The following is a 44,015-nucleotide window of genomic DNA, read 5'->3' on the forward strand; positions in this document are numbered from 1 at the left end:
GCCGAACGCCGGCCTCGCGCGCGGCGGCGGCGATGGCGTCGCTGCCGCGCAGGAAGTCATCGTGCAGATTGGGATTGGCCCAGCCGGCGTTGTAGGCGCTGACGACGGCATCCACGCCCTGCAGCTCGGCCGCGAAGCCGCCCGGCGCGAGCACGTCCACCGAGCGCACCTCCAGGCCGGCGCGGGGCGCGAGCTTGGCCGCGTCGCGTTGCAGCGCCCGCACCGCGTGGCCACGGGCGAGCAGTTCTTGCAGCAGGGCCTGGCCGACAAAGCCGGTGGCGCCGATCAGGGCGATGTTCATGGAAGGCTCCATCATGGAAGTTGTGTTGGAGGTCATTGTTCTTGCTTCACAATCGCCCGATAAGACGGCTTTAAACGCCAGCACTGTTTAGAAAAACTTCATGCTCGACCAACTCAAGCGCATGGCCGTCCTGGCCGCCGTCGTGCGCCACGGCAGCTTCGCGGCGGCCGCCCGGCAGTTGCGCACCAGCACGTCGGCCGTGAGCCAGCAGGTGAGGGCGCTGGAGAAGGACATGGGCGTCACCCTGCTCCACCGCAGCACGCGCAAGCTCAGCCTCACGCCGGCGGGCGAACGCTTCCACGCCGGCTGCGCCGCCATGGTGGCCGCGGCCGAGGCGGCGCAGTCCCAGCTCGCCCAGCTGCGCGACGCCCCCGAGGGCGAACTGCGCATCGCCATGACCGTGGGCTTCGGGCGCCGCATCGGCCCGGCCCTGGCGCCGCTGCTGGCGGCCCATCCGGGGCTGCAGCTGCACCTGCAGGTGGAGGACGGCTTCACCGACCTCGTCGCCCACCGCATCGACCTCGCCATCCGCTTCGGCCGCCTGCCCGACAGCACCTGGGTGGCCCGGCGCATCGGCACGCTGCACACCACCCTCTACGCCGCCCCGGCCTACCTGGCCCGGCACGGCGTGCCCGCCACGACCGAGGCCCTGCGCCAGGCCGACTGGCTGATGCTGCAGGACGGCACCGACCAGCCGCGTCGCCTGCCCGGCAGCGAGCTGACCGTGCGACCGCGCTGCACCAGCAACAACCAGTTGACGCTGCAGCAGCTGTGCGAGGCGGGCCTCGGCCTGGCGGCCCTGGGCGACGAGGATGTGGCCGAGGCCGTGGCGGCGGGCCGGCTGCTGCGGGTGGATACCGAGCTGCCGCTGCCCGAGCTGCCCGTCTGGGCGCTGACGCCGCAGCGCGACGCGCAGCCGGCCAAGGTCAGGCATGCCATCGCGGCGCTGGAAGCCCATCTCGCGGAGCCCTCGCGATGAGGGGCCGCCTCACCCAATGGGACGACGCCAAGGGCTACGGCTTCATCACGCCCGACGATGGCGGCGCCAAGCTCTTCGTGCACATCAAGGCCTTCGCCCCGCGGGCCGGCCGGCCGGCCGTCGGCGAACGGCTGAGCTACCACGAGGGGCGGGATGCTCAGGGCAAGCGCCGGGCGCAGGAGGTGAGGAGCCTGGAGCCGCGCGCCATGCCGCCCATCCCCCGGCCGCGCGACCGGGGCCGCTTGCTGCTGCTGGTGCCCGGCTTCGCGGCGGCCGTGCTCGCCACCCACCTGGCCTGGGGCGTGCCCAACGCCCTCTGGGGCGCCTACTCCGCCATGAGCATGGCCACCTTCATCGTCTATGCGCTGGACAAGCGCGCCGCCCGGCTCGGCGGCTGGCGGGTGGCCGAGGGCACGCTGCACGGCCTGGCCCTGCTTTGCGGCTGGCCGGGCGCGCTGCTGGCCCAGGAGCTGCTGCGCCACAAGAGTGCCAAGCCGGCCTTCCGGCGCCTGTTCTGGCTGACCGTGGTGCTCAACGTGCTGGGCTTCGCGCTGCTCTTCACGCCGCTGCGCGAGTGGGCGGTGCAGCAGCCCTTCCTCAGGCGCTGAATCAGAAGCTGAACTCGCCCAGCCCGGCGAAGCCGAGTCGGCCATGGGCCACGCCGCTCACCGGATGCAGGCCGCCCCAGGCCCCCGTCGTCACGACGGTGCCGGCGGCGTGTGGGCGGCCGTGGCGCGTCGCATGGGTGAGCCAGGCTGGCAGCACGGCGGCCGGGTCGGTCAGCGAATGCCCGCCGCGGCGCACCACCTCATCCTGGCCGGCCAGGGCGAGCCGCCATTCGAGCGCGGCCCAGTCCAGCGGGCGGTAGGGTTGCCAGGCACCGAGCAGCAGGCCGGCGTTGGACTGGAAATCGGCCATGCGCAGCAGCGCCGGCGCGGCCAGGCCCTCCTGCCAGCGCGAGGCCACGAGCTCGACGGCGATGCACATGGCTTCGGGCCGGCCCTGGGCGTCCACGCGCAAGGCCACCTCGGCCTCCACGCCGAGCAGCGCACCGCCGGCCGCCGGGTTCACGGGCGAGTGGCTGAACGGGCCCTGCGGGCCGGCGCCGCCGGACTTCCAGCGGTCCAGCGGCCAGCCCAGGGCCTGGGCCACGCCGTCCTGCACGGCGTAGGCGTCGGCCTCGTCGCGCACGGCGCCGGCCCAGTCGGCGGCCATGAGTTGGCCGCCTTCGCGGTGGCAGGTGGCAAGGGCTTGGATCAGGTCCTCGATCATGGGTTTCGGTCGGGGTGTGGGGGAAGGATGGGCATCGTCTTGGTCGCCTCTAAGATGGCCGCCCCGCCGGGCGGCACGAGCACCGCTGTCCGGCGGCCGCGATCCGCGCGGCGACATTTTCTTTTTCTGGAATCAATCAGCATGCCATTGAAGTTGGGCCTGGTGGGCATCGGCAAGATCGCTCGTGATCAACACATTCCGGCGCTCGCCGCCGACCCGCGTTTCGAACTGTCGGCCACGGCCAGCCGCAATGCGGCCGTGGACGGCGTGCCCAGCTTCGCCAGCGTCGAGGCCATGCTGGCCGCGATGCCCGAGCTGGACGCCATCTCCATCTGCACGCCGCCCCAGGCCCACTTCGGCGCCGCGCTGGCGGCCCTGCGCGCCGGCAAGCACGTGATGCTGGAGAAGCCACCTGCCGCGACCACGCGTGAGATCACGCTGCTGCAGGCCGAAGCGGCCCGGCACGGCCGCACGCTGTTCCAGACCTGGCACTCGCGCTTCGCCGCCGGCGTGGATGCGGCGCGGGCGTGGGTGAAGGACCGCACGCTGACCGGGGGGCGCATCGTCTGGAAGGAAGACGTGCACCACTGGCACCCCGGCCAGCAATGGATCTTCGACGCTGGCGGCCTGGGCGTCTTCGACCCCGGCATCAACGCGCTGTCCGTGCTGACCGAGGTGCTGGCCGAGGAAGTCGTCGTGCGCCAGGCGGTGCTCGAGTTCCCCGCGAACCAGCAGGCCCCCATCGCCGCCCAGCTCGACCTGCGCACCGAGGCCGGCGTGCGCGTCGAGGCCGAGTTCGACTTCCGTCAGAAGGGCGAGCAGACCTGGGACATCGAGCTGCTCACATCCACGGGCCGCCTGCGCCTGTCGCACGGCGGCGGTGCGCTGGAGATCGACGGCCAGCCCGTGGCGGCCGACGCGGCTCTGGCGGGCGAGTACCCGCGGCTGTACGCGCGCTTTGCCGAGCTGTGCGCGGCCGGGCGGTCGGAGGTGGACTGGCGGCCCTTCCAGCTCGTGGCCGACGCCTTCCTGATCGGCGAGCGGCGGACGGTGGCGGCGCATCAGGTCTGAGTCGCCCCTCCTCAACCGAACCTGAAGCTCGACGCCGTCAGGCCGCCCAGGTAGTCGGTCTCGTGGTAGCTGCAGCTCGCGGCCTCGCCTTCGGCGGCGCCGGCGGCCACCATCAGCGGCAGCAGGTGCTCCTCGCGGGCGTGGGCCTGGCGTGCGGCCGGCGCCTGGGCCCAGGCTTCGAGCCGGCCGGCACGGCCCTCGGGATCGGGCAGGGCCGCCTGCAGCCAGGCATCGAAGGCGATGGAGGGGGCCTTGCCGCGGCCGTTGAACATCAGCCCCAGGTTGTGGAAGCTGAAGCCGCTGCCGAGGATGAGCACGCCGTCGTCGCGCAGCGGCGCCAGCGCCCGGCCCACGGCCAGGTGCTCGGCCGGGTCCAGGCCGCGGCGCAGCGACAGCTGCACCACCGGGATGTCGGCCTCGGGGACCATCGGCGCCAGCGTGCAGAAGGCGCCGTGGTCGAAGCCGCGCCGGGCGTCGCGGGCCGCGGGCAGGCCGGCGGCTTCGATGAGGGCCGCCACGCGCTCGGCCAGGGCCGGGTCGCCGGGTGCCGGGTAGACCACTTCGTAGGTGTGCGGCGGGAAGCCGCCGTAGTCGTAGAGCATGCCGGGGCGCGGCGAGGTCATGACCGTGAAGGCCGCTTCCTCCCAGTGGGCCGACACCATCAGGATGGCGCGGGGCCGCTCGGGCAGGGAGGCCGGCAGCGCCCGCAGCGAGGCCTCCAGCTGCGCATGGGCCTGGCGGAACTCGCCGTCCATCCAGGGCCAGGGGCCGCCGCCGTGGGACAGGAAGAAGGTAGGTTGCTTCGTCATGCCGGCCAGCTTAGGGCGGGGAGGGCGGCCGAGGGTTCAATGCCACCGCCGCCAGCGCTCAAAGCGGCTGAACGGTGGCGACGATAATCCGCGCCCCATGTCCGAGCTCCGCCCCACGCCCGCCCCCGACGAACCGCGCCAGGTCGACGAGTTCTTCCGCGACGGCGCCGCGCCAGCCGACTCGCTGCTGTGGTGGCAGCTGGAGCGGCAGGACGCCCTCATCGCGGCCCAGCGCGCCCTGTTCGGCGGCGAGGCCGGCTGGGTGAGGCTGCGGGTGTGGGTGTTCCTGGAGCTGCTGGCCCTGCCGGCCGCGCGCCTGTCGCGCGAGGCGCTGAACCAGGCCTTCCACCAGCTCCGCGAGGATGCGCTGGAGACCGTGCTCAAGCGCCTGCGCGACGCCGAGCTGCTGCACTGGGACGGCTCCACGCAGACCTATGCCATCACGCCGCTGGCGCAGCAGCTGGCCGGCATGCTGCAACCTCTCACCGCCGAAGACGCCGGCGAGGACGCAGACCTCGCCGCGCTGCTGGCCGGCGTGGCCGGCGCCCACCAGCTGGGCGTGCTGCAGCCGCAGCAGCTGCGCCACCTGCAGGCCCAGCTGCAGCGCCTGCGCGAGGAGTTCGCCGACGCCATGGCCAGCGGCAGCGAGTTCCAGCTGCGCCGCGCGCGCACGCGCTTCGAACGCGCCCTGGCGCTGGTGGACCGGGCTGGCGAGGCACTGAAAGCCATCATCGAGCAGGCCCAGGGCGACGGCCGGCTGGAGCGCCTGGCCCGCGAACTGGGCCACGCCCAGGCCGGCCTGCTGGTCATGGCCAGCCAGTTCAACCGCGCCCTGCAGCAGGCGGACCGCCAGCGCGTGACGCTGGGGTCCACCGGCGTCACCACGACCGACGTGCGCCAGTGGCTGCAGCGGGTGCCGGAGCTGCACGCCCTGCTGGGCGACGCCCTCTCGACCGGCGTGCAGCCGGTCATGGTGGCGGCCCAGGAACTGGTGGACGGCGCCGAGGCCGAGTTCGAGCGCGACCGGCCCGCCAAGCCCGAGTCGGCCGGCCTGCCGGAGGCCCGCCCCGCGCCCGACGGCCGGCTGGAGGTGCTGAGCCTGCCGCCCGAGCTGGATGCGCTGCAGGCCCTGCTCAACCGCTGGACGACCCAGGGCGAGGGCAGCCAGCCCGTCGGTCCGGCCGTGCTCGGCGGCAGCTACGCGTCCGCGGCCTACCGCGCCCAGCTGCTGCCGCTGCTCGGCGACGTCCAGGCGCGCCACCTCAAGGGCGCCACCGGCGACATGGCCCGCCAGCCCTGGCGCGTGCGCTGGAGCGCCGAACAGGGCGCCATCGATGACGAGTTCGTCGCGTGGATGAGCCGCGGCGAGCTGTCGGCCGTGCCTGAAGAAATGCAACCACAGAGGCACGGAGACACGGAGGAAAACCCATGAACGCAAGCCCCGAGGCCTCTCCGTGCCTCTGTGTCTCTGTGGTTGCATTTGTGTTGACGAACCCATGACGCCCACCTTCGACGACGCGGCCAGCCTGGCCGCCCAACTGCTGGCGCGGCGCTGGCTGCCGCGCAGCCATCCGCTGATGAAGCGCGCCCTCATCGATGCCGAGCTGTGGGCCGAACTCGGCCGCCGCCTGGCCGGCGTGGGCCTGCGCGTGGTGGACAACGTCTATGCCGACCAGGTGAGCGTGGCCCTGCTGCGCCCCGCCGAGGCCGCCGTCTTCGGCGAGGTGGGGCTCAACGCCAACAACAACCTGGAGCTGCCGCGTGACGGCGTCTCGCTGCTGGTGGTGCTGTGGAGCCTCATCGTGCTGCCCAAGCGCCAGCGCCAGATCAACCGCAGCGATACGTCTGGCGACGAGCAGGGCGAGATGTTCGGCGGCACCAAGCCCGTGCCGACGGCGGCCAGCGTGTCGCCGACGCTGAGCTACCGCAGCCTGCTGGCCGATTTCGGCGACCAGCTCGGCAAGAAGCTGCGCATCGACGCCAACCTCAAGCTCCTGGAGCGCCACGGCTTCATCGTGCGCCGCGGCGAGGACATCGCCGAGGGCCCGCTGCTGGACCTGCTGCTGGACTACGACCAGCTCGCCCCGCGCATCCTCGACGGCGCCCTCGCCGACGTGCTGGCCCGCGCCACCGACCCCCTGGCCGCGCCGGCCATCGCCGAAATCCAGGCTGCGCGCCAGGAACCCCAAGACGAGCCGAGCGAAGACTGATGTTCCACCTCCAAACCCTGGAACTGCTGCACTGGGACTACTGCCAGCGCGTGAGCCTGCCGCTGGACGGCGCCATCATCACCATCGCCGGCCCCAACGGCTCGGGCAAGACGACGCTGCTGGACGCGCTGCGCACCCTGCTCGGCCTGGAGTGCTCGGGCGGGCGCACCTTCCGCACCTATGCCCGCCATGCCAACGCCGAGACCGCCTGGCTGCGCGCCCTGGTGGACAACCGCCCGCGCGGGCGCCAGAACAGCAGCCGCCCTTTCGCCAGCTCGCTGCTCTATGCCGACCAGGTCACGCTGGCCTGCCGCATCGAACGCCAGGGCGGCGACTGGACGCGCCGTTATGTGATGCTCGAAGGCGTGCACGAGATCGAGCAGCTGGCCGAGAAGAGCGAGCGCGAGTGGCTGGGCATCGAGGCCTGGCGCCGCCGGCTGGAAGCCGCCGGCCTGACGCGGGCCATCGGCAAGGTGCTGGCGCTGGAGCAGGGCCAGACCGACAAGCTCTGCGACCTCAACCCGCGCGAGCTGCTGCGCCTGGTCTTCGAGGTCTTCGGCGACCAGGAGGTGCTGGACCGCTACGAGCAGGCGCGCAGCCACCAGCAGCAGCTGGCCAAGGAGGTCGAGGCCGCCGAGGGCGAGCTGGCGCGCACCCAGGCCCAGCTGAGCGAACTGGCCAACCGCGTGAACAGCCACCGCCAGTGGCAGCTCAAGATCCAGGAGCGCGAGCGCCTGGCCACCGAGGTGCTGCCGGTGATGCAGTGGAGCGAGGCGCGCGAGCGCCTGGCGCGCGACGGCCGCGATCTGCACCGCGCCCGGCTCTTCGCCACGGCCGATGCGCGCGCGCTATCGGGCAAGCGGGCCCGGCTGCACGAGCTCTTCGCCGAGCACGAGGCCACCAAGGCGCGCCTGGCGGAGCTGGAAACGCAGCGCCGCGACGCCCGCACCGCCTTCGACGCGGCCCGCGAGGCCGAGAAGCCGGTGGAGCTGGCCGTCAAGCGCGAGGACGAACTCAAGGCCCTGGCCGACGTGGAGGCCGACGCCGCCGCCCTGGCCGCCCGCACCCAGGCGCTCGCGGCCGAGAAGGACAGGCTGCGCGGCGAATACACCCGTGCCGACGACAAGCTGCAGCACGTGCAGGGCCTGATCAACGAGCTCAAGGACAAGCGCCTGCCGCCGCCTCCGCCCGAGGTGGCGCCGCTGCGCCGGGCTCTCGACGAGGCCGGCATCGCCCACCACGTGGTGGCCGACAGCATCGACATCGCCGACGAGCAGTGGCGGGCCGCTGCCGAGGGCGTGCTGCGCGGCTCGCGCTGGGTCGTCGTGCTCAAGCATCGCAGCGACGAGGCCCGCGCCTTCGACATCGCCGCGCGCCAGAAGTACCGGCACTACGTCGTTTCCGATGCGGCGCCCGTCACCCAGGCGCGGCCCGGCTCGCTGCTGGCCGCCCTCAAGGTCAGCGCGCCGCTGCCGACCTGGCTGACGCGCCAGCTCGACGGCATCCGCTGCGTGGCCAGCGCCGAAGAGGGCTCGGGCGTGGGCGGTGAGTGGATCACGGCCGAGGCCTACTACCGCGACGGCCGCGGCGGACGCAGCGTCTGGGTCTCGCCGGCCGACCACCAGTTCGGCGCCAACGCCGTGGCCGCGCGCCGCAAGTCGCTGGAGGCGGAGCTGGTGAGGCTGGATGCCGAGCTGACCCGCGTCGTCAAGGCCCAGGGCGAGGTGGACCGCCAGCTCAAGGACGCCCAGCGCGCGGCCCAGGGCCACAAGGCCGCGGTGGAGCTGTCGGAGCGTGCCGACGAGTTCGCCGAGGCCCGCGCCCGGCTGCCGGCTTTGAGGCAGGCCCGCGCCGAGGCCTCCACCCGCATGCAGGCGCTGGAGACCGAGCACGACCGCCTCGTCAAGGCCTCGGCCCGCAGCGAGGACGGCTACAACCGCGCCCAGCAGGAGCTGGCCGACGGCGAAGCCCGCCAGGCCCAGACGGCCCGCGACCACGCGGCACGCCGAGCGGCGCTCAGCCAGGCCGCCCGCGACTCGCGCGAGGCCGGCGCCAGGTTCCCGTCGCGCTGGACCACGCCGGCGGCGCTGGCCGCGCTGCGCCACGAATTCGAGAACGCCCGCCAGGCGGAGATCCGCTCCCACCACGTCGACCAGGAACTGGCCACCGGCGTGTGGGAGACCGATCCCAGCGTCGTGGACCGCCACACCCGCATGGACCTGCAGGTGCGCGAGCAGGCCCACCAACTGTCCGACCGCAAGGCCAGCAATGCGCTCGCGGCCACGGCAGCGTCCAACGCCCGTGAGCGCTACATCGACGTGCTCAAGGCCACGGTGCGCCGCTACAAGAAGAACGTGGCGGAGCTGGGCGAGCTGGCCGGCGTCGTCGCCGAGGCCCAACTGCCCCACCTCGACAACGACGACACCGTGCTCGCCCAGGCCGGCCTGCACGTCAAATTCAACTTCGACGGCAAGGGCGAGGTCGGCCTGAACGACGGCGAGGCCTCCGGCGGCCAGCAGGTGCTCAAGAGCCTGATCCTGCTCGTCGGCCTGATGAAGGATGACGAGACCCCCGGCGGCTTCGTCTTCATCGACGAGCCCTTCGCCCACCTGGACGTGCGCAACATCCAGCTCGTCGGCCACTTCCTGCGCAGCACCCGCGCGCAATACCTGCTGACGACGCCGATCACGCACAACGTCGAGGTCTTCGAGCCCAGCGAGATCACGCTGGTGACCAGCAAGAAGCCGCGCGGCGAGCGCTGGGCGCCACCCATCGCGGTGCTGGCGCGTCGGCCGGAGGTCAGTGAGTACGCGTGAGCTGAGCGCCAGCCGGACGCGACGGCTCCTTGCCGCCGCCACGCCGGCCTGGCCGCCGGGCCTGCCACCGCTGGACGTGGACGAGCGCGAGCTGCTCGTCGAGTGGCTGCGCGGCAGCGCGCCGACGCGCAAATGGGAGGACAGCCTGCTCAAGGCCGCCGGACCGCAGCGCATCGAGCTGGCCCAGCGTCTGTCCGACCTGGCCTTGAAGGCCGGCCTGTGCACGCGCTGCGAGCGCTTCGACAAGGGGCGCTGGCGGCCGGTGGAATTGCGCTGGGTGGAGCTCGAGGCTTTGCAGACGGCCCTGGGCCTGGCCACCCGCAGCGACCGCGACGCACGCCGCATGGCGCTCGCCGAGCGGCTGGATGCGCTGATGGCCGACGAGCTCGTCGGCGAGGCTGCCCAGGCGCTCGCCGAGTCCCGCATGGCCGTGGGGCCCGCAGAGGCGAGGGCGGCCCTGCTGCAGGCCCTGCTGGACTGGACGGCCGAAGGCGCCGAGGGCCTGCGTCGCGACTTCGCGCTGCGCCTGGGCCACACCAAGGCCGTCGGCGATGGTGAATGGCGATGGCTGGAGCGGCACTTCGACCTGCCGGCCCTGGGCATCGGCGCCTTCGCGCCGACCCTCACGCTGGCGGGCGACCTCGGCCTCGTCTGGCCGGGCGGGCGGCGCGTCGATCTGGCTGCCCTGGGCTTCGCGAGCCTGCCGGTGCCGTCGCTGCTGACCCTGCAGCGCGTGGACGGGCCGCCCACGCGCTGGTGGCTCATCGAGAACCGCGCCAGCTTCGAGAAGCAGGCCGCGCGCCGCGAGCCGGGCGTGGCGCTGGCCTGGATCGCCGGCCGCCCCACGCGCGCCTGGCGCGAGGCCATGGCCCGGCTGATCGCCGTCGCGCCGGCCCCGGCCGCCATCAGCGCCGACGCCGATCCGGCCGGCATCGAGATCGCGCTGGCTGCCGCCCAGCCCTGGGAGGCGGCCGGCCTGCCGTGGTCGGCCGTGGCGATGGAGCCGGCGCGGCTCGACCGCCCGGGCCTTCAGCCGCTGGGCCGTTATGACCGTGCCGTGCTGGAGCGCCTGGCCGTCCAGCCCCTGCCGCCGGACCTCGCCGCGCTGCGCGACGCGATGGCCGAACGCGGCGTCAAGGCCGAACAGGAAGGCTGGCTGTGATGACCGAGGGCTGGGACCGCCCGTCGCCCTTCGTGCTGGCGCTGACGCCCGCCGCCGGGCACATCGACGGCCTGGGCCACACCAACAACGCCGTCTACGTGCAGTGGTGCGAACAGGCCGGCTGGGCGCATTCCGAGGCCCTGGGGTTGTCGCTCGCCGACTACCGCCGCCTGGACCGCGCCATGGCCATCCGCGAGGGGCATTACGACTACCTGCTGCCTTCGTTCGAAGGCGAGGCGCTGCAGCTTGGCACCTGGCTGACGGCCAGCGACGGCAGGCTGACGATGGAGCGGCGCTTCCAGCTGCGCCGCGTGAGCGACGGCGCGACGCTGGTGCGGGGCCGCTGGCTGCTGGTGTGCATCGAGATCAACAGCGGCAGGCCCAAGCGCATGCCGGCCGAGTTCCTGCAGGTCTACGAGGCGGCGCTGGTCACGGGCCCAGGCCAGCCCGGCTGAACCAGTCCTGCAGGAACTCCACGCAGACGCGCACCCGAGCCGACGCGGACAGGCGCGACGGGCATACGGCCCAGACGTCGGCCGGCTGGTGGTAGGCCGGCAGCAGCTGCACCAGCCGTCCGGCGGCGAGATCGTCCTGCACGTCCCAGGTGGAGCGCAGGATGATGCCGTGGCCGTCCAGCGCCCACTGGCGCACGACGCCGCCGTGGTTGGCCGACAGCGGCCCCGACACGCGCACCGACGCCGCGCCCTCGGGGCCGACAAGGTCCCAGCGGGCGAAGTCCTGGTCGCGTTCGCGGATGGGAATGCAGCGGTGGCCGGGCAGTTCGTCCAGCGTGTGCGGCGTGCCGTGGCGCGCCAGATAGGCGGGTGACGCGCACAGCACGCGGCGGTTGCGGGCCACGCGCCGTGCCGTCACATGGCCCTCGTGCACATGGCCCAGGCGCAGGTCGAGCTGGAAGCCTTCCTCGATCAGGTCCACAGGGCGGTCCAGCAGCTCCAGCTCGATCTGCAGCTGCGGATGGGCCTGGGCCAGCGCCGACAGCGCCGGCGCGAGGTGGCGGCTGCCGAAACCCGTGCTGCTGCACAGCCGCAGCAGGCCAGCCGGTGCGGCCCGCTCCTGCGATAGCGCCTCGCCCAGCAGGTCCACGTCCTCCGCGATGCGACGCGCCCAGCTCAGCGCCAGCTCGCCCTGAGGCGTCAGCGTCACGCTGCGTGTCGTGCGGTGGAACAGCCGCACCTGCAGCGCCGCCTCCAGCAGGCCGATGCGCTTGCTGATTAGCGCCTTGGACACGCCCAGCGTGCGCGCCGCCATCGCAAAGCTGCTGTGGCGCGCCACGCCGCAGAACAGGCGCAGGTCGTCGAGCTGGGGCAGGGGGATGGTGTTCACGCTTCGTGGTTGCGGGGTCAACGAAGCGGGTGATTGTGTGGTGAATCGTTGTCGATAAGCTGCCGCCACGATCACCACCCAGGAGCACGCCCATGACACATCGCATCGCCGTCATCGCCGGAGATGGCATCGGCCAGGAGGTCATGCCCGAAGGCCTGCGCGTGCTGCAAGCCGCGTCGCGCCGCTTCGGCCTCGACCTGCAGTTCACCCATTTCGACTGGGCCCACTGCGACTACTACCTGCAGCACGGGCGCATGATGCCGGACGACTGGTTCGAGCAGCTGCGCGGCTTCGACGCCATCTACTTCGGCGCCGTGGGCTGGCCCGACAAGGTGCCCGACCACATCTCGCTGTGGGGCTCGCTGCTGCAGTTCCGCCGCCAGTTCGACCAGTACGCCAACGTGCGCCCGGTGCGGCTGATGCCCGGCGTGCCCTGTCCGCTGGCAGGCAAGCAGGTGGGCGACATCGACTTCCTCGTCATCCGCGAGAACACCGAGGGCGAGTACTCGTCGGTGGGCGGCCGCATGTTCGAGGGCACCGAGCGCGAGACGGTGCTGCAGGAGGCCGTGTTCACGCGCCATGGCACCGACCGCATCCTGAAGTACGCCTTCGAGCTGGCCCGCTCGCGCCCCAAGCGCCACCTGACCTCGGCCACCAAGTCCAACGGCATCGCGATCTCCATGCCCTACTGGGACGAACGCGTGCAGGCCATGGCCGCGCACTACCCCGACGTGCGCTGGGACAAATCCCACATCGACATCCTGACCGCCCGCTTCGTGCTGACGCCCGAGCGCTTCGACGTGGTGGTGGCCTCCAACCTGTTCGGCGACATCCTGTCCGACCTCGGCCCGGCCTGCACCGGCACCATCGGCATCGCGCCGTCGGCCAACCTGAATCCGGAACGGCGCTTCCCGTCGCTGTTCGAGCCGGTGCACGGCTCGGCGCCGGACATCGCCGGACGCGGCATCGCCAATCCGGTGGCGATGATCTGGTCCGGCGCGCTGATGCTGGAGTTCCTGGGCCAGGGCGACGCCCGCTTCGAGGCCGCACGCGCTGCCGTCATGGCCGCCATCGAGGCCGTGCTGCAGGCCGGCCCGCGCACGCCGGACATGGGTGGCACCGCGACGACGGCCGCCGTCGGCGCCGCCGTGGCGGAGCGCCTGGCGGGCTGAGGCGCGCCGGCCGGCGTTTATATGTTTCGTATACGGATCGTATATAGTGCCGGCATGGGCATCGTCAAAATCTCCGACCCGCTGCACGAGAGCCTGCGCATTGCGTCGCAGGCCTTGTCGCGCTCCATCAATGCGCAGGCCGAGCACTGGATGCGCATCGGCCTGCTGGCCGAGCTGCATCCGCAGTTGAGCCACAGCGAGCTGTGCCAGCTGTTGATCCGCGCCGAGCAGCAGGGCGGGCTTGACCTGGCACGCCTGGCCGGCTGGGCCCAGGCTCCCAAGGCCAAGGGGGCCCGCGCATGAAGGGCATCAAGCTGCGCACGCCCGACGAGGTGGCCAAGGCGCGCAAGGCGGGTCATCTCATCGCCGAGGTGCTGGCCATGCTCAAGCCCCACGTCGTGCCCGGAGTGACGACCGAGGAGCTGGACGAGCTTTGCCGCAGCTACATCGTCGACACGCTGAAGTGCACGCCGTCCAACGTCGGCTACCACGGCTATCCCAAGACGGCCTGCATCTCGCCCAACCACGTCGTCTGCCATGGCATCCCGTCAAAGGACAAGCGGCTCAAGAAGGGCGACATCGTCAACGTCGACGTGACGCTGACCACCCCGGACGGCTGGTTCGGCGACAGCAGCCGCATGTTCATCGTCGGCGAGGCCAACGTGCTGGCGCGCCGCCTCGTCATGACCACCTACGAGGCCCTGCGTGCCGGTGTCCGCGAGGTGCGTCCCGGCGCGACGCTCGGCGATGTGGGCCATGCCATCCAGAAGGTCGCCCACGCCGCCGGCTTCAGCATCGTGCGCGAGTACGGCGGCCACGGCATCGGCGACATCTATCACGACGACCCCCACGTCAACCACTTCGGCCGGCCCGGCGAGGGCTTGAGGCTGCAGGAGGGCATGATCTTCACGATCGAGCCCATGGTGAACGCCGGCGGCGCCGGCATCCGCGAACTGAACGACGGGTGGACCGTGGTGACGCGCGACCATTCGCTGTCGGCCCAGTGGGAGCACATGGTGGCCGTGACGGCCGACGGCTTCGAGATCCTGACGCCCTGGCCAGACGGGCTGGGCGAGTACCCCGCGATCGCCTGACGCCATGCCCATCGACTTCGCACGTGAACTGACCGGCGCCGAACGCACGCAGCAGGGCAACCGCCGGCTGGGCCTGGTGCTGGCCTTCGTCGCGGGGGCGCTGAATGCCGGCGGCTTCCTGGCGGTCAAGCAGTACACCTCCCACGTCACGGGCACGGTCTCGTCCGTGGCCGACCAGGCGGTGCTCAACCGCTGGGACCTGGTCGTCGACGGCGTCGTCAGCGTGCTGGCCTTCATGCTGGGCGCCATGTGCTGCGCGCTGATGGTGAACTTCGCGCGCCGCCGGGCGCTGCGCAGCCAGTACGCCCTCGTGCTGCTGGCCGAGGCCGGCCTCATCCTGCTGTTCGGCCTGGTGGGCGGGCAGCTGCTTCACGAGGAAACGCTGTTCGTGCCGCTCACCGTCCTGCTGCTGTGCTTCATCATGGGCCTGCAGAACGCCGTCATCACCAAGCTCTCGAACGCGGTGATCCGCACCACGCACATGACCGGCATCGTGACCGACCTCGGCATCGAGCTCGGCCGGCTGGCCTACATCAACCGCCATCAGATGGAGGGCATGCAGGTCGTCGCGGACCGCACGCGGCTCAAGGTGCTGGCCGGCCAGCTGCTGACCTTCCTCGGCGGCGGCATTGCCGGGGCCTACGGCTTCGAGCGCTTCGGCTACGTGTCCACCGTGCCGCTGGCCGTGGTGCTGGCCGCGATGGCGCTGATCCCGGCCATGGACGACGTGCAGGACTGGCGCGGCTGGGGGACCCGCACATGAGCGACGACGTGGACGACGCCGCGATGGACGTGACCTCGCACTGCGTGCCCTACGTGCTGTCGACGGCCACGGACAAGTCCCTGCACTTCTCGTTCGCCGCGATCCAGAGCCGCATGGACCTGAAGCAGCCCGAGCTGCTGACGCTGGACTACACGCGCACGATGATGGGCTTCCTGCTCTTCCAGCCGCAGCCGCGGGCCATCGCCATGATCGGCCTGGGTGGCGGCTCGATGGCGCGCTTCATCCTCAAGCACCTGCCGGAGAGCTCGCTCAAGGTGGTCGAGATCAACCCCGCCGTGCTGGAGCTGCGCGAGGAGTTCCTCATCCCCGGCGATGGCGAGCGCTTTCGCGTGCGCCTGGGCGACGGAGCCGATTTCGTGCGCTCGCCGCCCCGGCTCTTCGACGTGCTGCTGGTCGACGGCTTCGACGTCGGCGGCCAGCCGCCCGAACTGGCCTCCGCCGAGTTCTATGCCGATTGCGCCGCGGCGCTGCGGCCGGATGGCGTGCTGGCGGTCAACCTCAGCCCCGGCTACATCGGCTTCGAGCGCCAGGTCGAGGACCTTGGCGCCGCTTTCGACGGCCACCTGCTGCTCATCCCCGACCGGGACTGCAGCAACACCATCGCCTTCGCATCGCGCACGCCGCTGGTGGAGCTGTTCGCTCGCCTGGGCTGGGGCGGCCCCCAGCAACTGGGCGACGGCGCGCGCCGCCACCTGATGAAGAGCTTCGTGAAGGTCGCGCGGGCACTGGCCTGAACCGCGCCTCAGTTGCGCGCGTGCGCGACGCGGTAGGCGGCCACGCCGGCCAGGCTGGGCAGCCGGCTCGCGAAGCGCGACAGCGTCTCACTGCGGTAGTTGCGCTGCGCGGTGCAGACGAAGCGCCACTCCTGGCAGTCGCCGTTGCACTCGATGTGGACGGAGCCGGGTGCGAAGTCGTAGCCGATGCCTGCCGCGAAGGCGATGAGCTCGTCCTGCTGGAAGCTGCGGCCGGGCACGCCGCGCAGGTAGACGGCGATGGCGGGGTGCGAGGGCAGGGCGGCCTCCAGCCGGGCGCCCCACATCATCAGCGAGGCGCACAGCAGCGTCAGCGAGATGGAGGCGAAATAGAAGCCCATGCCCAGCATGATCCCGATGGCCGAGGCCGCCCAGAGCGAGGCCGCCGTCGTCAGGCCGGAGATGTTCAGGCCCTCGCGCATGATGACGCCGGCGCACAGGAAGCCGATGCCGGTGACGACGCCTTGGATGACGCGGGTCGGGTCCATCAGCGGCGGCAGGACGGGGGCGCTGCTGCCGCCGAACCACTGGTGGGGCAGGCCCAGCAGCACCACCACCCCGGCCGAGGCCATGCAGACGAGGGCGTAGGTGCGCATGCCGGCGGCCCGGCCGTGATAGGCCCGTTCATAGCCGAGCACCAGGCCCAGCAGGCCGGCACCGAGCAGATGCATCAGGACGAGGATATTGGCCTGCCATTGCGGCAGCGACCAGTAGCGCAGCAACTGCTCGGTTTCGAACATGTCTTGTGTCGATGGAATGGATGGGTAGGCGGCCGGCCACCCTATCCCACTTCAGGGAGGCTCGCCAGCCGGGCGAGCCCCGCTTTTCAGGCCAGGGCCGTCATGCGCTCCACGAGCACGCAACGCACCCATTTGCGGGCCGTGATCTGGGCCGTCTGGGCGAGCAGGAATTCCTCGGCCTGCGAGTTGGGCGAGGCGAATTCGAAGCCCACCAGCTGCACCAGCTGGCTCAGCGGGCGGTTCCACACGCGCCGCACCTCGGCGCTGAACAGAGGCACGCCCTCGTCCTCGCCGAGCAGCAGGCGCAGCTCGTAGTGCTGGGCGTCCAGCGGCGGATCGGCGGCGGCCAACACCTGCAGGCCCGCCTCGCTCAGGTTGACGACCACGCCGCCACGGGCGTCGGCCAGGCCCTCGGGCTTGATGACCCAGACCGGCAACTGCTCGTGCTCGTCGGGCACGAGGAAGAACTCGACGCGGGGGAAACGGCGTTGGTCGATCGACATGGCGGCTCAGGGGCGGACGGAAGACTGGATCACAGCATTGCCGAATGACAGCCGCTTGTCAGCCCGCCGCCGTCCCATGATTTGACTTCAGTCAAACAGCGAGAAGATCGACTTCGAAGAGCAGCGTGGCATTGGGCGGGATGACACCGCCGGCACCGTGGGCGCCATAGCCGAGCTCGGGCGGCAGCACCAGCATGCGGGTGCCGCCCACCTTCATGCCCTGCACGCCTTCGTCCCAGCCCTGGATGACCTCGCCGCCACCCAGGCGGAACTTGAAGGGCTGGCCGCGGTCCTTGCTGGAGTCGAACTTCTTGCCGCGCATGCCGTCCTTGTAGAGCCAGCCGGTGTAGTGCACCGAGACGCGCTGGCCGGCCTTGGCCTCGGCGCCTTCGCCGACGACGCGGTCCTCGTACTGCAGCCCGCTGGCGGTGGTGTGCAGGTTGAGGTCGACGGGCTCGGGGCCGCCGGCCAGGCCGAGCAGCTCCACCTCGAAGCACAGCGTCGCGTTCGGCGGGATGACGCCGCCCGCGCCGCGGGCGCCATAGCCAAGCTCGGCCGGGATGATGAGGGTGCGCTTGCCGCCGATCTTCATGCCCTGCACGCCCTCGTCCCAGCCGCGGATCACCATGCCCGCGCCCAGCTCGAACTCGAAGGGGTCGTTGCGGTCCAGGCTGGAGTCGAACTTGGCGGTCTTGGCGCCGTCGACCCAGAGCCAGCCCGTGTAGTGCACCGTCACGTCATGGCCGGCCTGCGCCTGCGGGCCGTCGCCGTCGACGGTGTCGTGAAACTGCAGTCCGGTGGGCGTGGTGTTCATGGGGCAATCCTTCCGTTGTGAATCGCCCGATTGTCGCCGCGCGAGGGCGGTGCGGCCGGCATCGCCCTTTCGCAGGCGGCACCATCGGGGCGTTAGAACCGGGAGACTTCGAGCCGGCCGGGCCACAGGGCCAGCGCCGCCGCCAGCGTCTCGCCGACGCTTGCGCAGACGGGTGGCAGCGGCAGGCCCAGGGCCATGGCCGCCTCGCGCAGCCGGGCCGGCGGATCGGCCAGGTCCAGGGCCTGGGCGCCGTTCTGCTTGGACAGCTTGTGGCCGTCGGGCGCGAGCACCAGCGGCGTGTGCAGATAGCGGGGCGTGGGCAGGCCGAGGGCCCGCTGCAGGGCGATCTGGCGCGGCGTGTTGTCGGCCAAGTCCTCGCCGCGCACGACGTCGGTGATGCCCTGCGCGGCATCGTCCACGACGACGGCGAGCTGGTAGGCCCAGAGGCCGTCGGCGCGCTTGAGCACGAAGTCACCGACCTCGGTTTCGAGGTCCTGCGACTGCGGGCCGAGCCGGCGGTCCTGCCAGTCGATGCGGCCTTCGACCCGCAGGCGCCAGGCGCGCACCGGCCGCCCGCCCGTGCCGCGGCGGCAGGTGCCGGGGTAGACGAGTTCGCCGTGCCTGGGCCGGGGCCCGGCCAGGGCGGCGATCTCGGCGCGGGTGCAGGCGCAGCCATAGGCCCGGCCCGAGGCGATCAGGCGATCGAGCGCGGCCTGGTAGAGCGTGCCGCGGCGCGACTGCCAGACGGGCGCCTCGTCGGGCAGCAGGCCGAGCGCCGCCAACTGGCCGAGGATGACCTCGTCCATACCCGGTGGGCAGCGCGGTCGGTCGACGTCCTCGATGCGCACCAGCCACCGGCCGCCGTGGGCCCGGGCATCCAGCCAGCAGGCCAGGGCGGCCACCAGTGAGCCGGCGTGCAGCGGGCCGGTGGGCGAGGGCGCGAAACGGCCCCGGTAGCCCGAGGTCAAAGCAGCAGCCCCTCGTGCTGTTCCAGCAGCGCGCGGCGCGTCGTGTCGTTGCGCAGGCGGTCCAGCCACCACGCCAGCGCCTTGCCGGGCGCCTGGCCGGTGTCGCGCCAGGCGTAGTGCATGGTGCCGGCGCGCCGCCCCTCGTAGGTGGCTTTGCGCACCAGCCGGCCGGCCTCGACGTGGCGCCTCACCATGCTGACCGGCAGCGAGCCGCAGCCCAGGCCGCGCAGCATGGCTTCCAGCTTGGTGGCCATCGACGGCATCGTCAGCACGTCCTGCCCGGGGAGCAGGCCGACCGTGATGGGGGCCAGCATGCGCGCGCTGTCGGCCACGGCGATGATGCGGTGCTCGGCGATCTGCGCTGCCGTCAGCGGTTCGGGCAGGGCGGCGAGTGGGTGGTGGGGGGCGACGCAGAACGTGAACTCCAGCTCGCCGGCCGGTTCGCAGTGGATGGTGCTGCTGGCCGCCTGCGCGGGCACACCCACGGCCAGGTCGGCCTGGCCGTGCAGCAGGGCTTCCCAGGTGCCGGCCAGCACCTCCACCCGCAGCTTGAGCCGCGTGGGCGGCGGCGTGCCGTCCTCGCCGCGCTCGGCATAGAAGGCTTCCATCAGGTCGAACACCGCGCGGCGGGCCACGGCATCGTCGATCACCAGGGTCAGCTCGCTTTCCCATCCGGTGGCGATGCGGCGCACGCGGTTGGCCACGGCGTCGAGTTCCTGCAGCAGCCGCCGTCCCTCGTGCAGCAGTTCCTGGCCGGCGGAGGTGAGCACCGCCTGGCGCGAGCTGCGGTCGAAGAGCAGCACGTCCAGGGCGTCTTCGAGCTGGCGCACCGAGTAGGTGAGTGCCGACGGCACGCGGCCCATCTCCCGTGCTGCGGCGGCGAAGCTGCCGGTGCGGGCGATGGTGTCCATCATGGCCAGGGCCTCGGGGGTGAGGGCGCGGCGCTTGTCCTGGGAGTTCGGCATGCGTTCAGTCTATTTGAACGGTGTCTGCGGCGCGGCGTGATCGATGATTGTCGGGCCGGCTCCTACATTGGCTTCATCGACGACAACGAAAGGAGCCCACCATGCTGCAACTGATCAAGTCCTGCGACCGCGGCTACGCCGACCACGGCTGGCTGAAGTCCTTCCACAGCTTCTCCTTCGCCGACTACTACGACCCGGCCCGCATGGGCTTCGGCCCGCTGCGCGTCATCAACGAGGACCGCATCGCCCCGGGCACCGGCTTCGGCACGCACGGCCACCGTGACATGGAGATCATCAGCTACGTCCTCTCCGGCGAACTGGCCCACAAGGACAGCATGGGCAACGGCGAGCAAGGCGCGGCCAACTCGGGCGTCATCCGCCCCGGCGACGTGCAGCGCATGAGCGCCGGCACCGGCGTGCTGCACAGCGAGTTCAACCATGCCAAGGATCAGACGACCCACTTCCTGCAGATCTGGATCATGCCGGACTCGCGGGGCATCGCGCCCAGCTACGAGCAGAAGCATTTCGACACGGCCTCCAAGCGCGGCAGGCTGCGCCTGGTGGCGGCCAACGACGGTGCCGACGGCGCGGTGACCATCCACGCCGATGCGCGGCTCTACGCCGGCCTGTTCGACGGCAGCGAGTCCGCCGAGCTGGACCTGGCACCCGGCCGGATCGCCTACGTCCACCTGGTGCGCGGCGCGCTTACCGCAAACGGTCAAGACCTGACGGCGGGTGATGCCTTGCAGCTTCGCGAAACATCGCGCCTCGCGTTGACGGCTGGCAAGGATGCCGAAGTCCTCGTCTTCGACCTGGCCGCTTGAAGTGAAACAAGCCCCTCGCCCGGTCTTGCTCCGGCTGAACGCCGGCAAGCCCAGTCGGTCCCCCGAGGGGACGGCGATGCTTGCGGCATCGAGCCGCAAGCACATCGCCAGCGCGGGCCTGCTCGGGAGCGGCCCGTCGCTAGGCCCGAAACTACAGAGCAACCCCACTCCGAAAGGAAACCCATGAGCAAGATCGTCGTTCTCTACCACTCCGGCTACGGCCACACGAAGAAGGTCGCCGAGGCCGTCGCGGCGGCCGCGGGAGCCCAGCTGATGCCCATCGACGCCGAGGGCAACATCTCCGAGGCTGACTGGGCCGCGCTGGCCGCGGCCGACGGCATCGTCTTCGGCACGCCCACCTACATGGGCGGCCCGAGCTGGCAGTTCAAGAAGGTGGCCGACGCCAGCAGCAAGCCCTGGTACGCCCAGGTCTGGAAGGACAAGATCGCCGCCGGCTTCACCAACTCCGCCACCCTCAACGGCGACAAGCAGGGCACCCTGCAGTACCTGCACACCCTCAGCCAGCAGCACGGCATGATCTGGGTCGGCATGGGCCTGAAGGCGCCCAACCACAAGGCCGCCACGCGGGACGATGTCAACAACCTCGGCGGTTATGCCGGCCTCATCACCCAGACCCCGAGCGATGCCTCGGCCGAGGAGATGGTGCCGGGCGACCTCGCCACGGCCAAGCATTTCGGCGAGCGCGTCAAGGCAGTCGTCGACCGCTGGGTCAAGGCGGCTTAAACCAGCCCCAGGTCGCGCGCGCTGGCTCCGGGGAAGACGGTGGCCAGTTGCGCGTCGTTCAGGCCGTACATGCGCCGGAACAGGCCGGCGAACACGGCCCGGTACTCGTTGAGCACCGGGTAGTCGCGGTTCTGGAAGAGGGTGGCGGCCTTGACCTCCACCTGCTCGCCGGCGATGCGCCCGCCCTTCACGCCGCCGCCCAGCACCCAGTAGGCGCTGCCGTGGCCATGGTCGGTGCCGCGGTTGCCGTTCTCGCGGAAGGTGCGGCCGAACTCGCTGACCACGACGACGACGGTGTTGCTCCACTGCGGCCCCATCTCGTCGGCGAACAGCGCCAGGCCGCGCCCCAGCTCGCCGAGCTTGGTGGCGAGCTGGCCTGCGGCACCGCCTTCGCCCACGTGGGTGTCCCACCCGCCCACGTCGATGAAGCCCAGCGTGACCCGCTCGCGCATCAGCCGCGCCACGCGCCGCGCCTCCAGCGCGAAGCCCTTGGCCGCGATGGCGTTGCGGCTGGCCGCCTCCATCTCCCCGGCCATCTCGCGCGAGATCTCGTCCCTCACCTCGAAGCCGCCGCTGACCGTGCCGGCCAGCCGGGTGCCGGCGTACATGCCGGCGATGGCCTGGGCCTGGCTCGCGCTCAGGGCCGGCTTGCCGAGGTCGCGCAGGGCCTGGTTGGCCACGGGCAGGTTGCCGCGCAGGATGAGGGGCACCTGGTCGGTGAAGGCCATGGCCTCCAGCCGTGAGCCCGCGCCCAGCACGCCGGCCAGGCGGTTCATGAAGCCGCTGCGGAAGTCCCGCGCGCCGTCCTCGGCGAGGCCGAGTTCGATGTGGTCCTGGGTCTCGAAGTGGCTGCGGGTCGTGTCGTGCGTGCCGGCGAAGGGCACGAAGGCCGCCTGGCCCTTGAGCCACAGCGGCTGGAGGCTGTCGGCCACCGCCGGGGCCAGTCCCCAGTCGGCGTCCAGGGGCAGGGCGGCCGTGCGGGCGACGGCGATGTTGGGGCGGGCCTCGTAGTAGAAGGACGAGGACACGGGCACGAGGAAATTGGCCGCGTCGTAGGCCCCACGCAGGAAGACGACCAGCAGGCGCGGCGCGTCCGGCGAGGCGGCCCACAGCCGCGCCGGCAGGGTGGCGGCGCCCAGGCCCAGTTCGAGGAGGTGTCGGCGTTTCATCGGGTCACCTGTGCATGAATTCCGGGGAGGCGAGCAGGTAGGTGTTCCACTCCTGCGGCGAGGCGGCCTGGGCCAGCGCCTGGCGCGTGGCCTCGGCCAGCCGAGGCGCCATGCCTTCGTAATAGAGCGGGTTGGCCAACTGCGGGAAGGCCGGCCGGTCCTTCGGCTCGCCTTCCACCTTGAAAAGACCGGCACTGCCGCTGCCGATGGCGCGGGCGATCTCGAAGCGCGTGGTCATCTGGCCCGGGCCCGCCCAGGCGCTTTCGTCGAGCGGATAGCCGTCGGGCGTCTGGCGGTTGTACGGGGCCTGGCCCAGGCGGTAGAGCCAGCCGGTCATGGGCGCGGTGTTGAGCACCACGCGGTCGGCATAGGCCAGGCGCACGGCCGAGACGACGTAGTGCATCGGGTCCTTGAACTTGCGGCCGAGCGAGGCCTCGAATTCCGGCGAGGCCACCATCGCGCGCATCACCTCGGCGATGCGGCCGTCGGTCTCGCGCCATCGCTGCGCCATGCGCTCGACCAGGGTCGGCGGCGGCTCGTCGGCCACGAAGTACTGGGCCAGCTTGCGCGACACGAAGCGCGCCGTGCTGGGATGGCGGGCCAGCAGGTCCAGCACCTCGTCGATCTCGGCGAAGCCGCGGCCGTGGATGGTGGTGCCGAGCAGCGTCTTGTCGCCGAAGTCGTGGCGGGCCGGGTTGAACTCCGTCAGCCCGTCGCGGCGGTAGAGGGCTTCCTGCTGCGGCTTGAGCTTGGGCCGGTTGTCGCCCAGGTTCACGCCCAGGCCGGTCAGAACGCGGGCCAGTTCCTGGACGTCGCGCTGGCTGTAGCCGCCCCCGATGCCCAGCGTGTGCAGTTCCAGCAGCTCGCGGGCGTAGTTCTCGTTGATGCGGTGGGCGGCGTTCTGCTCGTTGTCGAGGTAGCGCAGCATGGCCGGGTGGTGGGCGGTGTAGCCCAGCAGGTCGCGGAAGCGGCCGAGCGAGCGCTCGCGCAGGCCCTGCTCGTAGTCCCCCACCATCGCGCGCAGGTTGCTCTTGTACTGGTGGACGTTGAAGTGGTTGAACCAGAACCAGGTCAGCTGCTCCTGCACCTGGCGGGGGGAATAGAGAGCGTCGAGCAGGGCGCGGGCCGAGGCCTCGCGGGCCAGCTGGGTCATGGCCTGCTGGTATTCCTTTTGCGCGGCGGCCTTGGCGGCGTCGTCGGTGAGGGCGTCGGCGGCCTTGCGCTGGGCTTCCATGCGTTGCACGAGGGCCGGCAGCGGCTGCTGGCTGATGGCGAGGGCCTGGATCTGCGACTGGGCGGCATCGGGCAGGGGCGCCGCAGCGCCCGGCCGCAACTGCGCGTCCAGCCAGGCGACGCGGCCCTGGGCTCGCACCGCGGCGAGGTCGGCGCTGCCGGCGCCCCAGGTCAGGCGGTCCAGCCAGAGGGCGTCCTGCGCGGCGCCGTGCGTGGACGGGCCGGGGCCCGGGACGGTGGCGCAGCCGGCGAGGGCGAGGACGAAGGCGGTGCTCAGCGCGAGGATTCTCATGGCGGCCTCATCATGAGGCCGCCCAACGCGGGCTGTCGAGGCCGCGTTGACCGCGGCAACAAGACTTCACATCTTGTGCGCTCGGTCGCGGCGTCAGGCCGCCTGCGACCAGGCCAGCACCGGCGAGCCCGCCGCCTCGCCCTCGGGCGCCTGGTGGCGAGCCGCGTCGACCACCTCGCGGCGCAGCGGCGAGGCGAAGGTCTGGATGAACTCGTAGACGTAGTCGCGCAGGAAGGCGCTGCGCCGCACGGCCAGGCGGGTCATGTTGTCGGCGAACAGGTGGCGGGCGTCGATGGCGCGCAGGTGGCGGTCGCGCTCCTCGTCGAAGGCGATGGCCGCGACGATGCCCACGCCGAGGCCCAGCTCGACATAGGTCTTGATGACGTCGGCGTCCATGGCGCTGAGCACGATGTGGGGCGTGAGCTGCGCGGCGGTGAAGGCCTCGTCGATGTGGGAACGTCCGGTGTAGCCGGGCTCGTAGGTGACGATGGGGAACCGCGCCAGCCGCGCCAGGGTCAGCGGGCCGTCCAGCAGCGGGTGCTCGGGCGGCACGACGACGGCATGCGTCCAGCGGTAGCAGGGCAGGGCGACCAGCTCCGGGTACTGCGCCAGCGCCTCGGTGGCAATGCCCACGTCGGCCTCGCCCTCGATCAGCAGCCTGGCGATCTGGCGGGGCGAACCTTGCTGCAGGTGCAGGCTCACGTCGGGGTGGTGGGCGCGGAAGTCGCGCACAGCCGGCGGCAGGGCATAACGCGCCTGGCTGTGGGTGGCGGCGATGCGCAGCCGGCCGCTGCCGGCGCTGGCGAAGTCGTCGGCTGCGCGCTTGAGGTTCTCGGCCTCCAGCAGCAAGCGCTCGATGACCGGCAGCACCTGCTCGCCGGGCTCGGTCAGGCCCGTGAGGCGCTTGCCGACGCGCACGAAGAGCTCGATGCCCAGTTCCTCCTCCAGTTCGCGGATCTGGCGGCTGACGCCGGGCTGCGAGGTGTGCAGGGCCTGGGCGACCTCGGTCAGGTTGAAGCCGCGGCGCTGGGCCTCGCGGACGGAGCGGAGTTGCTGGAAGTTCATGCGCAGCCTGTACGACAGAGGCGGCCGATTGTGCGGAGCGTGGGGATGGCTGTCGTCGAACGATTCGCCATATCGTTATGCGGTCCGCGCTGGAGCCTCGCCTCAGACGGCGAAGGCCCATTCGCGGAACTCCGCGTGGCGCGGTCGCTGTTCGGCAGCGGCGCGGGCGCGTGCGGCGTCGACCCAGCTCTTGGCCAGGGGGAAGGGGCCGAAGCCGGCCTCGGCGTTGATGTGGCCGACCGGGCCGAGGTTGCTGTAGCTGGCGCCCCAACGATGCGCCCAACGCGCCGCGCTGGCGGCGCTCATCCACGGGTCGGTGCTGCTGGCGACGAGGCGGCTGCGACGCGGCAGGCGGTGGTGGGGCAGGGACTCGGCGAGGCCGAACTTGTCGGGCTCGGCGGGCGCAACGAAGAGGGCCTCGCGGATGGGCGAGCCGGGCTGGTCGGCGAGGTGGCGGGCCAGGGCCAGGCAGCCGAAGCTGTGGGCGACGGCCAGCCACTCGCCGTCGCCCGCGACCTCCAGCGTGCGCTGGATGCGCTCGGCCCAGCGCTCCAGTTCGGGGCGGCTGGGGTCGCGCTGCGTGACGCGGCGGGCGTCCCGGTACTGGGCCTGCAGCCAGGTCTGCCAATGCGCCGGGCCGCTGTCGTTCAGGCCGGGGATGATGAGGAGGCGCGGGGCTCGGTAGGTCATGGCCTGGCCTGCGTCACAGCGTGGCGAGCGAGACTTCGGTGGACTTGACGAGGGCCACCACCTCGCGGCCGACCTCCAGGCCGAGGTCCTTGACCGATCGGGTCGTGATGACGGAGGTGACGATGTCGCCGCTGCGGGTCACGACGTCGACTTCGGAGACGACGGGGCCTTCGATGATCTCCTTGATGGTGCCGCGGAACTGGTTGCGGACGTTGATGGCGGTGATGGTCATGGAGCGCTCCTGGTGGCTGAGCGCCCAGTGTGGGTGGGAAGGGCGGGGTGGGGAAGGAAGGAAAGTGAGGGAGGGCATGCGCGTTCCGCCGTTTGAACGTTTGGGCGGGTGGCTCTTGCTTGGAGCCTTTCGACTCGGTGCACCGCCGCGGGAATCCTGCCTTGCCGCTTGCAAGCGGCAAGTCCTTCGCCAGGCACAAGGCAGCCCGCAGTGGGCTGCCTTGTGTCCGGGCTCAGCCCCGCGAGGGCGGGTAACTTTCTTCTGTCGGCGCCAGAAGAAAGTCACCAAAGAAGAGGCGCCTTAAAGCGAGCATCCCAGCGCGCTTGAGGCTCAGCCCGGGCAACAGGCGACCCGCTGCGCTCTCGCCGCTGTCCTTGTGACGAGCCCGATGCCTCCACCGTCCGTGCGCCTAACGTCGGCTGCACGCCGAACTCACGAGTTGAATGCAAGCGCCGCTCGGGCGGCGCGTCGGCGCATGTGGTGCGTTCATTGGTGAGCCCGGCGTGCAGCCGGCGTTAGGCGGCGTGAAGGTCCCGATGTGTGGTGCTCGGCATAGGGACAGCGGCGAGAGCGCAGCGGGTCGCCTCTCGGCGCTTCTTGGCGTTCAACGCATCAGGGCGCTGGATTTAGAGCGCCTCTTCTTTGGTGACTTTCTTCTGGCGCTGACAGAAGAAAGTTACCCGCCCTCGCGGGGCGGATTCCCGCGGCGGTGCAGAGAGTGGCAAAGGCTCGATGCAAAAGCCACCCGACCCGACCCAACAAACGCACCGAGTCGAAAGATCCCAGGCAAGAGCTACCAACCAAGCGAGAGGCCTCTCAAATCCCCGCCCCCGCCTCGAACAGGCTCAGCCGCTGGGCGCTCAGCCTGACCCGCTGGCCGCCCTGCAGGCGCAGGGCCTCGGCCTGGTCGCGGGTCAGTTCGGCCTCCAGCGGCTCCCCGTCCGGCCCGATCAGCTCGACCCGCGCGCTCGCACCGAAAGCCAGCACGCGCTCCACCGTGGCCGCCAGGCCCGGTGCCGATTCGTCGGTCGTGATCTGTAGCTCGTGCGGCCGGGCGTAGGCCAGCACCTCGCCGCTGCCCTCGGCGCCGGGCAGCTGGTGCTCGCCCATGTGCAGCACACCCCCGTGCGCGCGGCCGACGAAGCGGTTGGCCGCACCGAGGAAGCCGTAGACGAAGGGTGTGGCGGGGCGCTCGTAGACCTCCTGCGGCGTGCCGACCTGCTCGACGCGGCCATGGTCCATCAGCACGATGCGGTCGGCGACTTCGAGGGCCTCGTCCTGGTCGTGCGTGACGAAGATGCTGGTGATGTGCAGCTCGTCGTGCAGCCGGCGCAGCCAGCGGCGCAGCTCCTTGCGGACCTTGGCGTCCAGCGCACCGAAGGGTTCGTCCAGCAGCAGCACGCGCGGCTCGACGGCGAGCGCCCGGGCCAGGGCGATGCGCTGGCGCTGGCCGCCGGAGAGCTGCGGCGGGTAGCGGTCGGCCAGCCAGTCCAGCTGCACGAGCTGGAGCAGCTCCATGACGCGCTTGCGGATGTCGGCCTCGTTCGGGCGCTGCTTGCGGGGCTTCACGCGCAGGCCGAAGGCGACGTTGTCGAACACCGTCATGTGGCGGAAGAGGGCGTAGTGCTGGAAGACGAAGCCCACCTGGCGCTCGCGCACGTGGGTGCTGGAGGCGTCCTGGCCGTCGAGCAGCACGCGGCCACGGTCGGCCTGCTCCAGGCCCGCGATGATGCGCAGCAGCGTCGTCTTGCCGCAGCCCGAGGGGCCCAGCAGCGCGACCAGCTCGCCGCGCGGGAAGCCCAGCGACACGTCGCCCAGCGCCGTGAAGCCGCCGAAGCTCTTGTGGATGTTCTCGACCTTGATGCCCATCATTTGTCCTTGCTCGACTGGCCGGCACGCCACTCGACGATTTGCTTGAGCACCAGGGTCACCAGCGCCAGCAGGGCCAGCACCGAGGCCACCGCGAAGGCCGCGGCGAACTGGTACTCGTTGTAGAGGATCTCGACCTGCAGCGGCAGCGTGTTGGTCAGCCCGCGCACATGGCCGGAGACGACCGACACCGCGCCGAACTCGCCCATGGCGCGGGCGTTGCAGAGGATGACGCCGTAGAGCAGGCCCCACTTGATGTTGGGCAGGGTCACGCGGCGGAAGGTCTGCCAGCCACCGGCGCCCAGCACGGTGGCGGCCTCCTCCTCGTCGCGGCCCTGGGCCTGCATCAGCGGGATGAGCTCCCGCGCGACGAAGGGGAAGGTCACGAACACGGTCGCCAGCACGATGCCGGGCACGGCGAAGACGATCCTGACGTCGTGCTCCTGCAGCCAGGGACCCAGCCAGCCCTGGGCGCCGAAGAGCAGCACGTACATCAGGCCGGCGACGACGGGGGACACCGAGAACGGCAGATCGATGAAGGTGATGAGGATCTGTTTGCCGCGGAAGTCGTGCTTGGCGATGGCCCAGGCGGCGCTGACGCCGAACACGAGGTTCAGGGGCACGGCGATGGCCGCCGCCAGCAGCGTGAGCTTGATGGCCGAGACGGTCTCGGGGTCGGCCAGGGAGGCGAAGTACAGGTCCCAGCCCTTGCGCAGCGCTTCGGTGAACACGGCCACGAGCGGCAGCAGCAGGAAGAGGCCGAAGAATGTCAGCCCCAGGGCCAGCAGTAGCCAGCGCACGGCGCGCGACTCACGGGTGGCGGGGTTGGCCTGGTAATCGGGCCGGCTGCGCGAGACGGAAAGGGCCGTGCTCATCGCGCGCCCCTGCGGCTGCTCCAGGCCTGCAGCCCGTTGATGGCCAGCAGCAGCACAAAGCTGACCACCAGCATGACGGCCGCGATGGCCGTGGCGCCGACGTAGTCGTACTGCTCCAGCTTGGAGATGATCATCAGCGGCGTGATCTCGCTGACCAGCGGAATGTTGCCGGCGATGAAGATGACCGAACCGTACTCGCCCACCGCACGGGCGAAGGCGAGGGCGAAGCCGGTCAGCAGGGCGGGCAGCAGCGTGGGCAGCACGACGAGGCGGAAGGTCTGCCAGCGTTGGGCGCCCAGGGAGGCCGCGGCTTCTTCGAGTTCGGTCTCCATGTCCTCCAGCACCGGCTGCACGGTGCGCACGATGAAGGGCAGGCCGATGAAGATCAGCGCGAGCAGCACGCCCAGCGGCGTGAAGGCGATCTTGGCGCCGCCCTCGCCGAACAGAGGTGCCAGCGCGCCGCCCGGCGCGAACAGTGAGCCCACCCAGCCGTTGGGCGCGTAGAGCGCTGTCAGCGCGATGCCGGCGACGGCCGTGGGCAGGGCGAAGGGCAGGTCGATGAGGGCGTCGACGAGCTTGCGGCCGGGGAAGTCGTAGCGCACCAGGCACCAGGCGAGGATCAGGCCGAAGAAGAGGTTGATGAAGGCCGCGATCAGCGAGGCGCCGAAGCTCAAGCGGTAGGAGGCCATCACGCGCGGCGATGTGGCGGCAGTCCAGAAGGCGTCGAAGCCATGGCCCGAGGACTTCAGGAAGACCGCGGCCAGCGGCACCAGGACGATCAGCGACAGATAGAAGAGCGTGAAGCCCAGCGTCGGCGCAAAGCCGGGCAGCACGCGGCGGCGTGCCATTGAGAGCAGAACCATGTCAGTTTTGTTCATGTTTTGCGGGCTGAGCGCCGGGCCGCTCCCAAGCCGGCCCGCGTTGGCGATGTGCTTGCGGCTCGATGCCGCAAGCATCGCCGTCCCCTCGGGGGACCGACCAGGCGCGCCCGCGTTCAGCGAGGCGCGACTGGGCGAAGGGCACTCTTTCAGCGCTTGATGCCGGCCATGACCTGGTCGAAGGTGCCGCCGTCGGCGAAGTGGATCTTGCTGACCTTGGCCCAGCCGCCGAAGGTCTGGTCGACGGTGAAGAGCTTGATGTTGGCGAAGCGCTGGGCGTGCTTCTTGAACACGGCCGCATCGCGCGGGCGGAAGTTGTTCCTGGCGATGATCTCCTGGGCCTCGGGGGTCCAGTGGAAGTCGAGGTAGGCCTTGGCCAGGGCGGTGGTGCCGTGCTTGGCCGCGACCTTGTCGACCAGGGCCACGGGCGCTTCGGTCTCGATGGACAGATGGGGATTGACCTGCTCGAACTGGCCCTTGCCGAACTCGTTCTCGATGAGCTCGACCTCGGCCTCGAAGGTCACGAGCACGTCGCCGATGCCGCGCTGGGTGAAGGTGGTGGTGGCGCCACGGCCCCCGCCGTCCAGCACCGGCACGTTGGTGAAGATCTTGGTGACGAGTTCCCTGGCCTGCGCCTCGCTGCCGCCGGCGGCGATGACGCTGCCCCAGGCGGCCAGGTAGCCGTAGCGCCCGTTGCCCGTGACCTTGGGGTTGGGGATGATGACCTGCACGCCGGGTCGGGCCAGGTCGCTCCAGTCCTTGATGCCCTTGGGGTTGCCCTTGCGGACCAGGAAGGTCATGGTCGACGAATAGGGCGCCGCGTTGTTCGGGAAGCGGCTGCGCCAGTCGGCGGGCGTGAGGCCGCTGCTGGCGAGCTGGTCCACGTCGGTGGCCTGGTTCATCGTGACGACGTCGGCCTCCAGGCCGCCGATGACGGCGCCGATCTGCTTGCTGGAGCCACCATGGCTCTGGTTGACCGTGACGGCCTGGCCCTTGGCTTTCTGCGCGGCGACGAAGGCCGGGTTGATCTGCTTGTAGAGCTCGCGGGCCACGTCGTAGGAGACGTTGAGCAGGGCCGGATCGGCCGCCAGGGCGGGCAGGGAGGCGGAGGAGGCGATCAGCGCCAGCAGGGCGCGGCGGGTGGGCAGAAAAGAGGGCATGGCGGGGCCGTCGAATGAACGAAAGCCGAGAGGGTGCCCGAACTCGCTTATTCGCCAAACGACTGTTTGCTTATTTCCTTATTCGACATGCACCAAAGCGTGGCATGGGCCTTGCTCTCCTCATGAACATGCCGTTTGCCCAGGACACGCTCGCCAGCCCGCCGGCCGCCTCGGAAGCCGCCACGCGCCGCCTGGCGCTGCTGCTGGAAAGCACCGGCGAGGGCATTTTCGGCATCGATATGGACGGCCGCTGCACCTTCGTGAACCGCGCCGCCTGCGAGACCCTGGGGTGGCGCACCGAAGACGTGCTGGGCCGGAACATGCACGAGTTGATCCACCACTCGCGCGAAACCGGCGCCCATTACCCGGAATGCGACTGTCCCATCTTCAACGCCTTCCGCCGCGGCGAGCCCTGCCGCATCGACGACGAGGTGCTGTGGCGGGCCGACGGCAGCCCCTTCCCGGCCGAGTATTCCAGCTACCCCGTCATCGAGGGCGGGGCGGTGCAGGGGGCCGTCGTCACCTTCGTCGACATCTCCGCCCGCCGCCGCGCCGAGGCGCTGCTGCGTGCCAGCCATGACCAGCTCGAGCAGCGCGTCGCCGAGCGCACGGCCGAGTTGCGCGAGCTGGCCCACCACCTGGAGGCCATGCGCGAGACCGAGCGCAAGCGCATTGCCCGCGAGATCCACGACGAGCTCGGTTCGCTGCTGGTGGCGCTGAAGATGGACCTCGACTGGCTGGCGCGCCGCGTGGGCGACCCCGCCCTGCGCGAGCCCATGCTGGACAAATGCCAGCGCATGGGCGGCCTGGTGGACACGGCGGTGGATTCCGTCGGCCGCATCATCACGGACCTGCGCCCCAGCATCCTCGACCACCAGGGCCTGTGGGCGGCGCTGGAGTGGCAGGCCCAGGAGTTCCGGATGGCCGGCAGCGACGAGCGCCAGGTGGACTTCAAGATGCATGTCGCCGCCGACGTGGCGCCGCCGTCGGGCGGCCAGGCCATCGCGGTGTTCCGCATTTTCCAGGAGGTGCTGTCCAACATCGCCCGGCATGCACGGGCCGGCCATGTGGCCATCCGCATCGACGTGGACGCGCCGCCCGCGCCGGTGCTGTATCTGCAGGTGCGCGACGACGGCGTGGGTGCCGCGCCCGAGGCGCTGAACGACGCGCGCAGCTACGGCGTGCTGGGCATGCGCGAGCGCGCGGCGCATTTCGGCGGGCGCATCGGCATCGACAGCGCGCCGGGGCGGGGCACGACGGTCCGGCTCGCCATGCCGCTGGAATCCGCATGATCCGCGTACTCATCTGCGACGACCACCTCATCGTCCGCCAGGGCATCAAGCAGGTGCTGGCCGAGGCCGAGGACCTGTGCGTCGTCGGCGAGGCGGCCAACGGGCCGGATGCCATCCAGCAGGTGAGGGCGGGCCAGGTCGACGTGGTGCTGCTGGACATCGCCATGCCCCAGCGCGACGGGCTGGACATCCTGAAGGCGCTGAAGTCCGAATTCCCGCGCCTGCCGGTGCTGATGCTGTCCACCTACCCGGACCGTCAGTACGCCGTGCGCAGCCTCAAGCTCGGCGCGGCCGGCTACCTGAACAAGAGTGCGGACAGCGAGCAGATGATCGACGCCGTGCGCAGCGTCGCCCGCGGCAGGCTCTTCATCACGCCCAACGTCGCCGAGCAGCTCGCCGGCGCCATCGGCGCGGGCGGCCGGCCGGCGCAGGACGAGCAGCCCCTGCACGAGAAGCTGTCGCACCGTGAATATCAGGTCTTCCAGCTGCTGGCCGCCGGCCGTAGCGTCGGCGAGATCGCCGAGCAGCTGGTGCTGTCGCCCAACACGGTCTCCACCTACCGCGCCCGGGTGTTGGAGAAGATCGGCGTGCGCAACGACGTGGAGCTGGCGCTGTTCGCCGTGCGCATGGAGCAGTCGGCGGGTGCCGGTTGACAGGCCGTCAGCGGCCATCGGCGCTGCGGTCCAGTGAAAAACGCCCCGGTGCAGGCCTGCAACCGGGGCGAGCCGCCGAGGCGGTGGCCGAAGCTCAGGCTTGCTGCTTGCGACGGCGCGTGACCAGCCCGGCAGCGAACAAGGCCACCGCGGCCATCGACCAGCTCGCCGGCTCGGGGGTGGCGAACTGCTCGTAGATCTGCGCCGTGGTCAGCTCGTAGCGGGGGTTGGCCAGCACGTCGAAGTTCACGTTCCAGCCGATGGCATCGAAGGCAGCCAGGTCCAGCGCGGTGACCGAGTCCATCTTGCCGCCGCAGATGTAGGGGTTCATGACGCCGAGGAAGTCGTCGCAGGGCGTCGCCTGGTTGGGCTCCTTCCAGTGCGAGGCCTGGTTGCCGTCGCCGGTGGTCTCGCCCGTCGAGAAATAGCCGTTCCACAGGGACGTGGCGCCGCCGTCCACCGAGAAGTAGGACGGCTGGTTCGGTGCCCAGTTCAACTGGCCCGCGCCGCTGTAGCGGAACATGTCCAGGCCGTAGGCCCACCAGGCGTCATCGACCGGACCGGCGTAGCCATTGGCGTAGTCGAAGTCGTCTGCGCCGCTGACGAAGCCCAGCGCATGCCCGATCTCGTGGATGGCCACGCCGATGAAGTCGTAGCTGCCCGCCTGGATGCCATCCGTCGGGTTGAAGTCGAAGGCGAACTGGTTGGAAAACTGGATGGTGCCGTCGATGAAGCTGGGGCCGAAGTTGGCGCCCAGGGCCTTGGCGTTGGCCGTGGTCAGGGCCAGGGTGCTGTTGATGGCGTTGTCGGGCGCCAGCCGCGTGCCACCGGCGACGTCGATGCCGGTGCTCGTCGCTGGCGAGAGATAGGACGGCACCAGGGCGGACACGCCACCATTGCCATTCAGCGGCGACAGGTTGGCCACGGCCAGGCTGTCCAGCGCGCTGGTCTTGGTGGCGTTCAGTGCGTCGTAGTAGGCAGAGATCGGCACGAACTGGGCCAGGCTGGAGCCCGTCGAGCCAAGCACGCCGGTCGGCAGCCCGCCGTAGCCCACCTTCAGCTCGATCGTGGCGTTGTTGGTAAGCACCGATTCCCAATATTTCGCGGCGATCTTGAAGCCCAACTCGGCCTGCGTACCGGTCACCTGAGCGGCGCCGCCAATGTCGTGCAGCAGGATGGTGGCTGCACTGACGGGGGCAGCCAGGGAGACTGCCGCGGCCGACCCGAGGAGGATGGATTTGATTGCAGAGCTGACCATGGAACTTCTCTGTCGAAAAAATGGAAGCGCGGATGCTAGTGCCCAAGTTGCCGGTACTGGCGCGGCTGGCGCCCCTGCGAGACCCCCTGCTTGGGGGGCACTGTCGCGCGAGCGCCGCATGGCCACCGCCTCGCTCCGGGCAGGAGAGGCGCCGCCGGACTTTTCCTCGTAGGGCCAGCCCTACAAAAACTCGCCGCTCCCCACGATTCCGCGACGGCCCGCCGGTTCCTAGAGTCGCTCCCATCCCGTGATGGAGCACTCGATGACCCCCGATCCCTACGACGCCGACCGGCCCTTGCTGATGCGCTGCGCCTGCGGCCGGCATGACAGCCCCGCCGACCACGCCGCCGCCGAGCTGCGCGCCCGCAGCGAGACGGCGGACTTCGAGGCCGAGTCGGCCCGCTTCGTCGAGGCGGCCCTCGTGAAGGCGCTGTTTCCCGAGGACGCCTTGCGCCGCCGCTTCCTGAAGGCCGTGGGCCGCCGCACGGCGATGGCCGCCATCTCCAGCCTGCTGCCGGTCGCCGCGCTGCAGGCCATGGCCCAGGACAAGGGAGGGTTGGAGAAGAAGGACCTCAGGATCGGCTTCATCCCCATCACCTGCGCCACGCCGCTGATCATGGCCCACCCGCTGGGCTTCTACGCCAAGCAGGGGCTGAACGTGGAGGTCGTGAAGACGGCGGGCTGGGCCCTGATCCGCGACAAGATGATCAACAAGGAGTACGACGCGACGCACTTCCTGTCGCCGATGCCGCTGGCCATCAGCCTGGGCCTGGGCTCGGTGGCCACGCCGATGAACGTCGCGACCATCCAGAACACCAACGGCCAGGCGATCACGCTGGCCGTCAAGCACAAGGACAAGCGCGATCCCAAGGACTGGAAGGGCTTCAAGTTCGCCGTGCCCTTCGAGTACTCGATGCACAACTTCCTGCTGCGCTACTACGTGGCGGAAGCGGGGCTGGACCCGGACCGCGACATCCAGATCCGCGTCGTGCCGCCGCCGGAGATGGTGGCCAACCTGCGCGCCGGCAACATCGACGGCTTCCTCGGCCCCGACCCCTTCAACCAGCGTGCGGTGTTCGAGGAGGTGGGCTTCATCCACCTGCTGACCAAGGAGCTGTGGGACGGCCACCCCTGCTGTGCCTTCGGCACCAGCACCGAGTTCATCCAGAAGCATCCCAACACCTTCATCGCCCTGTACCGCGCCGTGCTGACCGCCGCCGCCATGGCGCGCGAGGCCAGGAACCGTGAGCTGATCGCCAAGGTCATCGCGCCGCAGGCCTACCTGAACCAGCCGGAGACCGTCGTCGCCCAGGTGCTGACCGGCAAGTTCGCCGATGGCCTCGGCAATGTGAAGGTCGTGCCCGACCGCGCCGACTTCAATCCCATTCCCTGGCAGAGCATGGCCGTCTGGATGCTGAGCCAGATGAAGCGCTGGGGCTATGTGAAGGGCGACGTGAACTACAGGCAGATCGCCGAGAAGGTCTTCCTGCTGACGGACGCCAGGAAGCAGATGAAGGCGCTGGACCTTGCGGTGCCGGACGACAAGGCTGGCGGCTATCCGAAGTTCAAGGTGATGGGCAAGGAGTTCGATCCGGCCAAGGCCGATGCCTATGTGTCGAGCTTCGCCATCAAACGGACGTGACATGAGCATTTGCTTGCCGCTACCGCCCATGAACAAAGCCACAGAGACACGGAGGCACAGAGGCGTCGAGATCGCGCCCGCACAGCCCGGTCTCTCTGTGTCTCTGTGTCTCTGTGGCTGTGTTTCCGGCCATTCGGGCAGAGGCCACTGATATGCAGAAATCACTCAACTTCCGCGCCGGCCTGCTGTCGCTGCTGCTGCTCGGCTGCCTGCTTGGCGTGTGGCATCTCGCCACGCTCGGTAGCGCGCCCGCGCCCCAGTCGGCGGTGGCGATGACGCCCGAGCAGATCGAGTACGCCAGGCTGATGGGCAAGCCCGTCGACGCGCCTGCGGCGGCGCCCGCCAAGAGCGGTTTTCCGACGCTGGCGCAGATGGGAAGCGTCGTCGTGCGCCACCTCTCTCATCCCTTCCACGACGCGGGGCCCAACGACAAGGGTATCGGCCTGCAGCTCGCCTACTCGCTGGGTCGCGTGGGCCTGGGCTATGTGCTGGCCGCGCTGGTCGCGATTCCGCTGGGCTTCGTCATCGGCATGAGCCCGCTGGCCTCCCGCGCGCTGGACCCCTTCATCCAGGTCCTGAAGCCCATCTCCCCGCTGGCCTGGATGCCGCTGGCCCTCTACACGATCAAGGACTCGGCCGCGAGCGGCATCTTCGTCATCTTCATCTGCAGCCTGTGGCCCATGCTGATCAACACGGCCTTCGGCGTGGCCGGCGTGCGGCGCGAGTGGCTGAACGTGGCGCGCACGCTGGAGGTGACGCCGCTGCGCCGCGCCTTCGAGGTCATCCTGCCGGCCGCGGCGCCCACCATCCTGACGGGCATGCGCATCAGCATGGGCATCGCCTGGCTGGTCATCGTGGCCGCCGAGATGCTGGTGGGCGGCACGGGCATCGGCTACTTCGTCTGGAACGAGTGGAACAACCTCAGCCTGCCCAACGTCATCTTCGCCATCCTCGTCATCGGCCTCGTGGGCATGGCGCTGGACCTCCTCTTTGCCCGCGCACAAAAAGCGGTGACCTATGCCGACTGATGTCCCACCCCCGAAGCGCCTGCGGCGCTCCCCCTCAAGGGGGCGCAGCCAGCGGCCCGGCAAAGCCGGTTCCGCGGCTGCCGCTGGATGTCCGGCCACCGTTGGCGAGCCGGTGAACACCGGGACTGCAACATGAGCAAGCCAGCATTGGTGACCGTTGAAGCGCTGGCCAAGCGCTACGGCGATGCGACCGTCTTCGACGGCGTCAACTTCACGCTGACCGAAGGCGAGTTCGTCTGCATCATCGGCCACAGCGGCTGCGGCAAGACGACCATCCTCAACGTGCTGGCCGGCCTGGAGCAGGCGAGCGACGGCCACGTCTTCATGGCCGGCCGCGAGGTGGTCGGGCCGGGGCTGGAGCGTGGTGTCGTGTTCCAGGGCCATGCGCTGATGCCGTGGCTGACCGTGCGCCAGAACATCGCGTTCGCAGTGAGGAGCAAATGGCCGGACTGGAAGCGTGCCGAGGTGGACGCCCAGGTGGAGAAATACGTCGCCCTTGTCGGCCTGACGCCGGCGCTCGACAAGCAGCCCGCCCAGCTCTCGGGCGGCATGAAGCAGCGCGTCGGCATCGCGCGCGCCTTCGCCATCGAGCCGCGCATGCTGCTGCTGGACGAGCCTTTCGGCGCGCTGGATGCGTTGACGCGCGGCACCATCCAGGACGAGCTGCTGAAGATCTGCGCCGCCACGCGCCAGACCGTCTTCATGATCACGCACGACGTGGACGAGGCCATCCTGCTGGCCGACCGCATCCTGCTGATGGCCAACGGCCCGCAGGCGCGCGTGGCGGAGATCGTCGTCAACACCATGCCACGGGACCGCCAGCGCGCTTCGCTGCACCACGACCCCCAGTACTACCGCATCCGCAACCACCTCGTCGACTTCCTCGTCGAGCGCAGTGCCGCGCTGTCCCACGGCCGTGCGCCCCAGCACCCGCCGGAGGTGAGGCCCGGCCTCGCGCCGAGCGCCGAAGTCATCCCTCTCGAATCCCTTCCCGCCCCACTCAGGAGCCAAGCATGAGCCGCCTCGAAGTCACCGAAAAGATCATCGCCACCAAGGTGGCCAAAGGCATCAAATGGGCCGACGTGGCCCGCGAGATCGGCCTCAGCAAGGAATGGGTCACCGCCGGCTGCCTGGGCCAGATGACCTTCAACGACGAGCAGGCCGGCAAGCTGGCCAGGCTCTTCGACCTGACCGAGGCCGAGACGCAATGGCTCAAGGTCGTGCCCTACAAGGGCAGCCTGCCGACCTCCGTGCCGACCGACCCGCTGATCTACCGCTTCTACGAGCTGATCAGCGTCTACGGCACCACCTTCAAGGAGCTGATCCACGAGGAGTTCGGCGACGGCATCATGAGCGCCATCGACTTCAAGATGGACCTGCAGCGCGAGCCCCACGCGGCCGGCGACCGCGTGAGCATCGTCATGAGCGGCAAGTTCCTCCCCTACAAGACCTACTGATGGCGACCAAACCGCCGCTGCCGCCGTTCACGCCCGAGACGGCGGCGCTGAAGGTGCGCCTCGCCGAAGACGCCTGGAACAGCCGCGACCCCGACCGGGTCGTCGGCGTCTACACGGACGACACGGTCTGGCGCAACCGTGCGGAGTTCCCGGTCGGCCGCGAGCAGGTGCACGGCTTCCTCGTGCGCAAATGGGCGAGGGAGCTGGACTACCGGCTCATCAAGGAGCTGTGGGCCTGCGCAGGCCATCGCATCGCGGTGCGCTTCGCCTACGAGTGGCGTGACGATTCGGGCCACTGGTACCGCAGCTACGGCAACGAGAACTGGGAGTTCACCGACGAGGGCCTGATGCGGCGGCGCTTCGCCAGCATCAACGACCTGCCCATCGCCGCGTCGGCGCGACTCTTCTTCTGGCCGCTGGGCCGCCGGCCGGACGACCATCCGGGCCTCGGCGAGCTGGGCCTTTAGGGCAGGCCCTAGCCGCGCACCGCCAGCATGACGGCATAGGCCTTGAACACGGCCGTCGCGGGCTGGCCGACGGCCAGGCCCAGGGCCTCGACGGCGTCGTTGGTGACGCTGGCGGTGACGGTGGAGCCGCCCGGCAGGGTCAGTACGACGAGGGAGGACACGGCGCCCCGCTGCACCCGCGACACCGTGCCCGCGAGCTGGTTGCGGGCCGAGAGGCGGTAGCCGCCGAAGTCGGTCACCAGCACCACCTCGCTGGCCTTGACCAGGGCCAGGGCGTCCTGGCCGAGATCGACACCGAGTTCCTCGGCGGCCAGGCTGGTCATGGAGGCGGTGATGTGAGTGCCGTCGTCCATGCCGATGCGCACGCTGGTGGTGACGGGGCCGGCCTGCACGTCGAGCACGCGGCCGGAGAACTGGTTGCGGGCGGTGGTCTTCATGGACATCCTCTTCAGCAGTTGTTGCAGTGCAGGCTGGCCGGCGAGCCAGGCCTCCTGTTCGCGCAGGAATCCGGCATGGCGGGCCTGCAATTCGCGCCAGGCCTGCAACAGCGCCTGGCCCTCGGCCGTCAGCCGCGTGCCGCCCCCGCCCGTGCCGCCCGTGGTCGTCTCGACGAGGGGGGCATGGGTGAGGGCGCCAGCGGCGTCCAGCACCAGCCAGGCGCCCTTGTAGCTGTAGCCGGCGGCGCGGGCGGCCTTCTGCAGCGAGCCGGTCAGGGCCAGGGCCGCGAGCAGGTCGAAGAAGCGGCCGTCGAGGCGGCCGGCCAGGCGCAGTTCACCCTGGAGCAGGGGCTGGTCGTGCGGCTTCACGGCCGGCCTTCGAGTGCGGCGCGCAGGCCGGGGTCATCGGCTCGCAGGCGCTGCCTCAACTGGCCGCCCTCGAGCAGGAAGACTTCGTCGGCCAGGGCCATGACGTCGTCGGGGTCGTGGCTGACGATGACGGCCGGGATGCCCAGCCGCCGGCGCAGCTCGCGCAGGTCGTCGCGCAGCTCGCGCCGCAGGCTGGTGTGCAGGGCCGCGAACGGTTCGTCCAGCAGCAGCAGGCTCGGGCGACGGGCCAGGGCGCGCGCGAGGGCCACGCGCTGCTGCTGGCCGCCGGACAGCGATGCGGGCCGGCTGCGCGCCATGGCCGCGAGGCCGAAGGCGTCGATCAGCTCGTCCACCCGCGCGGCATCCGCCGGCTGGAGGCGGCGGCGCCAGCTCGTCAGGCCGAAGGCGATGTTGTCGCGCACGCTGAGGTGGGGAAAGAGGGCGTACTGCTGGAAGAGGTAGCCCACGCCGCGCGATTCGGGCGGCAGGCAGACGCCCGTGGCGGTGTCCAGCAGCGTGCGGCCGTCCAGCTTCACATGACCCGCGTGCACGGGCAGCAGCCCGGCCATGGCCTGCAGCGTCAGCGACTTGCCGGCGCCCGAGGGGCCGTAGAGGGCGATGAAGGGCGCGTCGGTGGCGAAGGCGAGGTCGAGGTCGAAGCGGCGGCGCGCGTCGCTGACGGCGAGTTGAAGGCTGACGTCGATCAAGGCTTGCCGAAGCCGTAGCGGGCGAGGATGCCCTGGGCTTCGCCGCTGGCCAGGAAGGCGACGAAGTCGCGCGCCGCGGCGGGTTGCCGGCTGTCCGCCACGACGGCGGCCGGGTAGGTCACCGGCGCATGGCCGCCCACCGTCAGGACGATGCGCACCTTGTCCTTGGCGAGGGTGGCATCGGTGCGGTAGACGAGGCCGGCCTCGGCCTCGCCGCGGGAGACGTAGTCCAGCACCTGGCGCACGTTGTCGGCGAACACGAGCTTGGGCTGCAGGCCTGCCCAGAGCTGGGCGCCTTCGAGCGCCTGCCAGGCGTAGCGGCCTGCGGGCACCGAGGCGACCTTGCCGACGGCGATGCGCCTGACCTCGGGCCGCGCCAGGTCGGCGAGGGCGGCGATTGCCGGCGCGCCCTGGGCGGGGGTGACGAGGACGAGCGAGTTGCTGGCGAAGTCGCGCCGCGTGTCCGCCACCAGCAGCTTCTGCTCGACGCCGCGGTTCAGGGTCTCGGGGTCGGCGCTGGCGAAGACGTCCACCGGCGCGCCCTGGACGATCTGCTGCAGCAGCAGGCCCGAGGCGGCGAAGTTGAAGCGCAGCTGAATGCCCGGCCGGGCGGCCTCGAAGCGCGCGCCGATCTCCTTGAAGGCATCGGTCAGGCTGGCGGCGGCCGAGACGGTCAGCGTCTGGGCCGGCGCCAGCAGCGGCAGGGCCGCGAGGGAGAGGGTGAGCAGCAGGCGTTTCATGGCATGGGCCGTTGCAGGTAGCGGTTGGACAGCATGAGGATGGCCACCGAGACGGCGGACACGACGAGGGCGAGGGCCAGGGCCACGTCGTCACGGCCCGCCTGGACCGCGTCGTAGATGGCCATGGAGGCGGTCTGGGTCTGCCCGGGGATGGAGCCGGCCACCATCAGCGAGGCGCCGAACTCCCCCATCGCACGGGCGAAGGCCAGCAGCGTCCCGGAGAGGATGCCGGGCCAGGCCAGCGGCAGGGTCACGCGCAGGAAGCTGCTCCACGGCGACTGGCCCAGCGTGCGCGCCGCGGCTTCGAGCTGGCGGTCCACCTGGGCGAAGGCGCTGCTGGCGCCCTTGAGCACGAGGGGCAGGGCCACCAGGGCCGAGGCGACGACGGCGCCGTGCCAGCTGAAGACGATGGAGTAGTCGAAATGCTCGCGCAGCCAGCCGCCGAGGAGGCTGCGCCGCCCCATCAGCACCAGGATGCCGTAGCCCAGCACGGTGGGCGGCAGCACCAGCGGCAGCATGCAGACGGCCTCCAGCAGGCCGCGGCCCGGCAGCCGCGTGCGGGAGAAGACCCAGCCCAGCGCCGTGCCCAGCGCCAGCGCGACCAGGGTGGCGAGGCCGGCCACCCGCAGCGTCAGCATCAGCGGCGCGGCGTCGAACTGCGTCCAGAGCGGGGTCGTCATTGGCGTAATGTAATCAACTACATCGCGATGGCCCGGATGACCGCAGGGCCGGGCTGCCGACGCTATGCTGCCCGCCCAGCGCCATGGACCTGCTGACCCCGCTCTTCGCCCGCCACGGCCTCCTCGCCGTGGCCTTGGCCGTGCTGCTGGAGCAGCTGGGCGCTCCGCTGCCGTCCACGCCGGTGCTGCTGCTGGCGGGTGTCGAGTCGGCGGCGCGCGAGGGCTTCGCGCTGCGGTCCTTCGCCGCGGCTGCGCTGGCGGCCATGGCGGCCAACCTGCTGTGGTTCTGGGCCGGCCGGCGGCTGGGCCGGCGCGTGCTGGACACGCTCTGCCGCATCTCCATCTCGCCGGACAGCTGCGTGAGGCAGAACGAGGCCAGCTTCGCCCGCCGCGGCGTGCTCACCCTGGTCATCGCCAAGTTCGTGCCCGGCCTGTCCATCCTGGCGCCGCCGCTGGCCGGGGCCCTGGGCATGCGGTGGTCGCGCTTCGCGCTCTGGAACCTGCTGGGCTCGGCACTGTGGGCCGGCGTGGCCATCGGCGTGGGACGGGCCTTCCACGGCCAGATCGACACCCTGCTGCGCGCCCTCGGCCAGCTTGGCGGCGTCGCCCTCGCCCTGGCGCTGGCCGCACTGGCGCTGTACATCGGCTGGCGGCTGTGGCGCCGCCTGCGGGTGAGGCGCGAGCTGGACCGCTTCGAGCGCCTGGCCCCGGCGGAGGTGATGGCCCTGCTGGCCAGCAGCCCGCAGGACGTCGTCCTCGTCGACGTGCGGGCGACGTCGCCCGGGCTGCCGCTGGCGAGCCGCATCCCCGGCGCTCGTCACCTCGACCTGGGCGCCCTGGGCACATCCTCGCTGGAGGGCTGGCCGCCGGCCGGCCACTTCATCACCTACTGCGCCTGCCCCAACGACGCCTCCGCCGTGCGCGCCGCGCAGTGGCTGCGAGGGCAGGGCCGCCCGGCACGGGTGCTCAAGGGCGGCATCGACGCCTGGACCCAGGCGGGCCTGGCGCTGGAAAACGTTTGAAATCCGCTCGAAAGCGGTTGCAGGATGTGAGGGTTAACCCTAAAATCGGGTTTACCCTAGTGCGACATCAGGGCCACGAGCCCGCAACCATCATGAGCTTCATCCACAACCTCCTGCAGTCCATCCGCGCCGTGCTCGCCGTCGAGACCCAGAACGACGCCGACGAGCGCTTCCTCTCCGACGCCATCGACCACGCCGACCTGGAGCGCCGCATCGCCGTCCAGTCGCGCGCCTACATGACCATGGCCCCGCTGAACATCGGCCGCTGAGCCGCCGAACCGGCCCCCCGCCTTGAACGGCCCCGCGAGGGGCCGTTTGTCTTTTTGTGGCCGCGCCATACTCGCCGCCGACGCCCCACCTCCGCCGAGCCGATGAGACACGACGAAAGACACAGGACCCACCGCACCGGCTGGCTTCGGGCCGCCGTGCTCGGCGCCAACGACGGCATCGTCTCCACGGCCAGCCTCGTGCTCGGCGTGGCCGCCACGGGAGCTGGCGCCCAGGCCACCCTCGTCGCCGGCGTCGCCAGCCTCGTCGCCGGGGCCATGTCCATGGCGGCGGGCGAGTACGTGTCGGTCAGCTCGCAGGCCGACACCGAGAACGCCGACCTCGCCCGGGAAAAGACCGAACTGGCCGAGAACCCCCGGCAGGAGCATGCCGAGCTGACCGCCATCTACGTGAAGCGCGGCCTGGGCGAGAGCCTGGCGTCGGAGGTGGCCACGCAGTTGATGGCCCACGACGCCCTGGGCGCCCATGCGCGCGACGAACTCGGCATCTCCGACACCCTGGCCGCCCGGCCGGTGCAGGCCGCCCTCGCCTCGGCGGCGAGCTTCGCCGCGGGGGCCGCGCTGCCGCTGCTGGTGGTGCTGTTGCTGCCCGGTGCCGCCTTGATGTGGGGCGTGGCGGGCAATTCGCTGTTCTTCCTGGCCGCCCTCGGCCTGGTCGCCGCGCGCGCGGGCGGGGCTCCGTTGGGGGTGTCTGCCGTGCGTGTGACCTTCTGGGGCGCCCTGGCCATGGCGATCACGGCGGGCGTCGGGGCGCTCTTCGGCGTCGCAGCCTGAGCCGGCCGGAACACGGGCGGCCGAGCGGGGCTTCAGCGCTGCTGGCCCGACCAGCTCACCTCGTTGAGGAAGCTCACGTCCAGCCGCGCGGGCGATGGCCCTCGGTCGAGCAGGAAGACGCAGTCGCCGCGCGACTGCAGGATCTTGCCCATGGCCTGCGTCAGCGGCACCTCCACGACCGGCAGCCGCGGGTAGTCGGACGTGACTCGCACCAGGTTCTTGCCGATGCGCTTGACCGTCAACGTCACGCCGGTCCTGGACGACCCCTTGGAATCCGAGATCACGTCGCCGACGTAGTCGGCCCTGCAAAACGCCCGCAACCCGCATGAACACTGGTGATGCGGGGTGAATGCCGATGGTCAGAACTCCCAGAATCAAATTCAATGGCAATTGATTTCTGGGAGTTCTGGAGGGC

49 protein-coding genes and 1 pseudogene (1 of these 50 only partly in view) are annotated in these 44,015 nt (G+C 70.8%); 25 read left to right on the top strand and 25 right to left on the bottom strand.

Features of this window, described 5'->3' with window-relative positions; all coding sequences use genetic code 11:
- Positions 1-301, bottom strand: partial view of an NAD(P)-dependent oxidoreductase gene (locus LXT12_RS23905; RefSeq protein ID WP_233394815.1) — the 5' portion only. 341 nt of this gene lie to the left of the window's left edge; 301 of the gene's 642 nt are visible here — the first part of the coding sequence; it begins with the start codon at positions 299-301; its stop codon lies beyond the left edge, outside the window.
- 100 nt (positions 302-401) lie between these two features.
- Here LXT12_RS23905 and LXT12_RS23910 point away from each other — a divergent pair, with 100 nt between their 5' ends.
- A complete protein-coding gene (locus LXT12_RS23910; protein WP_233394816.1) occupies positions 402-1,280 on the top strand; it encodes a LysR family transcriptional regulator in 879 nt (292 codons plus the stop codon).
- Positions 1,277-1,888 (top strand): DUF1294 domain-containing protein, encoded by a 612-nt coding sequence (locus LXT12_RS23915; RefSeq protein WP_233394817.1) that lies wholly within the window; start codon positions 1,277-1,279, stop codon positions 1,886-1,888. The genes LXT12_RS23910 and LXT12_RS23915 overlap by 4 nt, the downstream gene beginning before the upstream one ends.
- A gap of 1 nt (position 1,889) precedes the next feature.
- On the opposite strand, the gene LXT12_RS23920 is transcribed toward LXT12_RS23915, so the two are convergent.
- On the bottom strand, positions 1,890-2,552 hold the full coding sequence (locus LXT12_RS23920) for a 2-keto-4-pentenoate hydratase (RefSeq protein WP_233394818.1): 663 nt from the start codon (positions 2,550-2,552) through the stop codon (positions 1,890-1,892).
- A gap of 135 nt (positions 2,553-2,687) precedes the next feature.
- Between LXT12_RS23920 and LXT12_RS23925 the strand changes: the two genes are divergently transcribed.
- Positions 2,688-3,623: a Gfo/Idh/MocA family protein gene (locus tag LXT12_RS23925; protein WP_233394861.1), complete on the top strand. Its 936-nt coding sequence runs from the start codon at positions 2,688-2,690 to the stop codon at positions 3,621-3,623.
- A gap of 11 nt (positions 3,624-3,634) precedes the next feature.
- On the opposite strand, the gene LXT12_RS23930 is transcribed toward LXT12_RS23925, so the two are convergent.
- The gene (locus LXT12_RS23930; RefSeq protein WP_233394819.1) at positions 3,635-4,432 is read right to left on the bottom strand and encodes a DODA-type extradiol aromatic ring-opening family dioxygenase; all 798 of its coding nucleotides are present in this window, start codon (positions 4,430-4,432) and stop codon (positions 3,635-3,637) included.
- 97 nt (positions 4,433-4,529) lie between these two features.
- On the opposite strand from LXT12_RS23930, the gene LXT12_RS23935 reads away from it, so the two are divergent.
- From LXT12_RS23935 to LXT12_RS23955, 5 genes are all read left to right on the top strand, one after another.
- Positions 4,530-5,864 carry a coiled-coil domain-containing protein gene (locus LXT12_RS23935; RefSeq protein WP_233394820.1) on the top strand — a complete coding sequence of 445 codons (1,335 nt, stop codon included), beginning with the start codon at positions 4,530-4,532 and terminating at the stop codon, positions 5,862-5,864.
- Positions 5,865-5,928: 64 nt separating this feature from the next.
- Positions 5,929-6,642: a hypothetical protein gene (locus tag LXT12_RS23940; RefSeq protein WP_233394821.1), complete on the top strand. Its 714-nt coding sequence runs from the start codon at positions 5,929-5,931 to the stop codon at positions 6,640-6,642.
- Positions 6,642-9,458 carry an ATP-binding protein gene (locus LXT12_RS23945; RefSeq protein WP_233394822.1) on the top strand — a complete coding sequence of 939 codons (2,817 nt, stop codon included), beginning with the start codon at positions 6,642-6,644 and terminating at the stop codon, positions 9,456-9,458. The genes LXT12_RS23940 and LXT12_RS23945 overlap by 1 nt, the downstream gene beginning before the upstream one ends.
- On the top strand, positions 9,445-10,620 hold the full coding sequence (locus LXT12_RS23950; RefSeq protein WP_233394823.1) for a hypothetical protein: 1,176 nt from the start codon (positions 9,445-9,447) through the stop codon (positions 10,618-10,620). Before LXT12_RS23945 ends, LXT12_RS23950 begins: the two co-directional genes overlap by 14 nt.
- On the top strand, positions 10,620-11,075 hold the full coding sequence (locus tag LXT12_RS23955; protein WP_233394824.1) for an acyl-CoA thioesterase: 456 nt from the start codon (positions 10,620-10,622) through the stop codon (positions 11,073-11,075). Before LXT12_RS23950 ends, LXT12_RS23955 begins: the two co-directional genes overlap by 1 nt.
- On the opposite strand, the gene LXT12_RS23960 is transcribed toward LXT12_RS23955, so the two are convergent.
- Positions 11,050-11,964: a LysR family transcriptional regulator gene (locus tag LXT12_RS23960; RefSeq protein WP_233394825.1), complete on the bottom strand. Its 915-nt coding sequence runs from the start codon at positions 11,962-11,964 to the stop codon at positions 11,050-11,052. The two genes, LXT12_RS23955 and LXT12_RS23960, sit on opposite strands and share 26 nt — an antisense overlap.
- Positions 11,965-12,056: 92 nt before the next feature.
- On the opposite strand from LXT12_RS23960, the gene LXT12_RS23965 reads away from it, so the two are divergent.
- The 5 genes from LXT12_RS23965 to LXT12_RS23985 are packed head-to-tail and all read left to right on the top strand — an operon-like array spanning position 12,057 to position 15,748.
- The gene (locus tag LXT12_RS23965) at positions 12,057-13,136 is read left to right on the top strand and encodes a tartrate dehydrogenase (RefSeq protein WP_233394826.1); all 1,080 of its coding nucleotides are present in this window, start codon (positions 12,057-12,059) and stop codon (positions 13,134-13,136) included.
- Between the two features lie 54 nt (positions 13,137-13,190).
- Positions 13,191-13,439, top strand: a complete 249-nt coding sequence (locus tag LXT12_RS23970) for a ParD-like family protein (RefSeq protein ID WP_233394827.1) — start codon at positions 13,191-13,193, stop codon at positions 13,437-13,439.
- Positions 13,436-14,230, top strand: a complete 795-nt coding sequence (map, locus tag LXT12_RS23975; protein ID WP_233394828.1) for a type I methionyl aminopeptidase — start codon at positions 13,436-13,438, stop codon at positions 14,228-14,230. The genes LXT12_RS23970 and map overlap by 4 nt, the downstream gene beginning before the upstream one ends.
- Before the next feature lie 4 nt (positions 14,231-14,234).
- Complete coding sequence (locus tag LXT12_RS23980) at positions 14,235-14,993, top strand: YoaK family protein (protein WP_233394829.1); 759 nt, start codon at positions 14,235-14,237, stop codon at positions 14,991-14,993.
- Entirely contained in the window at positions 14,990-15,748 is a 759-nt protein-coding gene (locus LXT12_RS23985) for a fused MFS/spermidine synthase (protein WP_233394830.1), read from the top strand. Before LXT12_RS23980 ends, LXT12_RS23985 begins: the two co-directional genes overlap by 4 nt.
- An 8-nt stretch (positions 15,749-15,756) precedes the next feature.
- On the opposite strand, the gene LXT12_RS23990 is transcribed toward LXT12_RS23985, so the two are convergent.
- From LXT12_RS23990 to LXT12_RS24015, 6 genes and pseudogenes are all read right to left on the bottom strand, one after another.
- Positions 15,757-16,506, bottom strand: coding sequence for an MgtC/SapB family protein (locus LXT12_RS23990; protein ID WP_233394831.1), 750 nt, complete (start codon positions 16,504-16,506; stop codon positions 15,757-15,759).
- An 86-nt stretch (positions 16,507-16,592) separates the two neighbouring features.
- The gene (locus LXT12_RS23995; RefSeq protein ID WP_233394832.1) at positions 16,593-17,009 is read right to left on the bottom strand and encodes a PilZ domain-containing protein; all 417 of its coding nucleotides are present in this window, start codon (positions 17,007-17,009) and stop codon (positions 16,593-16,595) included.
- Between the two features lie 91 nt (positions 17,010-17,100).
- The gene (locus LXT12_RS24000) at positions 17,101-17,448 is read right to left on the bottom strand and encodes an FKBP-type peptidyl-prolyl cis-trans isomerase (RefSeq protein ID WP_233394862.1); all 348 of its coding nucleotides are present in this window, start codon (positions 17,446-17,448) and stop codon (positions 17,101-17,103) included.
- 30 nt (positions 17,449-17,478) lie between these two features.
- Positions 17,479-17,823 (bottom strand): annotated as a pseudogene (locus tag LXT12_RS24005) (FKBP-type peptidyl-prolyl cis-trans isomerase); the annotation flags it as partial.
- A 92-nt stretch (positions 17,824-17,915) separates the two neighbouring features.
- Positions 17,916-18,791, bottom strand: a complete 876-nt coding sequence (gene gluQRS, locus LXT12_RS24010; RefSeq protein WP_233394833.1) for a tRNA glutamyl-Q(34) synthetase GluQRS — start codon at positions 18,789-18,791, stop codon at positions 17,916-17,918.
- Positions 18,788-19,756: a LysR family transcriptional regulator gene (locus tag LXT12_RS24015; RefSeq protein WP_233394834.1), complete on the bottom strand. Its 969-nt coding sequence runs from the start codon at positions 19,754-19,756 to the stop codon at positions 18,788-18,790. The genes gluQRS and LXT12_RS24015 overlap by 4 nt, the downstream gene beginning before the upstream one ends.
- A 101-nt stretch (positions 19,757-19,857) precedes the next feature.
- Here LXT12_RS24015 and LXT12_RS24020 point away from each other — a divergent pair, with 101 nt between their 5' ends.
- Complete coding sequence (locus LXT12_RS24020; RefSeq protein WP_233394835.1) at positions 19,858-20,580, top strand: pirin family protein; 723 nt, start codon at positions 19,858-19,860, stop codon at positions 20,578-20,580.
- Between the two features lie 183 nt (positions 20,581-20,763).
- Positions 20,764-21,324 carry a flavodoxin family protein gene (locus LXT12_RS24025; protein ID WP_233394836.1) on the top strand — a complete coding sequence of 187 codons (561 nt, stop codon included), beginning with the start codon at positions 20,764-20,766 and terminating at the stop codon, positions 21,322-21,324.
- Here the strand turns inward: LXT12_RS24025 and LXT12_RS24030 are convergent.
- From LXT12_RS24030 to LXT12_RS24070, 9 genes are all read right to left on the bottom strand, one after another.
- Positions 21,321-22,493, bottom strand: coding sequence for a DUF1501 domain-containing protein (locus LXT12_RS24030; RefSeq protein ID WP_233394837.1), 1,173 nt, complete (start codon positions 22,491-22,493; stop codon positions 21,321-21,323). The genes LXT12_RS24025 and LXT12_RS24030 overlap by 4 nt on opposite strands.
- 4 nt (positions 22,494-22,497) lie before the next feature.
- Positions 22,498-24,018, bottom strand: coding sequence for a DUF1800 domain-containing protein (locus tag LXT12_RS24035; protein ID WP_233394838.1), 1,521 nt, complete (start codon positions 24,016-24,018; stop codon positions 22,498-22,500).
- Between the two features lie 93 nt (positions 24,019-24,111).
- Positions 24,112-25,083 (bottom strand): CysB family HTH-type transcriptional regulator, encoded by a 972-nt coding sequence (locus LXT12_RS24040; protein WP_233394839.1) that lies wholly within the window; start codon positions 25,081-25,083, stop codon positions 24,112-24,114.
- A 102-nt stretch (positions 25,084-25,185) separates the two neighbouring features.
- Positions 25,186-25,773 carry an RBBP9/YdeN family alpha/beta hydrolase gene (locus LXT12_RS24045; protein WP_233394840.1) on the bottom strand — a complete coding sequence of 196 codons (588 nt, stop codon included), beginning with the start codon at positions 25,771-25,773 and terminating at the stop codon, positions 25,186-25,188.
- Between the two features lie 13 nt (positions 25,774-25,786).
- Complete coding sequence (locus LXT12_RS24050; RefSeq protein ID WP_233394841.1) at positions 25,787-26,005, bottom strand: TOBE domain-containing protein; 219 nt, start codon at positions 26,003-26,005, stop codon at positions 25,787-25,789.
- Between the two features lie 816 nt (positions 26,006-26,821).
- Positions 26,822-27,874, bottom strand: coding sequence for a sulfate/molybdate ABC transporter ATP-binding protein (locus LXT12_RS24055; RefSeq protein ID WP_233394863.1), 1,053 nt, complete (start codon positions 27,872-27,874; stop codon positions 26,822-26,824).
- The gene (cysW, locus tag LXT12_RS24060) at positions 27,874-28,749 is read right to left on the bottom strand and encodes a sulfate ABC transporter permease subunit CysW (RefSeq protein ID WP_233394842.1); all 876 of its coding nucleotides are present in this window, start codon (positions 28,747-28,749) and stop codon (positions 27,874-27,876) included. The genes LXT12_RS24055 and cysW overlap by 1 nt, the downstream gene beginning before the upstream one ends.
- Positions 28,746-29,612, bottom strand: a complete 867-nt coding sequence (gene cysT, locus LXT12_RS24065) for a sulfate ABC transporter permease subunit CysT (RefSeq protein ID WP_233394843.1) — start codon at positions 29,610-29,612, stop codon at positions 28,746-28,748. Before cysT ends, cysW begins: the two co-directional genes overlap by 4 nt.
- A 164-nt stretch (positions 29,613-29,776) precedes the next feature.
- The gene (locus tag LXT12_RS24070) at positions 29,777-30,787 is read right to left on the bottom strand and encodes a sulfate ABC transporter substrate-binding protein (protein ID WP_233394844.1); all 1,011 of its coding nucleotides are present in this window, start codon (positions 30,785-30,787) and stop codon (positions 29,777-29,779) included.
- A gap of 128 nt (positions 30,788-30,915) precedes the next feature.
- Between LXT12_RS24070 and LXT12_RS24075 the strand changes: the two genes are divergently transcribed.
- Positions 30,916-32,079, top strand: coding sequence for a sensor histidine kinase (locus tag LXT12_RS24075; protein ID WP_233394864.1), 1,164 nt, complete (start codon positions 30,916-30,918; stop codon positions 32,077-32,079).
- Complete coding sequence (locus LXT12_RS24080) at positions 32,076-32,732, top strand: response regulator (RefSeq protein ID WP_233394845.1); 657 nt, start codon at positions 32,076-32,078, stop codon at positions 32,730-32,732. Before LXT12_RS24075 ends, LXT12_RS24080 begins: the two co-directional genes overlap by 4 nt.
- 94 nt (positions 32,733-32,826) lie before the next feature.
- Here the strand turns inward: LXT12_RS24080 and LXT12_RS24085 are convergent, their stop codons facing one another.
- Positions 32,827-33,990: an NF038122 family metalloprotease gene (locus LXT12_RS24085; protein ID WP_233394846.1), complete on the bottom strand. Its 1,164-nt coding sequence runs from the start codon at positions 33,988-33,990 to the stop codon at positions 32,827-32,829.
- Between the two features lie 262 nt (positions 33,991-34,252).
- Between LXT12_RS24085 and LXT12_RS24090 the strand changes: the two genes are divergently transcribed.
- The 5 genes from LXT12_RS24090 (at position 34,253) to LXT12_RS24110 (ending at position 38,584) form a co-directional block, all read left to right on the top strand.
- Entirely contained in the window at positions 34,253-35,632 is a 1,380-nt protein-coding gene (locus tag LXT12_RS24090) for a CmpA/NrtA family ABC transporter substrate-binding protein (protein WP_233394847.1), read from the top strand.
- A gap of 152 nt (positions 35,633-35,784) precedes the next feature.
- On the top strand, positions 35,785-36,660 hold the full coding sequence (gene ntrB, locus LXT12_RS24095; protein WP_233394848.1) for a nitrate ABC transporter permease: 876 nt from the start codon (positions 35,785-35,787) through the stop codon (positions 36,658-36,660).
- Between the two features lie 132 nt (positions 36,661-36,792).
- Positions 36,793-37,677: an ABC transporter ATP-binding protein gene (locus tag LXT12_RS24100; protein WP_233394849.1), complete on the top strand. Its 885-nt coding sequence runs from the start codon at positions 36,793-36,795 to the stop codon at positions 37,675-37,677.
- A complete protein-coding gene (gene cynS, locus LXT12_RS24105; protein WP_233394850.1) occupies positions 37,674-38,117 on the top strand; it encodes a cyanase in 444 nt (147 codons plus the stop codon). The genes LXT12_RS24100 and cynS overlap by 4 nt, the downstream gene beginning before the upstream one ends.
- Complete coding sequence (locus tag LXT12_RS24110) at positions 38,117-38,584, top strand: nuclear transport factor 2 family protein (protein ID WP_233394851.1); 468 nt, start codon at positions 38,117-38,119, stop codon at positions 38,582-38,584. The genes cynS and LXT12_RS24110 overlap by 1 nt, the downstream gene beginning before the upstream one ends.
- A gap of 8 nt (positions 38,585-38,592) precedes the next feature.
- On the opposite strand, the gene LXT12_RS24115 is transcribed toward LXT12_RS24110, so the two are convergent.
- Genes LXT12_RS24115 through modB form a run of 4 tightly spaced genes read right to left on the bottom strand, consistent with a single transcriptional unit; the run spans position 38,593 to position 41,517 of the window.
- Positions 38,593-39,390 carry a TOBE domain-containing protein gene (locus LXT12_RS24115; RefSeq protein WP_233394852.1) on the bottom strand — a complete coding sequence of 266 codons (798 nt, stop codon included), beginning with the start codon at positions 39,388-39,390 and terminating at the stop codon, positions 38,593-38,595.
- Complete coding sequence (locus tag LXT12_RS24120; RefSeq protein WP_233394853.1) at positions 39,387-40,097, bottom strand: ATP-binding cassette domain-containing protein; 711 nt, start codon at positions 40,095-40,097, stop codon at positions 39,387-39,389. The genes LXT12_RS24115 and LXT12_RS24120 overlap by 4 nt, the downstream gene beginning before the upstream one ends.
- Positions 40,094-40,837, bottom strand: coding sequence for a molybdate ABC transporter substrate-binding protein (gene modA / locus LXT12_RS24125; RefSeq protein WP_233394854.1), 744 nt, complete (start codon positions 40,835-40,837; stop codon positions 40,094-40,096). Before modA ends, LXT12_RS24120 begins: the two co-directional genes overlap by 4 nt.
- Complete coding sequence (modB, locus tag LXT12_RS24130; RefSeq protein ID WP_233394855.1) at positions 40,834-41,517, bottom strand: molybdate ABC transporter permease subunit; 684 nt, start codon at positions 41,515-41,517, stop codon at positions 40,834-40,836. Before modB ends, modA begins: the two co-directional genes overlap by 4 nt.
- A gap of 83 nt (positions 41,518-41,600) precedes the next feature.
- Between modB and LXT12_RS24135 the strand changes: the two genes are divergently transcribed.
- The 3 genes from LXT12_RS24135 to LXT12_RS24145 all read left to right on the top strand — a co-directional run bounded on the left by LXT12_RS24135 (position 41,601) and on the right by LXT12_RS24145 (position 43,600).
- Complete coding sequence (locus tag LXT12_RS24135; RefSeq protein WP_233394856.1) at positions 41,601-42,539, top strand: VTT domain-containing protein; 939 nt, start codon at positions 41,601-41,603, stop codon at positions 42,537-42,539.
- A gap of 92 nt (positions 42,540-42,631) precedes the next feature.
- A complete protein-coding gene (locus LXT12_RS24140) occupies positions 42,632-42,808 on the top strand; it encodes a hypothetical protein (RefSeq protein WP_233394857.1) in 177 nt (58 codons plus the stop codon).
- A 102-nt stretch (positions 42,809-42,910) separates the two neighbouring features.
- On the top strand, positions 42,911-43,600 hold the full coding sequence (locus LXT12_RS24145) for a VIT1/CCC1 transporter family protein (protein WP_233394858.1): 690 nt from the start codon (positions 42,911-42,913) through the stop codon (positions 43,598-43,600).
- Between the two features lie 32 nt (positions 43,601-43,632).
- On the opposite strand, the gene LXT12_RS24150 is transcribed toward LXT12_RS24145, so the two are convergent.
- Positions 43,633-43,884: a hypothetical protein gene (locus tag LXT12_RS24150; protein ID WP_233394859.1), complete on the bottom strand. Its 252-nt coding sequence runs from the start codon at positions 43,882-43,884 to the stop codon at positions 43,633-43,635.
- Between the last annotated feature and the right edge of the window lie 131 nt (positions 43,885-44,015).

The sequence above is a fragment of the Pelomonas caseinilytica genome, assembly GCF_021353235.1.
GTDB classification, from domain to species: domain Bacteria; phylum Pseudomonadota; class Gammaproteobacteria; order Burkholderiales; family Burkholderiaceae_C; genus Pelomonas; species Pelomonas caseinilytica.

Coding starts and splice junctions, on each gene's coding strand:
- LXT12_RS23910 (WP_233394816.1), top strand. CDS start 402: ATGCTCGACCAACTCAAGCGCATGGCCGTCCTGGCCGCCGTCGTGCGC.
- LXT12_RS24035 (WP_233394838.1), bottom strand. CDS start 24,018: ATGAGAATCCTCGCGCTGAGCACCGCCTTCGTCCTCGCCCTCGCCGGC.
- LXT12_RS24015 (WP_233394834.1), bottom strand. CDS start 19,756: ATGCCGAACTCCCAGGACAAGCGCCGCGCCCTCACCCCCGAGGCCCTG.
- modA (WP_233394854.1), bottom strand. CDS start 40,837: ATGAAACGCCTGCTGCTCACCCTCTCCCTCGCGGCCCTGCCGCTGCTG.
- LXT12_RS24145 (WP_233394858.1), top strand. CDS start 42,911: ATGAGACACGACGAAAGACACAGGACCCACCGCACCGGCTGGCTTCGG.
- map (WP_233394828.1), top strand. CDS start 13,436: ATGAAGGGCATCAAGCTGCGCACGCCCGACGAGGTGGCCAAGGCGCGC.
- LXT12_RS24050 (WP_233394841.1), bottom strand. CDS start 26,005: ATGACCATCACCGCCATCAACGTCCGCAACCAGTTCCGCGGCACCATC.
- LXT12_RS24045 (WP_233394840.1), bottom strand. CDS start 25,773: ATGACCTACCGAGCCCCGCGCCTCCTCATCATCCCCGGCCTGAACGAC.
- LXT12_RS24085 (WP_233394846.1), bottom strand. CDS start 33,990: ATGGTCAGCTCTGCAATCAAATCCATCCTCCTCGGGTCGGCCGCGGCA.
- cysT (WP_233394843.1), bottom strand. CDS start 29,612: ATGGTTCTGCTCTCAATGGCACGCCGCCGCGTGCTGCCCGGCTTTGCG.
- LXT12_RS23915 (WP_233394817.1), top strand. CDS start 1,277: ATGAGGGGCCGCCTCACCCAATGGGACGACGCCAAGGGCTACGGCTTC.
- cynS (WP_233394850.1), top strand. CDS start 37,674: ATGAGCCGCCTCGAAGTCACCGAAAAGATCATCGCCACCAAGGTGGCC.
- LXT12_RS24025 (WP_233394836.1), top strand. CDS start 20,764: ATGAGCAAGATCGTCGTTCTCTACCACTCCGGCTACGGCCACACGAAG.
- LXT12_RS23945 (WP_233394822.1), top strand. CDS start 6,642: ATGTTCCACCTCCAAACCCTGGAACTGCTGCACTGGGACTACTGCCAG.
- LXT12_RS24135 (WP_233394856.1), top strand. CDS start 41,601: ATGGACCTGCTGACCCCGCTCTTCGCCCGCCACGGCCTCCTCGCCGTG.
- LXT12_RS24075 (WP_233394864.1), top strand. CDS start 30,916: ATGCCGTTTGCCCAGGACACGCTCGCCAGCCCGCCGGCCGCCTCGGAA.
- LXT12_RS23940 (WP_233394821.1), top strand. CDS start 5,929: ATGACGCCCACCTTCGACGACGCGGCCAGCCTGGCCGCCCAACTGCTG.
- LXT12_RS24100 (WP_233394849.1), top strand. CDS start 36,793: ATGAGCAAGCCAGCATTGGTGACCGTTGAAGCGCTGGCCAAGCGCTAC.
- LXT12_RS24055 (WP_233394863.1), bottom strand. CDS start 27,874: ATGGGCATCAAGGTCGAGAACATCCACAAGAGCTTCGGCGGCTTCACG.
- LXT12_RS23965 (WP_233394826.1), top strand. CDS start 12,057: ATGACACATCGCATCGCCGTCATCGCCGGAGATGGCATCGGCCAGGAG.
- LXT12_RS24070 (WP_233394844.1), bottom strand. CDS start 30,787: ATGCCCTCTTTTCTGCCCACCCGCCGCGCCCTGCTGGCGCTGATCGCC.
- LXT12_RS24090 (WP_233394847.1), top strand. CDS start 34,253: ATGACCCCCGATCCCTACGACGCCGACCGGCCCTTGCTGATGCGCTGC.
- LXT12_RS23920 (WP_233394818.1), bottom strand. CDS start 2,552: ATGATCGAGGACCTGATCCAAGCCCTTGCCACCTGCCACCGCGAAGGC.
- LXT12_RS24080 (WP_233394845.1), top strand. CDS start 32,076: ATGATCCGCGTACTCATCTGCGACGACCACCTCATCGTCCGCCAGGGC.
- LXT12_RS23990 (WP_233394831.1), bottom strand. CDS start 16,506: ATGTTCGAAACCGAGCAGTTGCTGCGCTACTGGTCGCTGCCGCAATGG.
- LXT12_RS23930 (WP_233394819.1), bottom strand. CDS start 4,432: ATGACGAAGCAACCTACCTTCTTCCTGTCCCACGGCGGCGGCCCCTGG.
- LXT12_RS23985 (WP_233394830.1), top strand. CDS start 14,990: ATGAGCGACGACGTGGACGACGCCGCGATGGACGTGACCTCGCACTGC.
- LXT12_RS23995 (WP_233394832.1), bottom strand. CDS start 17,009: ATGTCGATCGACCAACGCCGTTTCCCCCGCGTCGAGTTCTTCCTCGTG.
- LXT12_RS23935 (WP_233394820.1), top strand. CDS start 4,530: ATGTCCGAGCTCCGCCCCACGCCCGCCCCCGACGAACCGCGCCAGGTC.
- LXT12_RS24030 (WP_233394837.1), bottom strand. CDS start 22,493: ATGAAACGCCGACACCTCCTCGAACTGGGCCTGGGCGCCGCCACCCTG.
- cysW (WP_233394842.1), bottom strand. CDS start 28,749: ATGAGCACGGCCCTTTCCGTCTCGCGCAGCCGGCCCGATTACCAGGCC.
- LXT12_RS23980 (WP_233394829.1), top strand. CDS start 14,235: ATGCCCATCGACTTCGCACGTGAACTGACCGGCGCCGAACGCACGCAG.
- LXT12_RS24140 (WP_233394857.1), top strand. CDS start 42,632: ATGAGCTTCATCCACAACCTCCTGCAGTCCATCCGCGCCGTGCTCGCC.
- LXT12_RS24020 (WP_233394835.1), top strand. CDS start 19,858: ATGCTGCAACTGATCAAGTCCTGCGACCGCGGCTACGCCGACCACGGC.
- LXT12_RS23970 (WP_233394827.1), top strand. CDS start 13,191: ATGGGCATCGTCAAAATCTCCGACCCGCTGCACGAGAGCCTGCGCATT.
- modB (WP_233394855.1), bottom strand. CDS start 41,517: ATGACGACCCCGCTCTGGACGCAGTTCGACGCCGCGCCGCTGATGCTG.
- LXT12_RS24040 (WP_233394839.1), bottom strand. CDS start 25,083: ATGAACTTCCAGCAACTCCGCTCCGTCCGCGAGGCCCAGCGCCGCGGC.
- LXT12_RS23955 (WP_233394824.1), top strand. CDS start 10,620: ATGACCGAGGGCTGGGACCGCCCGTCGCCCTTCGTGCTGGCGCTGACG.
- ntrB (WP_233394848.1), top strand. CDS start 35,785: ATGCAGAAATCACTCAACTTCCGCGCCGGCCTGCTGTCGCTGCTGCTG.
- LXT12_RS24110 (WP_233394851.1), top strand. CDS start 38,117: ATGGCGACCAAACCGCCGCTGCCGCCGTTCACGCCCGAGACGGCGGCG.